The 57,100-nt window shown below is 74.5% G+C and carries 53 protein-coding genes and 1 tRNA gene (1 of these 54 running past the window's edge); 15 read left to right on the top strand and 39 right to left on the bottom strand.

Going from position 1 to position 57,100, the window contains the following annotated elements; all coding sequences use genetic code 11:
• Positions 1-90: 90 nt before the first annotated feature.
• Positions 91-1,602: a recombinase family protein gene (locus M8330_RS06920; protein ID WP_250826726.1), complete on the bottom strand. Its 1,512-nt coding sequence runs from the start codon at positions 1,600-1,602 to the stop codon at positions 91-93.
• 101 nt (positions 1,603-1,703) lie between these two features.
• Between M8330_RS06920 and M8330_RS06915 the strand changes: the two genes are divergently transcribed.
• Positions 1,704-2,018 carry a hypothetical protein gene (locus tag M8330_RS06915; RefSeq protein ID WP_250826725.1) on the top strand — a complete coding sequence of 105 codons (315 nt, stop codon included), beginning with the start codon at positions 1,704-1,706 and terminating at the stop codon, positions 2,016-2,018.
• Between the two features lie 4 nt (positions 2,019-2,022).
• Here M8330_RS06915 and M8330_RS06910 read toward each other — a convergent pair whose 3' ends face one another.
• Both M8330_RS06910 and M8330_RS06905 read right to left on the bottom strand, forming a co-directional pair.
• Positions 2,023-2,889: a GNAT family N-acetyltransferase gene (locus M8330_RS06910; RefSeq protein WP_250826724.1), complete on the bottom strand. Its 867-nt coding sequence runs from the start codon at positions 2,887-2,889 to the stop codon at positions 2,023-2,025.
• A 72-nt stretch (positions 2,890-2,961) separates the two neighbouring features.
• Positions 2,962-3,690 carry an alpha/beta hydrolase gene (locus tag M8330_RS06905; protein WP_250826723.1) on the bottom strand — a complete coding sequence of 243 codons (729 nt, stop codon included), beginning with the start codon at positions 3,688-3,690 and terminating at the stop codon, positions 2,962-2,964.
• A gap of 256 nt (positions 3,691-3,946) precedes the next feature.
• Here M8330_RS06905 and M8330_RS06900 point away from each other — a divergent pair, with 256 nt between their 5' ends.
• Positions 3,947-4,291 (top strand): YciI family protein, encoded by a 345-nt coding sequence (locus M8330_RS06900; RefSeq protein ID WP_250826722.1) that lies wholly within the window; start codon positions 3,947-3,949, stop codon positions 4,289-4,291.
• 27 nt (positions 4,292-4,318) lie between these two features.
• On the opposite strand, the gene M8330_RS06895 is transcribed toward M8330_RS06900, so the two are convergent.
• Positions 4,319-4,780 (bottom strand): GNAT family N-acetyltransferase, encoded by a 462-nt coding sequence (locus M8330_RS06895; protein WP_372490187.1) that lies wholly within the window; start codon positions 4,778-4,780, stop codon positions 4,319-4,321.
• A 60-nt stretch (positions 4,781-4,840) separates the two neighbouring features.
• A complete protein-coding gene (locus tag M8330_RS22375) occupies positions 4,841-5,836 on the bottom strand; it encodes a GNAT family N-acetyltransferase (RefSeq protein WP_250826719.1) in 996 nt (331 codons plus the stop codon).
• Between the two features lie 106 nt (positions 5,837-5,942).
• On the opposite strand from M8330_RS22375, the gene M8330_RS06885 reads away from it, so the two are divergent.
• Genes M8330_RS06885 through M8330_RS06870 form a run of 4 tightly spaced genes read left to right on the top strand, consistent with a single transcriptional unit; the run spans position 5,943 to position 8,127 of the window.
• Entirely contained in the window at positions 5,943-6,611 is a 669-nt protein-coding gene (locus tag M8330_RS06885; RefSeq protein ID WP_250826718.1) for a hypothetical protein, read from the top strand.
• Position 6,612: 1 nt separating this feature from the next.
• Entirely contained in the window at positions 6,613-6,981 is a 369-nt protein-coding gene (locus tag M8330_RS06880; protein ID WP_250056720.1) for a VOC family protein, read from the top strand.
• On the top strand, positions 6,969-7,511 hold the full coding sequence (locus M8330_RS06875) for a hypothetical protein (RefSeq protein WP_250826717.1): 543 nt from the start codon (positions 6,969-6,971) through the stop codon (positions 7,509-7,511). Before M8330_RS06880 ends, M8330_RS06875 begins: the two co-directional genes overlap by 13 nt.
• Before the next feature lie 40 nt (positions 7,512-7,551).
• Positions 7,552-8,127, top strand: coding sequence for a hypothetical protein (locus M8330_RS06870; protein ID WP_250056732.1), 576 nt, complete (start codon positions 7,552-7,554; stop codon positions 8,125-8,127).
• A gap of 52 nt (positions 8,128-8,179) precedes the next feature.
• Here the strand turns inward: M8330_RS06870 and M8330_RS06865 are convergent, their stop codons facing one another.
• Complete coding sequence (locus tag M8330_RS06865; RefSeq protein ID WP_250826716.1) at positions 8,180-9,943, bottom strand: chloride channel protein; 1,764 nt, start codon at positions 9,941-9,943, stop codon at positions 8,180-8,182.
• 174 nt (positions 9,944-10,117) lie between these two features.
• On the opposite strand from M8330_RS06865, the gene M8330_RS06860 reads away from it, so the two are divergent.
• Both M8330_RS06860 and M8330_RS06855 read left to right on the top strand, forming a co-directional pair.
• Positions 10,118-10,642 (top strand): MarR family winged helix-turn-helix transcriptional regulator, encoded by a 525-nt coding sequence (locus tag M8330_RS06860; protein WP_250056736.1) that lies wholly within the window; start codon positions 10,118-10,120, stop codon positions 10,640-10,642.
• Between the two features lie 84 nt (positions 10,643-10,726).
• A complete protein-coding gene (locus M8330_RS06855; protein ID WP_250056738.1) occupies positions 10,727-12,064 on the top strand; it encodes an ABC1 kinase family protein in 1,338 nt (445 codons plus the stop codon).
• A gap of 44 nt (positions 12,065-12,108) precedes the next feature.
• Here the strand turns inward: M8330_RS06855 and M8330_RS06850 are convergent, their stop codons facing one another.
• From M8330_RS06850 to M8330_RS06820, 7 genes are all read right to left on the bottom strand, one after another.
• Positions 12,109-12,837, bottom strand: coding sequence for a hypothetical protein (locus tag M8330_RS06850; RefSeq protein ID WP_250826715.1), 729 nt, complete (start codon positions 12,835-12,837; stop codon positions 12,109-12,111).
• A gap of 32 nt (positions 12,838-12,869) precedes the next feature.
• Positions 12,870-13,397: a DinB family protein gene (locus M8330_RS06845; protein ID WP_250826714.1), complete on the bottom strand. Its 528-nt coding sequence runs from the start codon at positions 13,395-13,397 to the stop codon at positions 12,870-12,872.
• The gene (locus tag M8330_RS06840) at positions 13,394-14,173 is read right to left on the bottom strand and encodes a VOC family protein (RefSeq protein WP_250826713.1); all 780 of its coding nucleotides are present in this window, start codon (positions 14,171-14,173) and stop codon (positions 13,394-13,396) included. Before M8330_RS06840 ends, M8330_RS06845 begins: the two co-directional genes overlap by 4 nt.
• Positions 14,174-14,183: 10 nt before the next feature.
• Complete coding sequence (locus tag M8330_RS06835) at positions 14,184-14,579, bottom strand: DUF3054 domain-containing protein (RefSeq protein ID WP_250826712.1); 396 nt, start codon at positions 14,577-14,579, stop codon at positions 14,184-14,186.
• Between the two features lie 43 nt (positions 14,580-14,622).
• Positions 14,623-15,264 carry an IMPACT family protein gene (locus M8330_RS06830; RefSeq protein ID WP_250056745.1) on the bottom strand — a complete coding sequence of 214 codons (642 nt, stop codon included), beginning with the start codon at positions 15,262-15,264 and terminating at the stop codon, positions 14,623-14,625.
• Between the two features lie 45 nt (positions 15,265-15,309).
• Positions 15,310-16,008, bottom strand: coding sequence for a response regulator transcription factor (locus M8330_RS06825; protein ID WP_250056747.1), 699 nt, complete (start codon positions 16,006-16,008; stop codon positions 15,310-15,312).
• Positions 16,009-16,642: 634 nt separating this feature from the next.
• Entirely contained in the window at positions 16,643-17,422 is a 780-nt protein-coding gene (locus tag M8330_RS06820) for a TSUP family transporter (RefSeq protein WP_250826711.1), read from the bottom strand.
• Positions 17,423-17,566: 144 nt separating this feature from the next.
• Between M8330_RS06820 and M8330_RS06815 the strand changes: the two genes are divergently transcribed.
• Positions 17,567-17,956: a helix-turn-helix domain-containing protein gene (locus M8330_RS06815; protein ID WP_250826710.1), complete on the top strand. Its 390-nt coding sequence runs from the start codon at positions 17,567-17,569 to the stop codon at positions 17,954-17,956.
• A gap of 47 nt (positions 17,957-18,003) precedes the next feature.
• Here M8330_RS06815 and M8330_RS06810 read toward each other — a convergent pair whose 3' ends face one another.
• Together M8330_RS06810 and M8330_RS06805 are read right to left on the bottom strand one after the other, a co-directional pair.
• Positions 18,004-18,588: a ClpP family protease gene (locus M8330_RS06810; RefSeq protein WP_250826709.1), complete on the bottom strand. Its 585-nt coding sequence runs from the start codon at positions 18,586-18,588 to the stop codon at positions 18,004-18,006.
• Positions 18,585-19,229 carry a ClpP family protease gene (locus M8330_RS06805; protein WP_250826708.1) on the bottom strand — a complete coding sequence of 215 codons (645 nt, stop codon included), beginning with the start codon at positions 19,227-19,229 and terminating at the stop codon, positions 18,585-18,587. The genes M8330_RS06810 and M8330_RS06805 overlap by 4 nt, the downstream gene beginning before the upstream one ends.
• Positions 19,230-19,334: 105 nt before the next feature.
• Here M8330_RS06805 and M8330_RS06800 point away from each other — a divergent pair, with 105 nt between their 5' ends.
• On the top strand, positions 19,335-20,231 hold the full coding sequence (locus tag M8330_RS06800) for a TroA family protein (RefSeq protein ID WP_250826707.1): 897 nt from the start codon (positions 19,335-19,337) through the stop codon (positions 20,229-20,231).
• 26 nt (positions 20,232-20,257) lie between these two features.
• Here the strand turns inward: M8330_RS06800 and M8330_RS06795 are convergent, their stop codons facing one another.
• The 3 genes from M8330_RS06795 to M8330_RS06785 all read right to left on the bottom strand — a co-directional run bounded on the left by M8330_RS06795 (position 20,258) and on the right by M8330_RS06785 (position 24,960).
• Positions 20,258-22,363 (bottom strand): vWA domain-containing protein, encoded by a 2,106-nt coding sequence (locus tag M8330_RS06795; protein ID WP_250826706.1) that lies wholly within the window; start codon positions 22,361-22,363, stop codon positions 20,258-20,260.
• Positions 22,356-23,768, bottom strand: coding sequence for a magnesium chelatase ATPase subunit I (locus M8330_RS06790; RefSeq protein ID WP_250826705.1), 1,413 nt, complete (start codon positions 23,766-23,768; stop codon positions 22,356-22,358). The genes M8330_RS06795 and M8330_RS06790 overlap by 8 nt, the downstream gene beginning before the upstream one ends.
• A gap of 274 nt (positions 23,769-24,042) precedes the next feature.
• The gene (locus M8330_RS06785; RefSeq protein ID WP_250826704.1) at positions 24,043-24,960 is read right to left on the bottom strand and encodes a universal stress protein; all 918 of its coding nucleotides are present in this window, start codon (positions 24,958-24,960) and stop codon (positions 24,043-24,045) included.
• Positions 24,961-25,109: 149 nt separating this feature from the next.
• On the opposite strand from M8330_RS06785, the gene M8330_RS06780 reads away from it, so the two are divergent.
• The 3 genes from M8330_RS06780 to M8330_RS06770 all read left to right on the top strand — a co-directional run bounded on the left by M8330_RS06780 (position 25,110) and on the right by M8330_RS06770 (position 27,772).
• Complete coding sequence (locus tag M8330_RS06780; RefSeq protein ID WP_250826703.1) at positions 25,110-25,526, top strand: YchJ family protein; 417 nt, start codon at positions 25,110-25,112, stop codon at positions 25,524-25,526.
• 147 nt (positions 25,527-25,673) lie between these two features.
• Complete coding sequence (locus tag M8330_RS06775; RefSeq protein WP_250826702.1) at positions 25,674-26,141, top strand: pyridoxamine 5'-phosphate oxidase family protein; 468 nt, start codon at positions 25,674-25,676, stop codon at positions 26,139-26,141.
• 56 nt (positions 26,142-26,197) lie between these two features.
• Positions 26,198-27,772 (top strand): GAF domain-containing sensor histidine kinase, encoded by a 1,575-nt coding sequence (locus M8330_RS06770; protein ID WP_250826701.1) that lies wholly within the window; start codon positions 26,198-26,200, stop codon positions 27,770-27,772.
• A 382-nt stretch (positions 27,773-28,154) separates the two neighbouring features.
• On the opposite strand, the gene M8330_RS06765 is transcribed toward M8330_RS06770, so the two are convergent.
• The 5 genes from M8330_RS06765 to M8330_RS06745 form a co-directional block, all read right to left on the bottom strand.
• Positions 28,155-28,832 (bottom strand): response regulator, encoded by a 678-nt coding sequence (locus M8330_RS06765; RefSeq protein WP_250056771.1) that lies wholly within the window; start codon positions 28,830-28,832, stop codon positions 28,155-28,157.
• Positions 28,822-32,274 carry a thiol reductant ABC exporter subunit CydD gene (cydD, locus tag M8330_RS06760; RefSeq protein WP_250826700.1) on the bottom strand — a complete coding sequence of 1,151 codons (3,453 nt, stop codon included), beginning with the start codon at positions 32,272-32,274 and terminating at the stop codon, positions 28,822-28,824. Before cydD ends, M8330_RS06765 begins: the two co-directional genes overlap by 11 nt.
• Positions 32,271-33,305, bottom strand: coding sequence for a cytochrome d ubiquinol oxidase subunit II (gene cydB / locus M8330_RS06755; protein WP_250826698.1), 1,035 nt, complete (start codon positions 33,303-33,305; stop codon positions 32,271-32,273). Before cydB ends, cydD begins: the two co-directional genes overlap by 4 nt.
• A 31-nt stretch (positions 33,306-33,336) precedes the next feature.
• Complete coding sequence (locus M8330_RS06750) at positions 33,337-34,788, bottom strand: cytochrome ubiquinol oxidase subunit I (RefSeq protein ID WP_250826697.1); 1,452 nt, start codon at positions 34,786-34,788, stop codon at positions 33,337-33,339.
• Between the two features lie 364 nt (positions 34,789-35,152).
• Complete coding sequence (locus M8330_RS06745; protein ID WP_250826696.1) at positions 35,153-36,004, bottom strand: hypothetical protein; 852 nt, start codon at positions 36,002-36,004, stop codon at positions 35,153-35,155.
• Positions 36,005-36,205: 201 nt separating this feature from the next.
• Here M8330_RS06745 and M8330_RS06740 point away from each other — a divergent pair, with 201 nt between their 5' ends.
• Positions 36,206-37,279: an SGNH/GDSL hydrolase family protein gene (locus tag M8330_RS06740; protein WP_250826695.1), complete on the top strand. Its 1,074-nt coding sequence runs from the start codon at positions 36,206-36,208 to the stop codon at positions 37,277-37,279.
• A 108-nt stretch (positions 37,280-37,387) separates the two neighbouring features.
• Here the strand turns inward: M8330_RS06740 and M8330_RS06735 are convergent, their stop codons facing one another.
• From M8330_RS06735 to eno, 7 genes are all read right to left on the bottom strand, one after another.
• Positions 37,388-38,245, bottom strand: coding sequence for a Bax inhibitor-1/YccA family protein (locus tag M8330_RS06735; RefSeq protein WP_250826694.1), 858 nt, complete (start codon positions 38,243-38,245; stop codon positions 37,388-37,390).
• A gap of 357 nt (positions 38,246-38,602) precedes the next feature.
• Positions 38,603-38,675: transfer RNA gene (locus M8330_RS06730), tRNA-Leu, on the bottom strand.
• Between the two features lie 70 nt (positions 38,676-38,745).
• Entirely contained in the window at positions 38,746-39,513 is a 768-nt protein-coding gene (locus tag M8330_RS06725) for a uracil-DNA glycosylase (protein WP_250826693.1), read from the bottom strand.
• Between the two features lie 14 nt (positions 39,514-39,527).
• Positions 39,528-40,460 carry a Ppx/GppA phosphatase family protein gene (locus M8330_RS06720; protein WP_250826692.1) on the bottom strand — a complete coding sequence of 311 codons (933 nt, stop codon included), beginning with the start codon at positions 40,458-40,460 and terminating at the stop codon, positions 39,528-39,530.
• The gene (locus M8330_RS06715) at positions 40,451-40,954 is read right to left on the bottom strand and encodes a DUF501 domain-containing protein (RefSeq protein WP_250056895.1); all 504 of its coding nucleotides are present in this window, start codon (positions 40,952-40,954) and stop codon (positions 40,451-40,453) included. Before M8330_RS06715 ends, M8330_RS06720 begins: the two co-directional genes overlap by 10 nt.
• A 58-nt stretch (positions 40,955-41,012) precedes the next feature.
• Positions 41,013-41,693 carry an FtsB family cell division protein gene (locus M8330_RS06710; RefSeq protein ID WP_250826691.1) on the bottom strand — a complete coding sequence of 227 codons (681 nt, stop codon included), beginning with the start codon at positions 41,691-41,693 and terminating at the stop codon, positions 41,013-41,015.
• Positions 41,694-41,707: 14 nt separating this feature from the next.
• On the bottom strand, positions 41,708-42,985 hold the full coding sequence (gene eno, locus M8330_RS06705; RefSeq protein WP_250056792.1) for a phosphopyruvate hydratase: 1,278 nt from the start codon (positions 42,983-42,985) through the stop codon (positions 41,708-41,710).
• Positions 42,986-43,350: 365 nt separating this feature from the next.
• On the opposite strand from eno, the gene M8330_RS06700 reads away from it, so the two are divergent.
• Positions 43,351-45,921, top strand: coding sequence for an esterase-like activity of phytase family protein (locus tag M8330_RS06700; RefSeq protein ID WP_250826690.1), 2,571 nt, complete (start codon positions 43,351-43,353; stop codon positions 45,919-45,921).
• Between the two features lie 105 nt (positions 45,922-46,026).
• On the opposite strand, the gene M8330_RS06695 is transcribed toward M8330_RS06700, so the two are convergent.
• From M8330_RS06695 to M8330_RS06655, 9 genes are all read right to left on the bottom strand, one after another.
• On the bottom strand, positions 46,027-46,710 hold the full coding sequence (locus M8330_RS06695; RefSeq protein ID WP_250826689.1) for a MazG nucleotide pyrophosphohydrolase domain-containing protein: 684 nt from the start codon (positions 46,708-46,710) through the stop codon (positions 46,027-46,029).
• Positions 46,707-47,408, bottom strand: coding sequence for a hypothetical protein (locus M8330_RS06690; protein ID WP_250826688.1), 702 nt, complete (start codon positions 47,406-47,408; stop codon positions 46,707-46,709). The genes M8330_RS06695 and M8330_RS06690 overlap by 4 nt, the downstream gene beginning before the upstream one ends.
• Before the next feature lie 148 nt (positions 47,409-47,556).
• On the bottom strand, positions 47,557-51,234 hold the full coding sequence (mfd, locus tag M8330_RS06685) for a transcription-repair coupling factor (RefSeq protein WP_250826687.1): 3,678 nt from the start codon (positions 51,232-51,234) through the stop codon (positions 47,557-47,559).
• Between the two features lie 135 nt (positions 51,235-51,369).
• A complete protein-coding gene (locus tag M8330_RS06680) occupies positions 51,370-51,720 on the bottom strand; it encodes a hypothetical protein (protein WP_250826686.1) in 351 nt (116 codons plus the stop codon).
• Between the two features lie 157 nt (positions 51,721-51,877).
• The gene (gene tsaE / locus M8330_RS06675) at positions 51,878-52,840 is read right to left on the bottom strand and encodes a tRNA (adenosine(37)-N6)-threonylcarbamoyltransferase complex ATPase subunit type 1 TsaE (RefSeq protein WP_250826685.1); all 963 of its coding nucleotides are present in this window, start codon (positions 52,838-52,840) and stop codon (positions 51,878-51,880) included.
• Positions 52,837-53,979 carry an alpha/beta fold hydrolase gene (locus tag M8330_RS06670; RefSeq protein ID WP_250826684.1) on the bottom strand — a complete coding sequence of 381 codons (1,143 nt, stop codon included), beginning with the start codon at positions 53,977-53,979 and terminating at the stop codon, positions 52,837-52,839. Before M8330_RS06670 ends, tsaE begins: the two co-directional genes overlap by 4 nt.
• Positions 53,976-55,151, bottom strand: a complete 1,176-nt coding sequence (gene alr, locus M8330_RS06665; protein WP_250826683.1) for an alanine racemase — start codon at positions 55,149-55,151, stop codon at positions 53,976-53,978. Before alr ends, M8330_RS06670 begins: the two co-directional genes overlap by 4 nt.
• A 60-nt stretch (positions 55,152-55,211) precedes the next feature.
• Positions 55,212-56,627 carry an NAD(P)H-hydrate dehydratase gene (locus M8330_RS06660; RefSeq protein ID WP_250826682.1) on the bottom strand — a complete coding sequence of 472 codons (1,416 nt, stop codon included), beginning with the start codon at positions 56,625-56,627 and terminating at the stop codon, positions 55,212-55,214.
• Between the two features lie 116 nt (positions 56,628-56,743).
• Positions 56,744-57,100 carry the end of an amidase family protein gene (locus tag M8330_RS06655; RefSeq protein ID WP_250826681.1) on the bottom strand. It continues 2,220 nt past the right edge of the window, so 357 of the gene's 2,577 nt are visible here — the last part of the coding sequence; the start codon falls outside the window, past its right edge; it ends in the stop codon at positions 56,744-56,746.

The raw sequence follows: 57,100 nt of genomic DNA, 5'->3' as shown, positions 1-57,100 counted from the left end.
CCCTGGCGAGGACGAGCCGAGGGGATACCTCACCTCCGTACGCTGCCTGCCCAAGGGCGGCGCCCGACGCCATTCTTGCCGCCTGGTTCGTCATGAGATGCGCAGTCCAGAGCGCGACAACCCCACCTGCTGTCTCTCGCGCAGGTCCCGTTCCGCCAGCGTCCGCTCCCGCCACACAATTTGTACGCGATCCGTGTCGAGCCCTCGCCCACGGCGACCGGTCCCGCTGATACGCACGGCATCGACATGCCCAAGCAGTAATTGTCGGCGGCTCTCGACGTCCCGAGTGCGAGCCCAATCCTGAATCAGTGCAAAGGTCGTCACCCGATAGACCGGCTCCCCGCTCACGGCGGCTATCGCCTCTGCCCTGGTCCGCTTCTGTGACTCCAAACGCTCGAGCACGGCTTGGCTGTCCACAGAGTCACGGGTCAGCAGTAGCGCCGTTTCGTTGATCTCTGCGTCAATCTCCGCGACCAGCTCAAGGTCCGGTCCAGAGTCCTGGCGTACTGAGACGATGGATCTCTCGGCACCTCTTTCCTCGAGCACTCGATCCACCACGTACATCTCGAGCAGGGGACGGTTAATCCCCACAGGCTGTTGGCAACCCTGATGCTGGCATCGGTACTGCTTGTACTTCCCGGCGGCCGTGGCGCGATACAGCAGCCCATCACATGACGCACACCGGACGATGCCATAGAGGAGTGCCGGCTCCCTGCCCTCGCGTTGGCGGCTGCCTGGCCGTTTGGCCCCGTCCAAAATCGCGAGGAGACTTCGACGCTCCGCTGGGCTGATGATGGCGACGCTGGGGTCGACTACAGGCATTCCGTCGTCGCCCCTTAAGAGATCGCTGTCGTATACGGTCATCCCGGCCAGGGTCGGCGAGCGCAGGATTGCTTCAACCGAAGCCTCGTGCCAGCGCGCGCTGACAGGCGGCTCGGATCGATCGGCACCAGCACGTCGCCTCGGGCGGGTCTCAACTCCGGTCTCGGTCAGCCACTTCCTCATCGAGTACAACGAGTGGCCCTGCAACGCGCGACTCACAAGTTCACTGACCACGCCGATCCGTTGCGGGTCGTGCGCAAGCACGTAGCCGTCGCCCCGGGGGCTCGGCACGTTGCGCCATCCGAACGTGGGCTTCCCACCCGGCCGGAGACCAGCGCGTATTTTGGCTGACCGTGCAGCCCGCACTCGCGAAGCCATCTGTGCGGCCTCAAACTCGGCAAAGGCAGCGACTACCGTGGTCATCATCTTGGCGTGGGAGCTGGTCATGTCAACTGAGCCATCGACGGCGACGACGCCGGCTCCTTGCGCTTCCAACCACCGCTGGGTCTCCAGGAAGTCGAGCGTATTCCGCGCCAGGCGATCCATCTTCCAGATGACGACTGCGTCGAAGGAGCCAGCCACTTCCGCAAGAGCCTGCCAACCCTTGCGTTCAAGCGGAGCCTGCCTAGTCGCAGAGACTCCGTCGTCCTGAAACTCCCCGACGACCTCCCAACCCCGAGCCTCGCAGAAGCTTCGCCCGCTTTCGAGCTGGCGTGGGATCGAGATGGAGGTGTCCTTGCTGGCTGACAGCCGGGCATACACGACTGCCTTCTTAGTCATGAGCGGTACTCTACGCTGGAGACTAGGTACGACCAGCAGTACCTGCACAAGAACCCCTACGGCTACCGCTGCCACGCGAACACGGGCGTGCCGTTCCCGGCGTGAGCGGGTCGGCCCCGCAGCCGGTCGTCACGCTCTGCGGCTCCTGGCGCTTCGCGGCCGAGATGGAGCGGCTGACTGCCGAGCTGACCCTGGCCGGCCACGTGGTGCTGGCCCCGGTGGCGGTCCCCCGCGAGCCCACCCCGGACGAGCGCGAGCGCCTCGCCGACGTCCACCTGCGCAGGGTGGCGATGGCGGACGAGGTGCTCGTCGTCGACGTGGGCGGCTACCTCGGGGAGAGCACCCGCCGCGAGGTCGAGCACGCCCGCGCGTGCGGGGTGCCGGTGCGGTTCCTCTCCGACCAGGCCCCGGCCTGACCGCTCAGCCGCGGAACCACGTGGTGGTGGACGTCGGCACGAAGCCCAGTCCGGTGTAGAGCCCGCCCGCAGCCTGGCTGCTCCACGAGACCTTGGCCCGGGCGAGCCCACGGGCCGCGGCCAGCGCCAGGCCGTGCGCGAGCACCGCGCGCGCCAGGCCGCGGCGCTGGTGCGCCTCCTCGACCCGCACCGGCTCGACGAGCGCGACGCCGGTGACCGGGTCCGGCCAGAGCAGCGCGTAGCCGGCGACCGAGCCGTCGGGGGCCAGCGCGACGAGGTCGAGCGCGGGGTCGTACAGCGACGTCGCGGTCAGACCGTCGGCGACGTCCGGGCCGTTGCGCAGCGCGAGGTGGTGCCGACCGCTGAGGTGCTCCCGGCTGCTCAGGCGGTATCCCTCGGCCAAGGCGGCGACCGGCAGGGCCGCGGTGAGGTCGAGCCAGCCGGTGTCGTCCCCGTGGCCCGCGACGAGGCCGAGCCGTGCGGCCTGGGCCCGACCGACCGCGTCGTCGTCCGCCACCGGCACCTCCACGGCGCCCTCCCCGGCAGCGGCCCGGGCCTCGGCCAGCGCTCGGTCCCACACGTCCGCCGGGTCGGCCGAGGAGCCCTGGGTCACCACCGGGTCGCACTGCCAGGCGTCGTCCTGCTCGGCCGTGAGCAGCACCCCCGCGACCGGCTCGCGCCCGGAGAACCAGAAGGTGGTCGGGACGTCGTCGGAGGGCCGCGGTCGGCGCGACCACCACTGCGGGTCGGCCGCCTCCCAGACCCCACCGACCGGCTCGGCCACCCGGGCGGCCTGCAGCAGGTGGGTGGCGGCGTCGAGGCGCTCGGAGCCCGACAGGGCCTCCTCGCGCAGGGGTCGCTGCGACGTCATGGCCCCACCCTCGCGCAGGACCCCGGTCGACGGCACCGGGTTATCGGCCCACCGGGTCACCGGCGCCGTGGCTCAGCCCTCGGCCCCGAGGAACGCTCGGACAGCCGGCCAGCAGCCCGGGGCGTGCAGGACGTTCGCGTGGTCGGCCTGTGGCAGGTCCACCACCTGGGTGCCCGGCGGCAGCGCAGCCAGGAGGGCGTCGGTGCGGGCAGGCCGCACCACGGTGTCCTCTCCTGCGCGCACCACGAGCACGGGTGCGGTGACCCGCGGCGCGAGCGACGCCGAGTCGAAGGTGTCGGCCACCAGTCCGCCCCACCTGCCGGCGTGGTCCCGCGCCACCGCCGCCACGGAGTCGAACGGGGTCACCATGACCAGCGCCGAGAGGGCCCGTCGCGCGGCCACTTGGACGGCGACGCCGCTGCCCAGGCTGCGACCGATGACGACGACCGGGTGCGCGGGGTACCGGCGCGCCGCCTCGTCCACCACCGCGCAGGCGTCCTCCACCAGCGCCCGCTGGGACGGCCTGCCGCTGCTCGCGCCGTAACCGCGATAGGCCATCAGGTGCACCGCGTGCCCGGGCAGCTCCTCGCTCAGGACACCACGTTGCGCGCCCACCTCCTCCGCGTTGCCCCCGAGGTAGACGACGGCAGCCGGCGCATCCGGATGTGTGACCCACCCCCGCAGCACGGCTCCGGGCACCCTCAGCGCCACGTCAGTGACCGAGACCGGGACCCGCGTCTCCCGGCGCGGGAACACCAGGGGACGGGTCAGGGGCGTCGCGAGCGCGGGAAGCAACGGCACGTCGCTGACGCTAGTGCGGCCATGCCGGTGCGGCCGGCCGAAACGTCGGTCACGGCCGTGATCGCCGTCGGGGAACCGGAACAACGCGGGCGGACGGCGGCGGGCGGCCGTGTCGGCGCAGGTCAGCGAGGTGCGGGCCGGCCGGTGCGGGCGTTGTTCCGGTCCGACGACGCGGCGACCCTGGCGCCCCACCCTGGCGCCCCACCCTGGCGCCCCACCCTGGCGAAGAGGCCCCGGACGCGGGAGAGTGCCCGGCATGACCCAGTACCTGATCTTCTTCAACCAGCAGTGGGTCGGCGACCACCCGGCCGAGTGGTTCGCCGAGCGCGGCCCGCTGGCCCGCGCGGCCGTCGAGGAGATGCGCGAGGCCGGCGTGCTCGTCTTCGCCGGCGGCCTGGAGGAGGACCCGGCCGAGGGCTTCAGCGCCGACGCCACCTCCGGCGAGCTGACGTTCAGCACCGGCCCCTACCGCCAGACGCCCGAGTTCGTGGGCGGGATGACCATCGTCGACGTCCCGGGCGAGGACGAGGCCCGCTACTGGGGCGGCCGGGTGGCCGAGGCGTGCGGCTGGCCGCAGGAGGTGCGGCCGTTCAAGGGCTGACCTCCCGACCCCGGCCACCGGCGCAGGTCAGGGCAGCCGCAGGTAGACCTCGTCCGCGTCGTGCGCGAAGGGCGTCTCCCAGGCGGTGAACCCGGCCGCGGCGCACAGCGACGCCATCACCGTGTTCTCGGCGCGGTGGCTGGTGGCGACCATCTCGACGGACGGCACCCGCCGGGCCCGGGCCACGACCGCGTCCAGCAGCGCCCGCCCGTAGCCCTGCCCGCGTTGCTCGGGCGCGACCATCAGCCGCAGCACGAACCCGACGCCACCGCGCGCCTCGAGCACCGCGAACCCGACCGCCGGGGCCGCGGGCACCTCCAGCCCGCACCAGCGCGCGTCCCAGGCGACGAGCGGCTCGAGCGCGGCGTCCTCCGCGCACTGGGCCAGGGAGCGGTCGACGTCGGCGACCAGGTGCGCCTCGTCGTCCGGGCGCCGCACGATGCGCGCCGCGGCCCGGGTCTCGTCGTCGGTCACGGTCCGCAGGGTCACGCCAGCCACCCGGGCATCACACCACGCCGCGGCGCACCACGGGTGACCGGAGCAGGAGCGTCAGGGCCGCGACCACTCGTGGACGCAGGTCGCGGCCTCGTCGGTGTACCCCAGCGACCGGTAGAGCCCGAGCGCGCCGGAGGGGTTCGCGGTGTCGACCCCGAGGCCGGCCGAGTCCAGCCCGGCGGCCGCGAACCGGTGCATCGAGTCCACGAGCAGCGCCGTCGCCACGCCCCGGCCGCGGTGGCTGCGCAGCACCCCCAGCTCGTCGGTGTACCCCTGGGACCTTCCCTCGGCGGCCCAGTCCTGCTCGTAGGCGCACGACAGCGCGACCCCGACGATCGCCCCGGTCCCCTCGTCCAGCGCCATCACCGACCACGCCGGGCGGACGACGGAGGAGCCGATCTGGTCGGCCCACACGTCGTCGGTGCGGTCCGCGTGGCCCCAGTGGTCGGCGAAGGCCGTGTCGAGCACGCGGTGGATCTCGGCGCTGCGCGCGAGATCGAGGTCGACCAGCCGCACCCCCGGCACGCCTCGCGGCGCCGGCAGGTCGGTCAGGGGCCGGGTCATCTCGGTGAAGTACCGCGCCACCTCCAGCCCGTGGCGGGTGGCGAGGTCGCGGACGTCGCCCTGGCCCACCGGCGCGTAGAGCCGGGCGACCAGCGGACCGTGGCCCGGCTCCCGCGTCGCCTCGTCCCAGGCCCGGGCGTGCGCGAGCTGCCAGGCCAGCACCGCCCCGCCGATGCCACGCCGCCGCCACGCGGGGTGCACCGCCCCGCCCAGGTGGACGCGGCGCACCTCCGTGATCGAGCGGTGGCAGCCGGCCCACGCGACGGCCACGAGCGTCCCGTCCTCGCTGCGGCCGACCCGGACGTCCTCGGCCGGGCGCGAGCGCGGCGAGTCGACGAACTCCTCCAGCATGGGCAGCGACTGCCGCTCGGGGTCCTCGTCGTGGGCGGTCGTGACCTCGTACAGACGGGCCAGGTCGGGCAGGTCGGCGCGCACGAGGGGCGTCCAGCGCAGGCCGGTGCGGGCGTCGAGATCGGGGTCGTCCACGACGCGCACCCTGCTCGCCGCCGTCCGCGCCGGCAACCCGTTTTCCCGGGCCGCACCGCCGGTCGGGTGGCCCTGCCGAAGGTAAAGACGTGGCAGGGTGCCGGGCATGACGAACGCCGCCGTCCCCCTCGCCGAGGTCACGCTGGACCCGACCGTCGACACGGCGCTCGACCGTTCCCCCACCACCCTTCCGGAGGCAGGCGTGGGCACCCGACTCGCCGCCATGGCCGACCGTCCCCTCATCTCCGTGTGGACCCGCACGCTCGCCGGCCTGGGCGTCGCCCTCGTCGGCGCGGGCGCCGCCTGGGGCCTGGCCCTCGTGCTCGGCGGCCTCAACAGCTACGCGTGGGCCGACGACGCCCTCGTGCCGGCGGACGGCAGCGCCCACGAGGTCGCGGTCACCGCCGGCGAGACCACCCGCATGTGGACCACCACGGGCGCCGTGCCGGGCTGCCGCGTGGGCGACGCCGCGTCCGGCGAACGCCTGGCGCTGGCCCCCTCGCAGGCACTGACCCGACCGGCCGGCAGCAGCACCTGGACCTCCGGCGGGCAGTTCGTGCCCACGTCCGGCCTGGTCACCGTGGCCTGCGCCGCCAGCGGGCCCGACGTCGTGGCGATCGGCGCCGGCGGCACGGTCGCCTTCGACCTCGGCGACTCCCGCACCCAGGCGCCCCTGGGCCTGACCATCATCGGGGTCGCCCTGGTCACCATGGCGCTGGTCCTCGTGGCCGCCCAGCACCAGGGCACCGCTCCCGCACCCGGGAAGCGTCGCTGACGTGCCGGCCTTCGCCGCCTACCCGAGCGTGGTCCTGGACTGCCCGGACCCGGGAGGCCTCGCGCGCTTCTACGGCTCGATGCTCGGCTGGACGGTGCGGGTCGACGACGACGGGTCGTGGGCCGAGGCCCGCCCCGAGGACGGCTCGGCCTGCCTGTGCTTCCAGCAGGTCGAGGCCTACGCGGCGCCCTCCTGGCCCGGCCAGGAGCACCCGCAGCAGATGCACCTGGACGTCATGGTGCGCGACCTCGACGACGCCGAGCCGCAGGCCCTGGCCCTGGGGGCGACGCGGGCAGAGCACCAGCCGGGGACGTCCTTCCGGGTCTTCCTCGACCCGGCCGGCCACCCGTTCTGCCTGTGCGTCGACTGACAGCTGCCGGGCGCCTCGCCCTGGTCTCGACCGGGCTGCTGCTGGTCGGGCTGGTGTGGGGCACGGTCGCGGTGGTCCGCGGCCTGCTCGGCGACTGGGACTTCGCCGACGACGCCCTGGTGCCGGTCGACTCCGAGCCGCACGTGGTCTCCGTGGCGACCGACCGGCCGACCTACGTCTGGATCTCCGAGACCACGGCGCGACGCTGCACGGTCACCGAGGACGACGGCACCGCGCTCACCCTCGCCGAGGCCGACCTGCCCCACTACCTGCCCTCCGGCCTCCTCGGGCCGGGCTGGATCGCCACCGACTCCTTCACCGCCTCCTCGAGCCCGGTCACGGTGACCTGCTTCAACCGGACCCCCAGCGACCTGCGCGTCGCGATCGCGGCCGACCCGGGCACGCCGGCGCTCGCCCTCGTCCGCCGGCAGGTGGTGCCCCTCCTCCTGGTCGGGGTGGGTCTGGTCGGGCTCGTCGCGTCCGCGGTGCTGCGGCTCCGGGCGCGACGCGACGGGCCGAGCACCGCCTGAAGCGCCGCAGGCCGGGCCCGAGGCCTTTACCATCCGTGTCATGACCGACACGACGCTACGAGCGGGGGCGACCTCGGAACCGGTCCGGTTGCTCGCGCTGGGCGCCACCGCCCTGCTCGTGCTCGCCGCCGCCTGGGCGTGGCTGGGGCTGGTGATGACCTCCGCCGACGGCTGGACCTTCGCCGACGACGCGGTGGTCGCGGTCGACGGGCGCCGGCACACGGTCGCCACGGCGACCGACGCCCCGACCTACGTGTGGACGCTGGGCACCGCTCTGCCGGGCTGCACGGTGCTCGACGCCCGCGGCGAGAAGGTGCCGGTCACCCGGACGGCGGACGGGCCCCGACTGCCGGGCGGGTCGGTGGGCGACTGGGTCGCCCGGGCGTCCTTCGACTCCCCCACCGCCACGGCGCGCGTCTCCTGCGAGGCAGGCGGCCGCTGGAGCGTCGCGGTGGCGGGCGCCCCTGCGTTCCCCACGGCCCAGATGCTCACCGACAGGCCGCTCCCGCTCGTCCTCGGCGGCGTCGGCCTCCTCGGCCTGCTCGTGGCCGCAGCGCTGGGCCTGCCGGCCCGGCGCGCCGCCCGGCGCGCGACGGCCGCGGGTTCGCCCTGGTGACGAGAGCACGGGTGACCAGAGCGCGGGTGAACGGCTCGGTGACCTGGGGCGGTCAGCGCATCCCGGAGAGCGCTGCCGGGTAGGTCAGCCAGCCGACCACCCGGTCCTCCTCGGCGCCGTCGGCCGCCCCGTGCACCGGCACGGCCGGGGCCCGGGCCGCCTCCAGCGCCGCGAGCGCGTCGGCCAGCGAGTCCTCGGTGCGCAGCCGGTCGGGGTGCTGCTCCACGAGCGAGACGGGGTCGTCGTCACTGGCCCCGTCGGCGAGGTGGTGGGCGATGGTCGCCGCCGTGACGGTGCCGACGTACTCGCCGTCGGCGTCCACCAGCGGCAGCACCCCGCCAGAGCGAGCGAGCACCTCCACCGCGTCCGCCATGCGGGTGCCGGCGGGCAGCGGCTCGGGCACCTCCAGCATGACGTCGCGGACCCGACGCCGCACGGCGATGGTCTCGGGGTTGCGCAGCAGGTCCACGCCGCGGCGGGCCAGCTTGAGGGTGTAGATCGTCTCCTTGGTCAGCCGGTGCGAGAGCCCCGTCGCCAGCACGATGGCCACCATCAGCGGCAGGATCAGCGCGTAGTCGCCGGTCAGCTCGAAGAGGATCACCACACCGGTGATGGGTGCCCTGGTCGCGCCGGCGAACGCGGCACCCATGCCGATGACGGCGTAGGCCCCCGCGGACGAGGTGCTGCCGTCGGTGAGCAGCGAGGCGGCCTGTCCGAACGCGGCGCCGAACATCGCGCCGACGAAGAGGCTGGGGGCGAACACGCCGCCCGAGCCGCCGATGCCGATCGTGAGGCTGGTGGCGATCATCTTGCCGACGAGCAGCACCAGCAGGAACCCGATGGCGTACTGCCCGCCCACCGCGTCGTCGAGCACGGGGTAGCCGACGCCGTACATCTGGGGCAGGACGAGGAGCACCAGGCCGAGCAGCAGGCCACCGGCCGCGGGCCGCAGCCACTCCGGGCCGCGCCAGACCCAGTCGCACAGGTCCTCCACGGCGTAGAGCACCTTGGAGAACCCGACGCCGAGCGCGCCGCCGAGCAGCCCGAGCACGGCGAACAGCGCGAACTCCCACACGTGCCCGACCTCGATGCCGGGCAGCGAGAGGAACGCCTCGTCGCCGATGGCCGCGCGGCTGATCACCGACGCGGTGACGCTGGAGACCACGACCATGCCGAACGCCTGGGCGGCGAAGTCGGCCAGGATCAGCTCCATCGCGAAGAACACGCCCGCGAGCGGGGTGTTGAACGTGGCCGCGATGCCGCCGCCGGCGCCGCAGGCCACGAGGACGCGCAGGCGCGACTCGTCCATCCGCAGCCACTGGCCCAGCGTCGAGCCCCAGGCGGAGCCGATCTGCACGATCGGCCCCTCCCGGCCGACCGAGCCGCCACCACCGATGGTGAGCGCGGAGGCGAACGCCTTGACCGCGGGCACCTGCGGGCGGATGCGTCCGCCGTTGCGGGCCACCGCGTACATCACCTCGGGCACGCCGTGCCCGCGCGCCTCGGGGGCGAACCGGCGCACGACGGGCCCGTAGACCAGGCCGGCCACCACGGGCGTGAGGACGACGAAGAACGGCCCGAGCCACGGCACCCAGGGGTTCGCCTCGCCGGCGTGCGCGGCGTAGTCGTCGAAGCCGGAGAGCAGGTAGGTGAACGTCGAGATCAGCCACCGGAAGACCAGCGCCAGCAGCGCCGCACCGACGCCCACGAGGAGGGCCAGGACGAGCAGGCCGCCGTCCGAGGTCCGCAGCCACGCCGCCGCCCGCGAGCCCGCGCCGCGCTGCGGCGAGGACGACAGGGAGCGCGGGTGGGACACGCTCGAGGCGGGCGGGGTGACAGCGTCCGAACCTGATTGCACGGTGCAATGATTGCAGACACGAACCCGATCCTCCGAACCCTCACCACCACGTGGACGAGGCCACCACCGCGACCTCGACGGCGGACCTCCCGCGCCGCGGCCGGGCCGAGCCCGGGCGCTACCGTGGCGGGCGTGACTGACGCAGCGAACCCGGCGGAGCCGACGGACCCGACCGACCTGGGGACCGCGGCCGACGAGACCGAGATCGACGCGCTCGTGGGCCGCCTCCTGACCGCCTCCCGCGCCCTCGTGGGGGTCTCCGCGCGCTCGCTGGCCGACGTCGAGGACACCGTCACCCTGAGCCAGTTCCGCACCCTGGTCGTGCTCGACTCCCACGGCGCCACCCGCCTCGCGCAGCTCGCGGAGCGGCTGGGCGTGGGCCCCTCGACGGCCCTGCGCGCCGTCGACCGCCTCATCGCCCAGGGCCACGCCGAGCGCCGCGGCAGCGAGGTCGACCGCCGCGAGGTCGTCATCGAGGCCAGCACCCAGGGTCGCGACCTGGTCGCCGAGGTCACCCGCCGGCGGCGCGCCGCGATCGAGAAGGTCGTCCTGGGCATGCCGCCGGAGCACCGCGAGGCCCTGGTGGAGGCGCTCGCGGCGTTCGCCGACGCGGCGGACGAACCCCCGGTGGACAGCGCCACGCTGCTGGGCTGGTGACGCTCGACGTGACCGGACGGCGCACCGCCGGCCGGCGCCGGCGGGAGGAGCAACGCGTGTGGACCCGTCGGCCATGATGGACTCATGACCGACCTGCCCCGCAAGGCGGCGGCGCGCACCGCGCGCCTCGCCGCGCTCCCCTTGGGCTACGCCGGCCGCTCCGCGCTCGGGCTCGGCAAGCGGCTGGGCGGCAAGCCCGCCGAGGAGGTGCTCAGCGAGGTGCAGCAGCGCACCGCCGAGCAGCTCTTCCGCACCCTGGGCGAGCTCAAGGGCGGGGCGATGAAGTTCGGTCAGGCGCTCTCCGTGCTCGAGGCGGCCCTGCCGGAGCAGCTCGTGGGTCCCTACCGCGCCGAGCTGGCCAAGCTGCAGGACGCCGCTCCCCCCATGCCCACGGCCACCGTGCGGCAGGTGCTCGCGGCCGAGCTCGGCGAGGACTGGGCGGCCCGCCTCGTCCACCTGGACGGCGGCCCGAGCGCTGCGGCCTCGATCGGGCAGGTGCACAAGGGACGCTGGCACGACGGCCGCGAGGTGGCGGTGAAGGTCCAGTACCCCGGCGCGGGCGACGCGCTCATGAGCGACCTCAAGCAGCTGAGCCGCCTGGGTCGCACCATGGCGCCGCTGCTCCAGGGCATGGACGTGAAGCCGCTGGTGGAGGAGCTCCAGGCCCGTGCGGTGGAGGAGCTGGACTACACGCTCGAGGCGCAGGCACAGCGCGCCTTCGCGGCCGCGTTCGCCGACGACCCCGACATCGTGGTGCCCGACGTCGTCGAGGCGGGCCCCACGGTGCTGGTGACCGAGTGGCTCGACAGCGTCTCCAGCCTCGGCGCGGTGATCGCCGACGGCAGCCGCACCCAGCGCGACCACTACGGCGAGCTGTTCAGCCGGTTCCTGTTCGCCAGCCCCGCGATCACCGGGATGCTGCACGCCGACCCGCACCCCGGCAACTTCCGCGTCGTGCCGGGGCCCGACGGCGACACCGAGCGGGGGCGCCTCGGCGTCCTGGACTTCGGGGCGGTGGCCCGGCTGGACGGCGGGTTCCCGCCCGCCATGGGCCGCCTGCTGGCGATCGCCGCCACCCGGGGCCCCGACGACCTCGTCGAGGGGCTGCGCGCCGAGGGCTTCATCAAGGACAAGGTCACCGTCGACCCCACGCTGGTGGCCGACTACCTGATGCCGTTCGTGGCCCCCACGGTGCCGGAGCGGTTCCGCTTCTCCCGGGAGTGGATGCGCGAGGTCTTCGCGAAGATCAACGACCCCCGCGACCCCGCCTACACGGTCGGCCTCAAGCTCAACCTGCCGCCGGACTACCTGCTCATCCACCGCACCTGGCTGGGCGGGCTGGGCATCCTGTGCCAGCTCGAGGCCGAGGCGCCGTTCCGGGCGATCCTCACCGAGCACCTGCCCGGCTTCGACCTCGACTGACCTCGGCTGACCTCTGTCGGCCCGACCTGCGCGGCGGGGCGGGCTCAGGCCCCCAGCGGCTCGTCGCTCTGGCTGGGCGTCACCGGCGAGAGCGGGTCGGTCGCGCTGCCCGTGAGCCGGTCGGCGACGAACGAGACGACCGCCTCCGCGCGAGGGCCGCGCAGCAGCCGCAGGCCCGTGGCGCGCCCGGGCACCGCGTAGACCTGCACCTCGCCGCTGGCCGCGGCCGCCATCCCGATGCCGTCGGCGACGTCGGCGGCCGCGGAGTCCTCGCCCACCACCAGGGTCGTGGGCAGGGCGCCGGCCCCGCCCACCGCGGACGTCGGGGAGAGCACCGCCAGCCCCGCGACGAGGTCGGGGTCCTCGACGCCGAGGCCGAGCACGGCGTCACCCTGCTCCCCCGTGCCGACCAGGGAGAGCGCGCCGTCGGCGTCCTCCTCGGCCAGATCCGTGACGACGGCGGAGAGCTCGGCGGCAGCGACGTCACCGGTCAGGGCGAGCACCCGTTGGCCGTCGGCGGCGAGCACCTCGGCCAGGGGCGCCCAGGCGGCGGCGTCGCGCCCACCCACGAGCAGGACGACGGCGTCGCCCGCGCCCCACTGGGTCAGCTCGGCCCCCGCCAGCTCGACGGCGCCGGTGGCGCTGGGGTCGATCGTGGGGATCGGCGCGGCGGCGCCGGGGCCCTCCTCGGCGGCGGAGCAGCCGGCGAGCAGGAGCACCGCGCACAGCGACGGGGCCAGCAGCAGGGCGGGCAGGGAGCGGAGACGAGCCACGGGGCGCCACCGTACGGGGCGGCCCCAACGACTCAGAGGTCGGTGGCCCCGTCGATCGCCTGGCGCAGGAGGTCGGCGTGCCCGCAGTGCCGGGCGTACTCCTCGATCATGTGCACCACGATCCAGCGCAGCGAGACCGGCCGGCCACGCCGCTCGACGACCGAGAGCAGCGCGAGGTCCGGGGCGTCGGCCGTCTCCGCGCTCCAGATGCGGTCCGACGCGGCGATCGCGGTGGTCAGCAGCCCGTCGAGGGTGGCGAGGTCGGCGCCGTCGGCCAGCGCCATCTCGGCGTCGGGGTCGGAGTCCCAGTCCAGCGAGGCCCACGGCTCGACGTCGCCGCCGCCGAGGAGCACCTGGGAGAACCAGTAGTCCTCGACGAACGCCATGTGCGCCAGCAGCCGGCCGAGCGTGAGGGTGGTCGGGGCGAGCGGGGTCGCGAGCTGCTCGGGGCTCAGACCGTCGGCCTGCCGCCGCAGCGTCTGTCGGTAGTGGGACAGGAAGCCCCACAGGGTGGCGGCCTCGTCGGCGGCGACGGGCACGTCCGGGCGCGGGATGCTCATGCCGGGGACGGTAGCGGCGCGCGGTCGGTCACGCAGTAGGCCAGGCCGTCGGGTACCGCGAGCACCGTCCACCAGGGATGCTCGGCGAGCACCCGCGCGCCCAGCGCCACGTGCCGCGCGACCTCGGCGGGCCGGTCGTCGGTCGCCAGGTCCGGGTGGGCCGTGGCGGACGCGCCCGGCGCCGCCTCGTCCAGGCGCTGGAGCAGGAGCCGGACCGGCTGCCCCTCGGGGCGCACCAGCGAGGTGAAGCAGGGCAGGGTCGTCGAGGCGCGCGTCTCCCAGCCGGTCAGGGCGGCCCAGAAGGAGACCTCCGCGTCGTAGGCGTCGGGCGGGACGTCGAGGCAGGCCTGGTCGACCTGGGACCGGTGCCGACGGCCCTCCGACGAGGTCCAGGTGGTCGCCGCGCTGCGCCGGGAGGCGGGATGGTGGACGAAGCAGAGGGTGAGCCCGCCGGGCGAGCGGAGCACCACGTAGCCGTGCTCGCTGCGGTGCACCACCGCGGCCCCCAGGTCGACCGCCGTGGCGGCAGCGGGCCCGGCGTCGGTCACGTGCAGGTCGAGGTGGAGCCGGGTCGGGCCGGGGTCGTCCGCCCCTCGCCGCTGGACCCGGAGGTGGTCGTCGCCGCTGGCGGGCACGAGCGTGCGGAACTCGCTCGCCGCGCCGCGCGGCGGCGAGAGCGTCGTGCCGCTGACGGCGGCCCAGAAGGCGGGCAGCGTCTCCCAGGACGCCGGTGCGACGTCGAGGAAGACCGAGACCCAGGAGGGGGCGACGCTCACGGCCTCGTCCTCAGCTCCGGGGCCCGGACTTCTCCGAGGCCTCCTGGGCGGCCGTGCGTCGCTCCACGAAGGCGATGCTGGCGCGCCACCCGAGCTGGGTGACCGTGAGGAAGATCAGCGAGATCACCAGGAACCCGGGCGCCAGCCCGCGGCCCTGGACGAAGCGCAGGCTCATGCCGAGCAGGTAGGTGACGGCCAGGACGGTGACGCCGCTGGGCCACACGGGCGCGGGGCTCCAGCGTCGCAGCGCCACCAGCGCGTGACCCGCGGCCAGGGCCACGACGAACGGCCAGGCGATGACGAGGACGAGCGCGAGGGCCGAGCCGGACTCGTGCGACTCCCGCCCGGCAGCGGCGAAGAAGAGGACGAAGACGAGGTCGACGAGGATCACGAGCCAGCGGTTCACGGTGCCTACTCTCCCCCATCGGCCACGCCCTCGGCGACGCGGCTCAGGCGTCGACCCAGCGATCCTCCCCACGGACCGGGGTGACGCTGCCACTGGTCAGCTCGGCGACCGTCGCCTCGAGCCGGTCGAGACCGGCGGGGTCGACGCCCAGGGTGAGCGTGACGGCCGCTCCGTAGGCGGCGTCGAGGACGTCCACGCCCCGGGCGCGCAGGTCGCCCTCCACCCGACCGGCGTCGGCGTGCGAGACCTCGAGGAGGAGCTCGGTGCGCAGCCGGCGCTCGCGGGTGCCGGCGGCCTCCAGGCCGGCACGCACGGCGTCGGAGTAGGCGCGGACGAGGCCGCCCGCACCGAGCAGGGTGCCGCCGAACCAGCGGGTCACCACGGCCACCGCGTCGCTCAGCGGCAGGTCGCCGCCGGCGCCGCGCAGCACCTCGAGCATCGGCGCCCCGGCGGTGCCGGCCGGCTCCCCGTCGTCGGAGGAGCGCTCGACCGGCACGGGCGGCGGCCCGAGCACGAAGGCGGAGCAGTGGTGCCGCGCGTCCCAGTGCTGCTTGCGCAGCCGCTCGACGAGGGCACGCGCCTGTGCCTCGTCCTCGACCCGGGCGAGGGTGCACCGGAAGACCGAGCGCTTGACCTCGATCTCGGCCTCGGCGTCGCGCCGCGGCACCCGGTAGGCGGTCTGCACGCGCAGCACCCTACGAGCCCACGAGCAGGTCGGAGGGCGCGGGGATCAGGCTCCCTTGCGCTGGTCGGTCTCGCCGGCTCCCCAGCCGACGCGGTGCGCGGCACCGACGGCGGCCAGCTGCGAGGAGACCTCGAGCTTGGCGAGGACGGACTTGACCTGCGTGCGGACGGTGGCAGGCGAGAGCATCTCGACGGCGGCGATCTCGGCGACGGCGCGGCCGGCCATGAGGTGGCCGAGCACGACCCGCTCGCGCGGGGTCAGCTTCTCGAGGCGGTCGAGCGTGTCGCCCTCGTCGGCGGCCCGGTCGCTCCAGCGGGCCACGAGGGCCTCGCGGGTCTCCTTGGTCATCACCGGGAAGCCGGTGAGGACGCGGCGGACCACACCCATGATCTCGGCGAGCGAGGAGGACTTCGGCAGCACCGTGCGGGCACCGGCGGCCAGGCAGCGGCCCCAGCGGGCCTCGTCGGCCGAGCCGGTGACCACCACGACGTGGATGCCGGCGGCGCTGAGGGGCCCGATCAGGGCGGTCGAGTCGCCGAGGCCGGCGAGGTCGAGGTCGAGCAGCACCAGCTGCGGGGAGACCTTCTTCAGCCGCTCGAGCAGCGTGCCCAGGTAGGTGACCTCCTGGGGCAGCACCCGGACCACGTCGTGGCCACGCAGGGAGAGAGCGAGCTCGAGGGACTCGGCGAAGAGCTGGTGGTCCTCCACCAGCGCCACCCGTCCACCGTCACCGGGTCCGGCCATCGCGGAACACCTCCATCGCGGTCACAGGGGCGAGGTGGAGCGAGGCCTCGGGAGAAGGCTCCAGGAGCCGTGCCACACCGGCACGATCCAGTCGGTGAGTCGGCAGGCCGGCGGTCGGGTTGAGGAACCCCGGGCGGATCGAGCCGGCAACGCTGGTCACACGACCACGAGTCACGGTCGACATGTGTGCTCCTTCCGGTCGAGCGGGTGCCCGACCTGGGTCCCCGGTGGGCGAGGTGCTCACCGGCTGGAGGCTCTCCGTCGCTGCCCGAGTACACGCTCGTCAGAAGGCCGTGACCTCATGTTGCGACGCTCGTTGTCGACGTTTCAACCCGCGGAGAGGCTGCTGGGAGGACACGTGCTGCAAAGCCCACCCATGTCATTCACGAATATCGGACAGTGTGCCCGGATCGCTGTTGCCGTCCCGTGAACATCGTTTTACCGAGGACGGGTGACTTACCCCATCTGGGGTAGGTCCTGGACGGACCACTCGCAGCACGCCTGCTCACTGTTGCCGAACTGTGGATCTCAGTGCACAACACCTGTCGGCACCAGAAGGAAAAGATTCTGACAATTTTTTTACCTTCTTCCGGCCTGTCACGACGCACCCGACGCCCGACCGGTCTGGTACTGGCTACCAGAGGCCGATCTGCTCGCCACCGATGCGCACCACGAAGGCCGCCACGACGAGCACGAAGAAGACCCGCACGAAGCCGGAGCCACGGGCGATCGCCGTCCGGGCGCCGAGGTAGCCGCCCAGCAGGTTCGCGGCGCCCATGAGCAGGCCCACCTTCCACAGCACCGCTCCCTGGGGCACGAAGACCACCAGCGCCGCCAGGTTGGTGGCCCAGTTGGCCATGCGGGCCTTGGCCGAGGCCTCGAGGAAGGCGTAGCCGAGGAGCCCCACGAGGGCGAAGACGAAGAACGAGCCGGTGCCGGGCCCCAGGGCGCCGTCGTAGAACCCCACGACCAGCCCCGTGCCGACCACCGCCACCACGTGCCGCCACCCCGCGAAGCGCAACGCGGTCTCCGCCCCCAGCGAGGGCTTGAGCAGCACGTAGGCCCCCACCAGGACGAGCGCCACCAGGACGACGGGCTCGAACACGCTCGCCGGCAGGTGGCTGGCGACCAGCGCACCGAGGATCGAGCCGACGAACGCGAGCGCCATCAGCGGCAGCGCCGCCCGCAGGTCGGGCCGGACGCGGCGGTAGTAGGTCGCCGAGGAGACCGTGGTGCCGCAGATCGAGCCGAGCTTGTTGGTCGCCAGCACCTGCACCGGGGAGGCCCCCGGCAGGCCGACCAGCAGTGCCGGCAGCTGGATGAGTCCTCCGCCGCCCACCACCGCGTCGACGAAGCCCGCGGTCAGCCCGGCGAGCGCGAGCAGGATCAGGGTGGTCAGCGACGGGTCCGGCACTCGCGCCAGCCTAGGTCCGGTGCCGGTCGGCGACCGCACCGGGCACTCCCCACCACGCTCGTCGACGTGCCCGGTGCCGGGGCAGCGTTCTGCTCTGCGCGGAACGGCACCGAGCCGGCGTCCGCCCGTGCCTAGCCTCGGGTCATGGGAGACCTCCTGCGCCTGAGCGCCCCCGCGGCCACGCCGTCCACGCCCACCTCGTCCGCCCCCACGCCCGTGGCCCCGGCGGCCGGCCCGCACGCGCCCGCCGCGCGCGAGCCCCTGTTCCGGGAGGCCAGCGGCCGCGTGCTGCGCCGGTACCGGCAGGAGCGCGGCGAGCGCCTGGCCGAGACGGCGGCCCGCGCCGGCGTCTCGCTGCCCTACCTCTCCGAGGTCGAGCGGGGCGTGAAGGAGCCGTCCTCGGAGGTGCTCTCCGCGGTGGCCGGCGCCCTCGGTCTCACGCTGCTCGACCTCACCACCGAGGTCGCGCGCGACCTGCGTGCCGCCCAGCAGGCCGCGCCCCGGCCGCGCGGCACGCTGGCGCTGGCCGCCTGACGCGTCCACGCACCGGAAGCGCCGCGGCCTCGGGGTCGGCAACGGCTTCAGCGGGTCGAGATCACCCGGTCCGCCAGGCCGTAGGCGACGATGTCGTCGGCGCGCAGCACCCGGTCCCGGTCGGTGTCGCGCCGCAGCTGCTCGACGTCGCGCCCGGTGTGCAGGCTGAGCGCCTGCTCCAGCTCCTCGCGCACCGCCAGCACCTCGTCGGCGGCCAGGATGAGGTCGGGGATCGCGCCTCGTCCCTGTGCGGAGGGCTGGTGCAGCAGCACCCGCGCGTGCGGCAGGACCGCCCGGCTGCCCGGCTCACCCGCGGCCAGCAGCAGGGCCGTCGGCGAGAACGCCTGACCCACGCACGTGGTCGTGACCGGCGAGCGGCAGTAGCGGATCGTGTCGTAGAGCGCGCAGGTCGCGGTGATCGAGCCGCCCGCGGAGTTGAGGTAGAGGTGGATCGGCTCGTCGGGCCGGTCCGCCTCCAGGTGCAGGATCTGGGCGATCAGGGCGTTGGCCACGCCGTCGTCCACCTCGGTGCCGAGGTAGACCACGCGCTCCTCCAGCAGCCGGCTGTACACGTCGAGCACCCGGTCGCCGCGGGGACCCAAGCTGACGACGTTCGGCAGGACGTAGCTCATCGCGTGCCTCCCGCGGGAGCCGCGCCCAGGAGCCCCAGCCCGGAGCGGCGGGGCGTCGGGAGGGCTGCGGAGAGGTCGGTCAGGACGGCGTCCGCGAACCCGTACTCGACGGCCTCGGCGGCCTCGAAGGTCCGATCGCGCAGGGAGTCCTCGAAGACCCGCTCGCGGGTCTGGCCGGTGCGCTCGGCGATGACGCCGAGCACCGTCTCGCGCATCCGCCGCAGGTCGTCGGCCTGCAGCTCGATGTCGGGCGCCATGCCGCCGATGCCGGCCGAGCCCTGGTGCAGCAGCACCTTGCCGTGCGGCAGCACGTACCGCTTGCCGGGGGTGCCGCAGCACAGCAGGAACTGCCCGGCCGAGTACGACATGCCCAACCCGAGGGTCACGACGTCGTTGGGCACGAGGTCGATGAGGTCGACGATGGCCAGCATCGCGGAGACCGAACCGCCCGGGGAGTGGACCCACAGGGCGATGTCGCTCTCGGGGTCCTGGGCGGAGAGCAGGGCGAGCTGGGCCATCAGCTGGGCCCCGTTGCCGTCGTCGAGGGGTGCGTCGAGGAGCAGCACGCGGTGCGCGAGCAGCTCCTCGGCGGTGCGGGAGGCCAGGGCCGGGGCCGTGGCGACAGGGGGTGCGTCGGTCATGGCTCCACGCTCGCCTCGCCCGGTGCCCCGCTCCAGGCGGCTCTGCCGTCGGCGTACCCGTTCTGCTGTCGGCCTCCAGGGTTCGTCTTGTCTAGGGTCGAGCGCGTGCGCGTGGTCTCCCTGCTCCCCTCGACGACCGAGATCTGCTTCGCTCTGGGCGCGGGCGAGGACGTCGTCGGCGTGACGTTCGAGTGCGACCACCCCGCGCAGGCGCGGACGCGTCGCGTCGTCTCCTCGACCTCGATGCCGCAGGGCCTGGACCCGGCCGGGATCGACGCCTGGGTGCGCGAGGCCACCGCCGCGGGCGAGGACCTCTATCACCTGGACGCCGGGGCCCTGGCCGACCTGGACGCGGGAGCCGGGGACCTGCTCGTCCTCACCCAGGACCTCTGCGCCGTCTGCGCCCTCGACGTCGGCACCGTCGACGAGGCGCTGGCCCACCTCGGCTGCCGCGCCGAGGTCGTCTCCTACGACCCGCACACCCTGGCCGACGTGCGCGACGGGGTGCTCACCATCGCCGCCCGGCTCGACCCCGGCGGTCGCTACCTGGACGCCGGCCGCGCGCTCGCGGCCTCGTTCGACCCCGCCCTCGCGGCACTGGCGGCGGCGGACGCCGAGTCGCCCACGCAGCGCGAGGCGCGCCCCCGGGTGCTGGTGCTGGAGTGGACCGACCCGCCGTTCGCGCCCGGGCACTGGCTGCCGGACATGGTGCTCGCGGCGGGCGGGGAGCCGCTCCTCGGTCGCCGCGGGGAGCGCTCGGTGCCCACGACGTGGGAGGACGTGACCGGGTGCCGCCCGGACCTCGTGGTGGTCGCGCCCTGCGGCTACGACCGGGTCGGGGCGCAGCAGCAGGCGGACGCGCTCGTGGCCGCCGGGCGGTTGCCGGCCGGCGTCCCCGTGCACGCCGTGGACGCCGACGGGTGCTGGGCCCGCCCCGGGCCGCGGGTGCTGGACGGCATCGCCGACCTCGCCGCGCGGCTCGCGCTGATCTCAGGGCGCTGACAGCGCCGGGGGCTGGCACCGGCCGCTCAATCCGCCCAGAAGCCGCGGCCCCAGCCGAGGTCGCCGGCGCCCCACGCCCCGCCGGCACCCCAGCGACCGCCGCCCGGACCGCCGCCGAGGTAGGAGCCGACGACGGCGGCGCCGAGGTCGTCCAGCTCCGGGGCGACCACCCGTCCGTCGACCCGGTTCGCCATCTGGTCGATGAACCGGGCCAGGCCCGGGTCCTCGCCGAGCCGGAAGAACGTGGTCTGCGCCCCGAGGCGTCGGGCGTTGTCGAGCTCGCGCACGGAGTAGGCGATGGTCAGCGGGTGCGGCGGGTAGGCGAACCAGGCCTCGCCGTCGGGCTCGAGGTGGGCCGTCGGCTCGCCGTCGGTGACCACCAGCAGCACCGGCTGGGCGTTGGGGTGCTTGCGGAAGTGCCGGTTCGCCAGGAGCAGGGCGTGGTGCAGGTTGGTGCCCTTCTCGTACTCGGGCTCCAGCGCGGTGAGCTGCTCGATCTCGGTGGTGGCCGCGTGCCGGCCGAAGGTGATGAGCTGCAGGTCGTCGCCGCGGAACCGGGAGGCGATCAGCGTCTGCAGCGCCAGCGCCGTGCGCTTCATCGGCACCCAGCGGCCGTCCATGGCCATCGAGAAGGACGTGTCCACGCACAGCGCCACCGCGGCCTGGGTCCTCGCCTCGGTCTCCTGGACCTCGACGTCGTCGATCTGCAGGCGGACCCGGGGCCTCGACGTGCGCTCGCCGGCGCTCGCTGCTCGACCACCGGGAGCCCCACGCTCACCGGCCTCGCGGACGATGGCGTTGGTGAGGCTGCGGGTGACGTCCCAGGGCTCGGTGTCCCCGAACGCCCAGGGGCGGGTGCCACCGGTCCGGTCGCCGGCGGCGCCGGCCGCGCGCATGTCGCGCTGGCCGGAGCGGTCGCTCATCCGCTGGGCGACGTCGCGCAGCAGCTCCTTGCCGAGCTGGCGCATCGCCTTGGGGGTCAGCCGCAGCTGACCGTCCGAGCCGCGCTCGAGGGTGCCGGTGCGCTGCAGCGCCTTCTCCAGCTCCGCCAGCGTCCGGGCGTCGACGGCTGCTGCGTCGCCGAGCTGGCGGCGCAGGGCCTCGAGGTCGACGTCGTCCATCTGGGCGCCCCCGTAGCCCTGCGAGAGCTGCTCCGAGAGCGCGTCCAGCTCGGCGAGGTCCTGGAAGACGCCGGTGCCGTCGCCGAGGCCCAGCCCCTGTGTCGAACCCTGGCCGCCCTCGCCCATCTGCTCCGAGCCGCCCCAGTCCTCGCCGGGCCGCAGGCCCTGGAGGTTGGCGTCGAGCTGGGCCAGCGCGTCCATGAGGGCGGGCGAGCCGAAGGCGGCGGCCGAGAGCTCCATCAGCTCCTGGCGCTGCTCGGGCGACATCGAGTTCATCATCCGCTGCGCGGCGGCGGCGCGGGCGGCCATCGCGTCGAGCAGCTCGTCGAGGTCGCGCGGGTGCTCGGGGAAGAACTCGCCGTGCTTGTCCATGAAGTCGGCGAAGTCCTGACGCGTGTCCTCCTCGGCAGCCCGCTTCTGGAGCAGGTCGTTGAGGTCACCGACCATCTCCTGGACGGCCGCCCGGTCGGCGTCCGTGGCGTTCTCCAGCGCCTGCTTCATGCCCGCGAACCGCTGGTCGAGCATCTCGCGCCCCAGCAGGTCCTTGATCTGCTCGAAGGTCTCGCGTGCGTCCTGGCTCGCCCAGTCGTAGGAGGAGAGCTCGCTGACGGCGGCCGCGGGCGACGGGGAGAGGTTGTCCAGCTGCATCTCGCGGAACGCGCGGTCGTCGTCGTCCATCATGGCGTCGCGCGCGAGCTGCTTGCGCTCCTCGAGCACGGCGGAGTCCAGCAGCTCGCGGACCTCGCGCATGGTGCCGTCGAGGTTGTGCTTGCTGAGCAGCTCGCGCTTCTTGTCGGCGACCTGGCGGGCCAGGTCGTCCAGGCCCTTCTGGGAGCGTCCGCCGCGGCGCAGGAACTCCTGCATGGCCCGCTCGGGGCTGTAGCCGGCCATGACGTCCTCGCCGATGGCGTCCAGCGCCTCGCGGACGTCGACGGGCGGGGCCAGCGGGTCGGGCCCGCCGGTGTAGCGGCCGTACCGGGAGGCACGTCGCTGGCTCCAGACATCAGCCATAGACGGTCTCCCCCTCGCCGGACTCCTTGCTGACCCGCCGCGCCAGGTAGAGGCCCTCCAGCGCCAGCTCGATGGCCGCGGCGCGCTCGCCGTCCGTGGTGGCCTCGGCGGCGTCGCAGACCTGGTCGTAGAGGTCGGACTCGCCCAGCACCGGCAGGCCGGAGAGGAAGTCGATGGCGGTGACCTGCTCACCGGTGGTGACCATGACTCCGGACTCCAGCCGGTCCACCAGCAGGGAGAAGTCGAGGCCGCGGAAGAGCGAGCGCACCGTGTCGTGGGTGGCGCTGCGCAGCAGGTGGGCGAGGATCTCGGCCTCGCGGCCCTCCTCGCCGGACTCGAACTCGATCTTGCCGCCGAGCACGTCGACGGCCGTCTCCAGGTCGACGACGCGGGCGACCGCGTGCTCCTCGCCCTGGACGGTGGCCCGGTGCAGGGCCGCGGCGGCGATGGTCTCGGCACCGGCGATGGCGAAGCGGGCCGAGACGCCGGAGCGCTGGTCGACGGCGGAGGACTCGCGCAGGTTGCGGGTGAACCGCGCGAGGATCTCCAGCAGGTGCGAGGGGACGTCGGCGACCAGCTCGGCCTCCTGCCGGATCACCGCGACCTCGTCGGTCAGCTCCAGCGGGTAGTGGGTGCGGATCTCGGCACCGAACCGGTCCTTGAGCGGGGTGATGATGCGGCCGCGGTTGGTGTAGTCCTCCGGGTTCGCGCTGGCCATGACCAGCACGTCGAGGGGAAGGCGCAGCACGTAGCCGCGGATCTGGATGTCGCGCTCCTCCATCACGTTCAGCATCGCGACCTGGATGCGCTCGGCCAGGTCGGGGAGCTCGTTGATGGCGACGATGCCGCGGTGGCTGCGCGGGATCAGCCCGAAGTGGATGGTCTCCGGGTCGCCCAGCGAGCGGCCCTCGGCGACCTTCATCGGGTCGACGTCGCCGATGAGGTCGGCCACCGAGGTGTCGGGCGTGGCCAGCTTCTCGGCGTAGCGCTCGGAGCGGTGCACCCACACGACCGGCAGGTCATCGCCCAGCTCCTCGGCGCGCCGCAGGGTCACCGGGGTGATCGGCTCGTAGGGGTGCTCGCCCAGCTCGGAGCCCTCGACGGCCGGAGTCCACTCGTCCAGGAGGCCGACCATCGTGCGCAGGAGGCGGGTCTTGCCCTGGCCCCGCTCGCCCAGCAGGACGACGTCGTGGCCGGCGATGAGCGCCCGCTCCAGCTGCGGCACCACGGTGCCGTCGAACCCGTGCAGCCCGGGCCACGGGTCGCGCCCCTCGCGCAGGGCGGCGAGGAGGTTGTCGCGCAGCTCGGTGCGCAGCGGCTTGAGCACGTGCCCGGAGGCGCGCAGCTCGCCGAGGGTGGAGATCGAGGGGGCGGGGCTGCTGGTGACGGAGGTCGGGGAGCTCACGTCGGCCACGCTACGCCGGGGCTCCACAGCCGCACAGGGGCTCAGGCACGGCTCTGCTCCGGCGCGGCTCGTGCCCCAGCGGGCCCGGCACCGGGAGAGTGGCGCCGGGCCCGGGTGCGCCCCTCCCCCTGGTGCCGTCGGCCGCACGGGGCGGCGGCGGGCGAGGTCCCTCACGAGGGGCGGCACCGGACGCCGGCGGGCCGGGCGCTCGACCGGCGCCGCCGTCGTCCTGCTCTGGTCGTGGTGCTGGGTGGCCGGCTGGGTGCCGGACCGGTCAGCCCGGCACCACCATCACGGCGCCCTCCGCGTGCTCGAGGACGGCGAGGGAGACCGACCCGAGGACCACGCTGTCGATCAGGCCGGTGCGCCGGTGGCCGACGACCACCAGGTCGCGACCGCGCGCCGCCCGCAGCACCTCCTCGTCCGGCAGGCCGCCCACCAGGGCGGTGCCGACCGGGACGTCGGGGTGCTTCTCCGCGAGCCCGGCCACCGAGCCGGCCACCATGGCCGCGACGTCGGCGACCGTCGGGTCGTGGACGTCCATCTTCTGGCCCGAGGCGCCCCGGTCCCACGGCAGGCAGTGCAGCACCGTGAGCGGGAGTCCTCGTGCGGCGGCCTGCTCGAACGCGACCTCGGCGGCCGGGCGTGAGCGCTCGGTGCCGTCGACGGCCACCAGCACGCCGCGCGGGTGCTCGGTGTCGACCGGCTCGGTGCGGGGCCGCAGCACCACCACGGGGCAGGCGGCGTGCCGGGCGAGCGAGGCGGAGACGGAGCCCAGGACCAGCGACTTCACGGGCCCGAGCCCGCGCGAGCCCACCACGATCATGTGCGCCTCGCGGGAGAGGGCGAGCATGAGGGACCGCGGGTCCTCACCGTGGACGACGCGGTGGACCTCGACGCTCGGGGACACCTCCGCGACGGTCGCCTCGGCGTCGTCCAGCAGGCCCTCGGCGGCCTTGCGGACCTCCTCCTCGATGGGGCCGGGGTCGATCCCGGCCTGGGCCAGCCAGACGTTGCTGACCGGCTTCCACGCGCTCACCAGGCAGATCGGACGGCGGGTGAGGACCGCCTGCCCGGTCGCCCAGGCGAGCGCGTCGGCGGCGGCCTCCGAGCCGTCGACACCGACGACGATGGCGCCGGCGGCCAGCTCGGAGACCGGGGTGCTGAGGTGCTCGTGGCCTGTGGTGTTCATGCCTCCAGTGTGGTCCGGACCGGGCCCGGCTCCCATGGACCTAAGACCCCTCTTGACGCGCCCTCCCGCCGTCGTCGGCCCGCCGTCGTCGGCCCGCCGGGTGGGTCCGGGGTCCGCGCGCCCCCGGGGCCTGCTCCTAGGCTGGTCCGGTGATCTCCGGCGGTGGCCCCTGCCCCTGCGGCACCGGCCGCACCTACGACGACTGCTGCGGCCCGCTGCACCGCGGCGCCGCACGCGCCACGGGCCCCGAGCAGCTGATGCGCAGCCGCTACACGGCGTTCGCCCTCGGCCACGCCGACCACCTGTTCCGCACCTGGCACCCCCGGACGAGGCCGCGTGACCCGGCCGCGCTCGAGCCGGACCCTGGCACCACGTGGACCGGCCTGGAGGTGCACGGCGCGGGCACCACCGGCGAGGGCGCCGACGCCGAGGGCGCCGACGCCGAGGGCTGGGTGGAGTTCACGGCGCGGTACTCCGCCGCGTCCGGGCCCGGGAGCCTGCACGAGCGCAGCCGCTTCGTGGTGCGCGCCGGGCACTGGGTCTACCTCGACGGCGTGCACGACTGATCCCGGCCACCCGGAGCAGCCCGGAGCGGCCGTGAGCGGGCCGGAGCGGCCCGGAATCAAGCGCCATGGTCCCCGCGCCCGGGGACCATCGGCCCCTGTCTTGCCCCGGGTGCGCGAGGACCATGGAACGGTCCAGCCACGAACCCGATGACCCCATGGGGAGGAACAGTGCTCCAGTCGATCGAGCTGTCCCTGTCCGAGAGCGAGGCTCTCCTCCGCGCCGGCTCCACCGGTCGGATCGCCATCTCGACGCCGGAGGGACCGCACATCATCCCGGTCAACTACTCCCTCGTCGCCGACCGCGTCGTCGTCCGCACGAGCCCGTACTCGCTGCTGGGCACGCACGCCTCCGGCACGGTGCTGGCCTTCGAGACCGACCACTTCGACCACCAGCAGCAGCGCGGCTGGAGCGTGCTGGTGCGCGGCCGCGGCGAGGTGATCACCGACCCCGCGACGCTCCAGGCGATCCGGCAGGTCTGGCCGCCGCGTCCCTGGGCCGCCGGCAACCGGAACCTGCACGTCGGCATCCGGCTCACCGAGATCACCGGACGCCGGCTCGGCGACGGGTGGGACGTCATGGAGACCCTCGACGGTCACACGGCCCGCGCCGTCTGACGCCGCCCGCGCGCCGTCCGGCCCCGCGGAGCCCGGCGATGGGTGAGACTGGGCGCGTGCCCCACCGCCGCAAAGAGCTCACCGGTCACGCCCACGCCCTGCTGGACGCGGTCGTCGCGATCTCCAGCGACCTCGACCTGGCCAGCGTGCTCCAGCGGATCGTCCGCGCCGCCTGCGAGCTGACCAACGCCGGCTACGGCGCGATCGGCGTCGTCGGCGCCGACGGGGAGATCAGCGAGTTCCTGGTGCACGGCATGGACGCCGAGACCCAGGCCGCCATCGGGGCTCCCCCGCGCGGACGCGGCATCCTCGGCCTGCTGATCAAGGACCCGCGGCCGCTGCGGCTGCACGACCTCAACGTGCACGCCGCGTCCTACGGCTTCCCGGCGAACCACCCGCCGATGGAGACGTTCCTCGGGGTGCCCGTCCGCATCCGCGGGACCATCTTCGGCAACCTCTACCTCACCGAGAAGGACGGCGGCGAGGACTTCACCGAGACCGACGTGATGCTCGTCGAGGCGCTGGCCTCGGCCGCCGGCTTCGTCATCGAGAACGCCCGGGCCTACACCCTCGGCGAGCGGCGACGGCAATGGCTCCAGGCCGCCGCCGAGCTCGTCGACGAGCTCCAGCCGCCGCTGCAGCACGACGAGGCGCTGCGCCGCGTCGCCCGCGCCGCCAGCCACGTCGTCCGGGCCCGCGGCACCGCGGTGGTGCACGCCGAGGACGACCCGGCCGAGGCCGCGGACACCGCGGTCATCGCGACCGTCGACGACGAGGAGGCGCTGCGCGTCGAGCTGCTGGCGCTGCTCCAGTCGGTGCAGGGCCCCGTGGAGGACCCGCAGGAGTGCCGGGTCGGCGCGATCCGTGCCCTCGTCGTGCCGCTGCGCTCGCACCTGACGGGGGCGGCGCTGCTGATCACGTTCTTCGACGAGCACACCCACGCCCTGGAGGCCGAGGAGCGCGAGCTGCTGATCTCCTTCGCCGACCAGGCCGCGCTCGCGCTCGACCGCGCGCAGGCCATGAGCGACCGTGCCCAGCTGGCCGTCATCGGCGACCGCGAGCGGATCGCCCGCGACCTGCACGACACCGTCATCCAGCGGCTCTTCGCCACCGGGCTGCACCTCCAGGGGGCGTCCATGGGCACCGACGACCCGGTGCTCGCCGAGCGGATCGGCAAGGCCGTCGACGACCTGGACCACACCATCCGCGACATCCGCGGCACCATCTTCGAGCTCACCAGCGACGGCCAGGCCTCCCTCAAGACCCGCACCCGCACCCTCGCCCGCGAGTACGCCCGCCTGCTCGGCCACAACCCCGAGGTCACCATCGAGGGGCCGGTCGACACCGCGGTCTCCCCCGAGGTCGCCGAGCAGGTCGTCCCCGTGCTGCGCGAGGCGCTCTCCAACGTCTCCCGCCACGCCAAGGCGTCGCGCACCAGCGTGCTGCTGCACTGCGCCGACGGCCTCCTCGTGCTCGAGGTCGCGGACGACGGCGTCGGGCCCGGCACCCCCGACCACGAGAGCGGCCTGCGCAACGCCCGCACCCGCTCCGTCGACCTCGGCGGCAGCTTCGACCTGCTCCCCCGCGACCCCCAGGGCACGGTGTTCCGCTGGACGGTGCCGGTCGGTTGATTGGTCGGCTCCGCCGCAGCGGTGGTCGAGGTGCGAGGCCGGCCACGGCCGAGCCTCGAGACCGCCGCACCCGCCCCGGGGCTCGCACCACGTCCAGGTGCGGGGATCTCGAGGCTCGTCGCCAGGGCTCCTCACACCTCGATCACCGGACGCGTCGCGCGCGAACGCTTCACGGGTCCGGAACGACCGAGTCTCCAGAGGCACACGGTCCGTGTGCCTCTGGAGACTCAGCACTACACGTCAGGTGAAGCGTCGTCGGGCGCCGGGTGTTCTGCAGCGACGAGACGAGCGTGCGGGCCGTGAGCCTGCGAACGCCCGTGCCGAGTCGAGGAGTGAAGAACACCCGTATAAGCCCGTCGACATGCGACCGGAGGGAGCCTTCCTACTTCGGCTTGCCGTCCGGCCCCAGCAGCTTGGACGCGAGGACGGCGGCCTGGGTGCGGCGCTCGAGGCCGAGCTTGGCGAGGATCGAGGAGACGTAGTTCTTCACGGTCTTCTCCGCGAGGAACATCCGCTCGCCGATCTGGCGGTTGGTCAGGCCCTCGGCGATGAGCGCGAGGAGCTTGAGCTCCTGCTCGGTGAGGTTGGCCAGCTCGGGAGCCGTGGCGGGGCCGTTGCGCACCCGGTCGAGCACCCGGGCGGTGAGCGCGGGGTCGATGAGGGAGTTGCCGTCGGCGACCTGGCGGATGGCGCCGACGAGGTCCATGCCGCGCACGTCCTTGAGGACGTACCCGGACGCGCCGGCCATGATCGCGGCGAACAGCGCCTCGTCGTCGTCGTAGGAGGTGAGGATGAGGGCGCGGATGTCGGGGTCGACGGCGCGCACGGTGCGGCAGACCTCGATGCCGGAGCCGTCGGGCAGCCGCGCGTCGAGCACGGCCACGTCGGGCTTGAGGGCGGGGATGCGGTGGGCCGCCTCCTCGGCGAGGCCGGACTCGCCGATCACGTCGATCATGCCGGTGCCCTCGAGCAGGCTCCGCAGGCCCTGTCGGACCACCTCGTGGTCGTCGAGCAGGAAGACGGTGATCTTCTTGCCACCGGCCTGGGGACTAACGGACATGCGGCAGCTCCTCTGCGTCTGGCCGACCCGGCTCGTCCGGGTCATCGCCGGCGTCGCCCGTACGGGCAGCGAACGCTCCTAGATTTATCACTTCGTCCACGAGATCGAGCCCAGCGGAGCCGTGCGTCACCCAGATGACGGTGCGCCGTGCGCCGCTCTCCCCCAGCACCTCGTGGGCGAGGTCGTCGGCGGTGGCCTCGTCGAGGTGCGCGGTCGGCTCGTCGAGCACGAGCACGTCGGGGTCGGCGAGCAGCACCCGGGCGATCGCGAGGCGCGCCCGCTCACCGCCGGAGACCGACGCGTGGCCGTCGCCGACCCAGGTGCCGAGCCCCGCGGGCAGGGCGTCGAGCCAGGGGCCGAGGCGGGCGGCGCGCAGCGCGGCCTCGACCTCGGCGTCCGAGCAGCCGGGCCGGGCGAGGCGGACGTTCTCGGCGACGGTGGAGGCGAACACGTGCGGGTCGTCGTCGACGAGCCCGACCCGGCCGCGCACGTCGGCGAGCGGCAGGCGGTCGAGCTCGGCGCCACCGAGGCGGACGGTGCCGTGGCGGGGGTCGAGGAACCGCAGCAGCAGCGCCACGAGGGTGGACTTGCCGCAGCCCGAGGGTCCGACGACGGCGACCCGACCGCCGGGGGCGACGTCGAGGTCGAGGCCCGCGAAGGCCCGTGTGCCCTCCCAGCCGGCGGTGACGTCGTGCAGGGCCACGTCGTTGCCGCGCGGCTCGGGGCCGAGTATCCGCGGCTCGGTGACGGCGGGCTCCATGTCGGCCAGGGCCTCCAGGCGCGCGCGGGCGGCGGCCGTCCTCGCGGAGAGGGCGCCCGCGTCGGCGAGCGGGACGGCGACGTCCGTCATCGCCAGCGGCATGAGGATCACCAGGGCCGCGAGCGGTCCGCTGAGGTCGCCGGCGGCGACCAGCGGGGCGAGGACGACGGCGACGAGCGCGACTGCTGCGCCGGTGAGCGCGAGGACGACGGCGCGGCCGGCGCCCCACCAGGTGGTGGAACGGCCGGTGGCGGCCCCGAGCCGGTCGCTGGCGGCACCGACGGCGTCGGCGGCCCGGTCGACGGCCTGCCACATGGTCAGCTCCTCGCCCAGCGCGGCCGCGGCGACGACCTCCTCGGAGAGCGCGGCCCGCAGCGCGACGGCCTCGGCCTCGGCGCGGGCGGCGCCCAGGCGAGCCAGGTACCAGGCCGCGAGCCCGGCGAGCAGGCAGTAGCCGCCCACCACGAGCCCGGCCACCGGCGCGAGCAGCGTGGACACGAGGGTGGCGAGCACGGCGACGAGGACGAACCCGCGCAGCGGCATCAGCACCCGCAGCTCGTGGTCGAGCTCGGAGTCGACGTCGTCGACGACCGAGGCCAGCAGGTCGCCCCTGCGACGCCCCAGCCGGCCGGGCACGAGCGGCACCAGGGAGCGCCACACGGCCACGCGGCGCTCGGCGAGCATCCGCAGCACCACGTCGTGGGAGAGCAGCCGCTCGGCGTAGCGCAGCACGGGGCGGCCGATGCCGAAGGTGCGCACACCGACGATGGCGACCATCAGGGTCAGCACGGGCGGCATGAGGGAGGCCTGGACGATGAGCCAGCCGGACGTGGCGGTCAGCGCCACCCCGGAGGCCGAGGACAGCGCCCCCACGAGGGTCGCCAGCGCGAGGCGTCCGCGCCCCGCCAGCAGCGGGGTGTCGTCGGCGTCCTCGGGGCGCAGCACCCGCGGTGCGGGCCCGGTGACCCGGTCGGCGGTGGGCCCGGCGGTCGGCCCGGCGGTCGGCCCCGGGGTCGGCAGAGCGAGCGTGACCACGTGGTCGGCGACCTCCACCAGCGCGGGGCGGTGCGCGACCACGACCACGCCGCGGGTGCGCGCGAGGGCGACCAGCCTGTCGGTGACGACCTGCTCGGTGAGGACGTCCAGGTGGGCGGTGGGCTCGTCCAGCAGCACCCACGGCCGGTCGGCGACGACCACCCGGGCGAGAGCCAGACGGGCGCGCTCCCCGGCGGAGAGCGTGCTGCCGTCCTCCCCCAGCCACGTGTCCAGCCCGAGCGGCAGGTCGCGGACCCGCTCCTCCAGGGCGACCTGGGCCAGCGCGGCCCACAGGTCGACCTCCGGGGCGTCGGGTCGGCCGAGGCGGAGGTTGTCGGCCAGCGTCCCGGCGACGAAGCCGGGGCGCTGCGGCAGCCAGGCGACGTCCGCCTGCCACGCCGCCAGCGCGGCCCCGACCAGGGGCTCCTGCCCCCGCAGGACCCGGCCCTGCGTGGCCGGCAGCAGGCCGGCGACGACCGCCAGCAGCGTGGACTTGCCGCAGCCAGACGGCCCGGTCAGGGCGGTGAGGCCGGTGCCGGGCAGGACGGCGTGGACGTCGTCCAGCGCCGGGACGGTGCGGCCGGCGCGCAGCACGGTGATGCCGTCGACGGTGATCGGTGCGGCCGGGTCGGTGGTCGGCCTCGGTCTCGCGACGGTCGCAGCGCGACCTCCTCGACCAGCGGCATCGTCGCCGGGGGCGTCCAGCAGCGCCGAGACCTCCTCGATCGTGGCGACCCCCTCGGCGGCGGCGTGGAACTCGGCACCGACGCGGCGCAGCGGCCAGTAGGCCTCGGGCGCCAGCAGCAGCACGACGAGGGCGGTGCCCAGGTCGAGGTCGCCCCCGGCCAGACGCAGCCCCACGGTGACGGCGACGAGCGCCACGGACAGGGTGGCGACGAGCTCCAGGACGCCCGAGGAGAGGAAGGCGATGCGCAGCGTGTCCATCGTGCGGGCCCGGTAGCCGTCGGTGGCGCGGCGGATCACCGCGGTCTGGGCGTCGGCGCGGCGGTAGGCGACCAGCGTGGGCAGTCCGCGGACGACGTCCAGGAAGTGGCCGGACAGGGCGCTCATCGAGCGCCACTGGGCGTCGGCGCGATCGCGCGTGGCGAGGCCGACGAGCGCACCGAAGACCGGGATGAGCGGCATGGTCGCGACGACCACGGCCGCGCTCATGAGGTCCTGGGAGGCGATGGCCAGCACGGTGAGGGCGGGCAGGACGCCGGCGAGCACCAGCGCGGGCACGTACCGGGTCAGGTACGGCTCGAGGGCGGTGACGCCGCGGGTCACCAGCACGGAGCGGTGGCCGCTGGAGGCGTCCTGCTCATCCCCACCGGCAGGGACGGCGAGCACGCGGGCCACGAGCCGGCGCCGGACCTCGCCGCCGACCCGCGTGGCGGCGGTGGCGGTGAGCCGGTCGGTGCCCCAGCCGGTCAGCCCGCGGCCGAGCAGCAGCAGGGCGACGGCGAGGGCCCACCGGGTGACGGCGGCCGAGGAGAGGTCCTCGACGGCGGCCACGACGAGGCCGGTGACGGCGAAGGCCTGCCCGATGACGAGCAGCGCGGAGAGGGTCTGGAGGACGACCACGCCCGCCAGCGGGCCCCGGGCGGGGGCCAACCGGCGGGCGAGGCGAGGATCGGTGGGCCTCACGCGGCGCTTCCGCTGCCGGCCAGGGTCTCCTCCGGGATGTGCTGCACGGAGATGCGCTTGCGGAAGACCCAGTAGCTCCAGGCCTGGTAGGCCAGCACGATCGGGGTGAAGACCACCGCGACCACGGTCATCACCGTCAGCGTGTAGCTGGTGGCGGCCGCGTTGGTGGTGGTCAGGCTGTAGGCGGCGTCGATCGAGGACGGCATCACGTCGGGGAAGAGGGCCAGGAACAGGCCCGCGACGCCGGCGGCGATGGTGACGAAGGTGCCGAGGAAGGCCCAGCCCTCGCGGCCGACGGCCGCCGCGGCGATGCCCCCGACCAGGCACAGGGCGGCGACGACGAACGCGACCGCCGAGGCGACCGAGCCGGTCATCACCTGGGTCCACAGCAGGAACGCCACGGCGATGACGGCGGCGCCGATGCCGGTGCGCACGGCCAGTGCGCGGGCCCGGTGCCGGATGTCGCCGTCGGTCTTGAGGGCCACGTACATGGCGCCGTGGGTGAGGAACAGCGTCAGCGTCATCAGGCCGCCGAGCAGGGCGTAGGGGTTGAGCAGGTTGAAGAAGCCGCCGGTGTACTCCAGGTGCCCGTTCAGCTCCTCGATCGGCACGCCGCGCAGGATGTTGGCGAACGCGACGCCCCACAGCAGCGCCGGCACGACGGAGCCGATGATCAGCGCCAGGTCCCAGTTGCGGCGCCAGGCCGCGTCGTCGCGCTTGTGCCGGTACTCGAAGGCCAGCCCGCGCACGATGAGGCCCACCAGGATCAGCAGCAGCGGGAGGTAGAAGCCGCTGAACAGGGTGGCGTACCACTCGGGGAAGGCGGCGAAGGTGGCGCCGCCGGCGACGAGGACCCAGACCTCGTTGCCGTCCCACACGGGACCGATCGTGTTGATGAGGACGCGCTTCTCCCGCTCGTCACGGGCGAGGACGGGCAGCAGCATGCCGACCCCGAAGTCGAAGCCCTCGAGGGCGAAGTAGCCGATCCACAGGACGGCGATCAGGGTGAACCAGACGGTGGTGAGCTCCATGACTCTCTTCTGTCTCTCTCGTCCCGGGCGATCAGTAGGCGAAGGCCAGCGGGCGGTCGGGGTCGTGGTCGTCGTCGCGGACCACCGGCTCGGCGAAGTCGTCCGCGCCGTGGGCGATCGCCGAGAACATCAGCTTCAGCTCGACGACGGCGAGGACGCCGTAGAGCAGCGTGAAGACGATGAGGGAGGTGAGCACCTCGCCCGCGCTCACGGTCGGCGAGACCGCGTTGTCGACGGTCATCAGGCCGAACACGGCCCAGGGCTGGCGTCCGACCTCGGTGAAGATCCAGCCGAAGGAGTTGGCGAACAGGGGGCCGAGCGGCACCGCCCAGGCCACGAGCAGCCAGCGTCGGCTGGTCACCGTGCGGTCACCGCGCAGCGCGACGAGCACCGCCAGCGAGGCCAGGATGCCGAGGAATCCCAGGCCCATCATCAGCCGGAAGGACCAGTAGGTCAGGCCCTCGATCGGGGTGTAGTCCTCGGCGTAGCTGACGGCCTCGGTGTCCTGCCCGTACTCGAGGACGTACTCCTCGCTGAGCGGGTTGATGCCCTCGACCTCGCCGTCGAAGGAGCCGGTGGCCAGGAAGGAGAGCAGGTTCGGCGTGGTGACGGCGAACTTCTCCTCGGTGCCGTCGAGGCTGCCGATGGTCAGCCAGGAGAACCCGGCGGGCTGCTCGGTCTCGTACAGCGCCTCGGCGGCCGCCATCTTCATCGGCTGGACCTCGGTCATGATCTTCGCCTGGGCGTCGCCGGAGACGATGACGCCGGCCGAGGCGATCAGCATGACCCAGGCGGCGGTCTTGGCGCCGGTGCGGTACAGCGCCTGCTCGGAGGCCTCGGCCCGGCGGCGGCCGCGCACCAGCTGCCAGACCGAGACGCCCACGACGAAGCCGGCCGCGGTCATGTACGCCGAGAGCAGCACGTGCGGGAACGTCACCAGCTGGACCTCGTTGGTGAGCACCGCGAAGAAGTCGGTCAGCTCGGCACGCCCGGTCTCCGGGTTGTACTCGTAGCCGACCGGGTGCTGCATGAACGAGTTCGCCGCGAGGATGAAGTAGGCGGAGAACACGGTGCCCAGGTGCGCCAGCCAGATCGTGGCCAGGTGCGCCTTCTTGGGCAGCCGGTCCCAGCCGAAGATCCACAGGCCGAGGAAGGTCGACTCCAGGAAGAAGGCGAGCAGGCCCTCCACCGCCAGCGGGGCGCCGAAGATGTCGCCGACGAAGCGGGAGTAGTCCGACCAGTTCATCCCGAACTGGAACTCCTGCACGATGCCGGTGACGACGCCGATCGCGAAGTTGATCAGGAAGAGCTTGCCGAAGAACTTCGTGAGGCGGAGCCACTTCTCCTGGCCCGTGCGCACCCAGGCGGTCTGGTAACCGGCGACGATCGCCGACAGACCGATGGTGATCGGCACGAACAGGAAGTGGTACACGGTGGTGATGGCGAACTGCCATCGGGCAATGTCGAGTGCGCTGAGGTCCACGCGTCGATCGTGCTGCCGCACCACCCCGCTGTCTGCCGCCGAGTTTCGTGCCATGGGGGGACCTAGGTCCGACCCGTGGCAGACCAGTGGCCGTCCCCGTCGGGAGGGTCCTGTGAGGGCGCAGGAGCAGCGCGCGACCGGTGCGCGCGTCCCGGCCGCGGGGACCTCGGCAGCCCTCCCGCGCTGCGCCGCAGGTCAGCGGCCCCCGGCACGCCCCCCGCGGCGTCCGGTGCGGTCCGGTGGGGAGGCCGCCGCTGGACCTCGCGCCGGGGGACCTCCGACCCGGGCAGCGCGACGGACCGGACCGACCCGGTCTGGTGTGACTCGGCGCACAGCCTCGTCCCTGCGGGATCGGCGGTGCGGCTCAGCCGACGAGGCGCCCCGCGAGCAGGCCGAGCACGGTGCGGTGGGCGTCGTCGGCTCCGGCGCCGGTGAGCAGCCGCACGACCAGCGCGCGCAGCAGGTCGGCGCGGGTCTCCTCGCGGGAGGCCAGCTCGTCGAGGTGGGGGGCGGGCGCCCCGAGGTCGAGGACGAGGTCGAGCACCGCGGTCGCCTCGGCGAACGGGGCCGGCCGCCAGGTCGGCTCGATCGCGGTCACGAACGGCGCCCCCAGGGCCTCCAGGTGGACGTTGCCGGCCAGGGCGGCGTGCACCAGCTGCCGCGGGCGTGGGTCGGGGCCTGCCGAGAGCAGTGCGAGCGCGGTCAGCGCCTCCTGCGCCAGGCGCACCGCCGGCACGCCGAGGCCGGCGGTCGCCACGAGGCGCTCGACGAGCGCGTCGGTGAGCGGTCGCTCCCCGAACGCCACGGCCTCGGCCAGGCCGCGCGGGTCCTCGCGCTCCACCAGCGCGGACGGCGGCGTGCGCACCGCGACGTCCAGCAGCGCGTGCAGCAGCCGACCGGCACCGAGCACCACGGCGACGTCCCCGCAGACCTCCGTGCCCGGCTCGTGCCGGGCCGCGCTCCACCCGTCGACCACCCAGGAGCCGTCGCGCGCCGGGACGGGCAGACCCAGGCGCAGGTCGCGGTGGCCGCGGCCGGGGGCCTCGTCCAGGCGGACGGCGAGGCGCGCCTGCACCGGCGAGACGGCCCCCACGAGGGCGGCGTCGCGCCCGGGCCGCAGGGCCAGGTCACCTGCGCGGACGGTGCCGGTCCCGGGCACGGCGACGGCTCCGCCGGGCACGGCGAAGAGGTCGAGGACGCGGGGAGGGACGAGCACCGGACCACGCTATCGCCCGCGCTCGCTGCACGCCCGTACGCCGACCCCCCAACGGGGGGACGCCGCACGTGAGCCGCGGCACGTCGCGACACCCCGGTGGGCACCTGCGCCGCAGGTGAGGGGCCTGCGGAGGGGTCGGCGACCCGCCGACCCCCGCCGGGGCGACCCGGGTGGTCGCCGGGGCTCCCTACAATCGCGGCCGTGGGAAAGGCAGCAGCGGCACGCAAGCTGGCGTCCGCCGCCGCGTACGGCGGAGGCGGACTGTCGGTGCTCGGCGCTGCCCTCTACGGCGTCCTCGCCACCGAGGCGCGCCTCGCCAAGCAGGCGGTCGGCCCGATCCGCGAGGAGCCGCCGCCGGACCCGACAGGCTGGTACGGCCGCGGACGCCCCGGCCCGGCGCTCACGATGGTGCTGCTGGGTGACTCCAGCGCCGCCGGCTACGGCGTGGACCGCCCCGAGCAGACCCCGGGCGGCCTGCTGGCCTCCGGCGTCAGCGAGACCGCCGGCCGGCGGCTGTACCTGCGAGACCTCGCCGTGGTCGGCGCCCGCTCCTCCGACCTGGCCGACCAGATCGACCAGGCGCTGCCGCTGGAGCCCGACGTCGCCGTCGTCCTGATCGGCGCCAACGACGTCACGCACCTGGTGCCGCCGTCCGCCTCCGTGCGCTACCTCTCCGAGGGCGTGCGCCGCCTCGAGGACGCCGGCTGCGCGGTCGTCGTGGCCACGTGCCCCGACCTGGGCTCGGTGAAGCCGATCGCCTCCCCGCTGAAGGAGGTCGCGCGGTCGTGGTCGCGGCGGCTGGCCGCCGCCCAGACCATCGCGGTCGTCGAGGAGGGTGGCCGCACCGTGTCGGTGGGCTCGATCCTCGGCCCGGAGTTCGCCGCCGAGCCGACCGTGCTGTTCGGGCCCGACAAGTTCCACCCCTCGGTGGAGGGCTACCGACGGCTCGCCACGGTGCTGCTGCCCTCCGCCCTGGCCGCCTTCGGCCTCGCCGAGGACGAGGGCGACCGCCTGGAGTCCCAGCGCGGCGAGGGCGTCCTGCCCGTCACCGACGCGGCCCTGCGGGCCGTGCGCACCCCGGGCACCGAGGTCGACGGCACCGAGATCGGGGGCAACCGCCGAGGCGTCCGCGGCCTGTGGGTGGAGCTGCGGCACCGCCGCCGGCGCACCGACGTCGAGGGCGAGGCCCCCGAGGAGCTCGAGGAGCAGGACGTCCCCGCGCACGACGACGCGGCCGTCGAGGCCGGGTCCGGCACCGGCACCGGCACCGACTGACGGGCCGCGAACGCACGTGGGCCCCGGGCGATGCCCGGGGCCCACGTTCTCGTCCGTGACCCCGCGGTGCTGCGTGAGCCCGCGGGGCGCGGAGGGGTCTGGGGTGGCTCAGTCCTGGTTGAAGAACGCCAGGATGCGCAGCAGGTTGGTGTAGATCCAGACCAGGCTGACGGTCATCGCGAAGGCGGCGATCCAGGAGTCGCGCTCGGGCAGGCGGTTGGCGATGCCCTGCTCGACGAAGTCGAAGTCCATGATCAGCATGAACACGCCGAGCACGAGGCCGGCGACGGCGGTGATCATGCCGATGCCGGTGACGCCGAAGAGGCCGATGTTGAAGCCGAACAGGCTCATCACCAGCGAGACCAGGGACAGGCCGACCATGCCGAAGACGGCGGCCATCACACCGCGGCGGAACTTGTCGCCCACCTTGATGTTGAGGAACTTGTAGGCGGCCAGGGTGCCGGCGAACGCGGCGAAGGTGCCGAACACGGCGCCCGAGACCACGCCGTCACCGAACTGGGCGTCGAAGATCTTCGAGATGGCGCCGAGCGCCACGCCCTCGAGCGCGGCGAAGGCGAGCACCAGCGCGGGGCTGACGACCTTCTTGAAGGAGTTGACCATGGACAGCGCGAAGGCACCGAGCGAGCCGATGGTCGCCGCAGCCATGAGCGCGCTGATGTCGGCGCCGGGCAGGACGTCGGGGGTCAGCACCCACGTCGCGATCGCGGTGAGGATGACGACGCCGAGGCTGATGCCGGTCTTCTGGACGACCGAGTCGATCGTCATCCGGCCCTGGTCGGGGGTGGTCGTGTAGCCGGTGGTCTCACCGGGCACGCCGACGCCCCACGTCGAGGGGTCGGAGCCGTAGCCGCTGGTGGTGCCGTTGCCGGCGTAGGTCTGGTTCGCGTAGGCGCCGGAGCGGTTGAACTCACCGGAGCGCCGGAACACCGGGTTGTTGCTCTGCATGGTTGGTCTCTCCTCGGAGGCCGGGTAGGGCCAGTCGTGGTCCTGGGGCGAGAAGCCTAGAGAAGCTCTCACCAGGTGCCAACGTCCGAGGCGGGTGAGTCGTTCCCGCAGGAGTCGCCGAGCACGTCGCGGAGGAGGTCGCAGAGCAACGAGGGGGACCCGGGGACGTCCACGCAGTGGGGTCCCCGGGCCAGTGGGGGCCGGGACCATGACGACGGGCGTCACGATCCCGGGCTGCCGTCCTCCCCCAAGAACGACAGCACGACCACTGTCGCCGAACCGGCGTGAAGACCGCGGGGGGCGATCGGTGCGGATCGGTGAAGGGGCCGTGAAGATCCCCGGGACGGGATGGCGGTGTGCCCCCGGTGGGACTCGAACCCACACTGTGCCGCTTTTAAGGCGGCTTCCTCTGCCGTTGGGATACGGGGGCCGCGACCCCGTGCGGCCCGGGCTACCCCGGGGGCCGTCGGGCGTCCGTCGCGCATTGTGCCAAGCGGGGCTCAGGCCGGCCCGGCCAGGTCTCCCCCACCCGCACCCGTGGCGCCCAGGTCCCGCGCGCGGCCCAGGACCTCCTCGAGCATCGGTGCCGTGAGGCGTCCGGTGGCGGTGTTGTGCCGGCTCGGGTGGTAGCTGCCCACGAGGGTGACCGCGTCCCCCTCGGGCCCCGCTCCACCCAGCGCGGAGGACGAGGCGTCGAGCCGTGCCTGCGCCCCGTGGCCGAAGCGCGGCCGCGGGCGCGGCACGACGACCCCGGCGCGGCCCAGCGCCCTCAGGGCCGCGCCCCAGCCGATCGCGCCCAGCGCGACCACCGCGCGCACGCGCGCCCCGACCAGGGCCAGCTCCTCGTCGAGCCAGGGGGCGCAGGTCGCGCGCTCCTGGGGCGTCGGCTTGTTCGCGGGCGGCGCGCAGCGCACCGGGGCGCAGAGGCGGAACCCGGTCAGCTCCTGGCCGTCGTCCGCGCTGGTGGCGGTGGGCAGGCGGGCGACGCCGACGGCGTGCAGGGCGGCGAAGAGCCAGTCGCCCGAGGGGTCGCCGGTGAACATCCGGCCGGTCCGGTTGGCGCCGTGGGCGGCGGGAGCCAGGCCGACGACGAGCACCGTCGGCTCGGGGTCGCCGAAGCCCGGCACGGGCCGGCCCCAGTAGGTCTCGTGGGCGAACGCGGCGCGCTTCTCCCGCGCCACCTGCTCGCGCCACGACACCAGCCGCGGGCACGCCCGGCACTCGACGACACGTCGGTCGAGGGCGGTGAGCGCGTCGAGGTCGGTCACGGCGGTGGCGCCCCTCAGCGCAGGGCGAGGTCCCAGGCGATGCCGTCGAGGATGTCGGACTCGCTCACGACCAGGCGGGTGGCGCTGGTGCGGGCCAGGACCCGGGAGACGATGATCGCGCCCGCGCCGATGACGTCGGCCCGGCCCGGGTGCATCCAGCCCAGCGCCCGCCGCTGCTCGGCGCTCTGCCCGACGATGGTGTCGCAGTGGGCGTGCACGTCGGTGACGGCCAGGTCGCACTGGTCGATGGCGTCGCGGTCGTAGCGGTCCAGGCCGAGCACGCCGGCCGCCAGCGTCGTCACGGTGCCGGCGACGCCGACCACGCCCCGGGCAGCGGCCACCGCGTCGCGGACGGCGGGGTCGCAGGCGTCCAGCGCGGCGTCCACCGCGGCCACGCAGGCGTCGACCTCGGCCGGGGTCGGCGGGTCCGTGGGCAGGCAGCGCTCGGTGAGGCGCACCGAGCCGACGTCCATCGACTCCGAGACGTCCACCGTGTCGCCCCGGCCCACGATCAGCTCGGTGGAGCCGCCGCCGACGTCGAAGACGAGGGTCGGCTCGGCCGGCGGGGTGCGCAGCGCGCGCACCGCCCCGGCGTAGGAGAGCGCGGCCTCCTCGGAGCCGGTCAGCACCTCCGGTGCCGTGCCGAAGCGGTCCAGCACCCCCGCGGTGAAGACGTCGGCGTTCGCGGCGTCCCGGCTCGCGGACGTGGCGCAGAACCGCGCCCGGTCGACCCCGCCGACCTTCTCGACCAGGGCCGAGAGCTCCTCGACGGCGGCGAAGGCGCGTGCCATCGCGGCCTCGGAGATCCGCCCGGTGGCGTCCACGCCCTCCCCGAGCCGGATCATCCGGAACTCCCGCACCAGCTCGGTGGGGGTGCCGTCGTCAGCGAGCTCGAGGACGAGCAGCTTGATGGTGTTGGTGCCGCAGTCGACCGCCGCTACACGCACGGGCCGGCCTCCCACCAGGCGCCCAGGGCCTCGACGACCTCGTCGCCCAGCGGGTTCACGCCCGGCCCCTCGGCCAGCGCCTGGCCGGCGAGGACGTGCAGGCACTTGACCCGGTCGGGCATCCCACCGGCGGAGATCCCGGCGATCTCGGGGACGTCGGCCCCGACCTCGGCACCGATCGCCTCCCGCACGGCCAGGTAGCGCTCGTGGGCGGCGCGGTAGGCCGCGGCCAGCTCCTCGTCCTCGCCGAGCCGCTCGGTCATCTCCTTCATCAGCCCGCCGCCCTCGAGCGTGCCGATGCGGGACGCCGCCCGGGGGCAGGTCAGGTAGAAGGTCGTGGGGAACGGCGTGCCGGTGGGCAGCCGCGGCTCGGTGGCCACCACCGCGGGGTTGCCGCACGGGCAGCGGTGGGCCACGCCGTAGGTGCCGCGGGCCTCCCGGCCCAGCTGCCGCTGGACGGCGGCCGCGTCGGCCTCGGAGAAGCCACGCTCCACGCCGTGCCCGGCGGGGCCGGCGTCCGGCCCCGCGGCGCTCTCGGGGGTCTCGCTCACGTCAGCTCCCGTCCTTCTCGGTCGACCCGTCGATCTCGGTCGCCGGTGTGCTCTGCTGCTCGGCCGAGGGGTCCCCGGCCAGGACGACGGAGGCCCACGCGTCCTCCCAGAAGCCGGGGTCGTCCTCGGCCACGACCTCGTCGGGGTCGGTCAGCTCGTTGTCCTGCTCCAGGGGCTCGCCGTCCTCGTCGAGCACGACGTAGGAGGTCTCCCCCGGCATCACGTAGCCCAGCTCGCGGGCCTGCTGCACCACGTAGGCCTCGTCCGACCAGCGCTCCTTCTCCTCGGCCAGGTCCGCGATGGCGGACTCGCGGTCGGCGATCTCGGCCTGGAGGGCGTCGATCTCCGAGCGCTGCTGGAGGTAGGCACGGGCCGAGGAGGCGTAGGAGACCACCAGGACCCCCACGACCAGCAGCAGCACGAGGGCACGCCCGGTCAGCCGAGGGCGGCGCGGGCCACCGCCGGCCGCCACGGGGACGGGGCGGCGCACCGAGCCCGGCCCGCCCGCCGTCGTCCGGGGGCGTGCCTGCGCGCCGCGGCCCTGGTCGGCGGTCTGCCCCGCGCCGTCGGGGGCCACGGACCCCGCGGAGGCGCGGGACGGGCCCCGGCCGGATCGGCCGGGGCCCGTGCGGCCACGGGGGCCCGAGGAGCGCGAGGTGGTGCGTCGCTGGCTGTCGGGCATGCCCCTAGGGTCGCTCAGCCCTGGTACCGCGGGAACGCCGACACACCGGCGTAGCGCGCGGCGTCACCGAGCTCGTCCTCGATGCGCAGGAGCTGGTTGTACTTCGCGACGCGCTCGGAGCGGGCCGGGGCGCCGGTCTTGATCTGGCCGCAGTCGGTCGCGACGGCCAGGTCGGCGATGGTGACGTCCTCGGTCTCGCCGGAGCGGTGGCTCATCATGCAGCGGAAGCCGTTGCGGTGGGCCAGCTCGACGGAGTCCAGCGTCTCGGTCAGGGAGCCGATCTGGTTCACCTTCACGAGCAGCGCGTTGGCCTGGCCGCCCTCGATGCCGCGCTGGAGGCGCTCGACGTTGGTGACGAACAGGTCGTCGCCCACGAGCTGGACCTTGTCACCGAGCTGGTCGGTGATGGTCTTCCAGCCGTCCCAGTCCTCCTCGTCCAGCGGGTCCTCGATGGAGACGATCGGGTAGGCGTCGGCGAGCTCGCCGTAGTAGGCGCTCATCTCGGCGGCGGTCTTCTTCTCGCCCTCGAAGGTGTAGAAGCCGTCCTCGTAGAACTCCGAGGCGGCGACGTCCAGCGCCAGGACGACGTCCTTGCCGAGCTCGTAGCCGGCCTTGGCGACGGCCTCGCCGATCAGGTCGAGCGCGGCGCGGTTGGACTCCAGGTTCGGGGCGAAGCCGCCCTCGTCGCCCAGGCCGGTGGCCAGGCCGCGCTGCTTCAGCACGCCCTTAAGGGCGTGGTAGACCTCGGCGCCGCAGCGCAGGGCCTCGGCGAAGGTCGCGGCGCCGACCGGCGCGATCATGAACTCCTGGATGTCGACGTTGGAGTCCGCGTGGGAGCCACCGTTGAGGATGTTCATCATCGGCACCGGCAGCACGTGGGCGTTCGGGCCGCCGACGTAGCGGTACAGCGGGAGGCCGGCCGACTCGGCGGCGGCCTTCGCGACGGCCAGCGAGACGCCGAGGATGGCGTTGGCGCCGAGCGAGCCCTTGTTGGCGGTGCCGTCGGCGGCCAGCATGGCGGAGTCGACGAGGCGCTGGTCGTCGGCGTCGAGGCCCTCGATGGCGGGGCCCAGGGTGTCGACGACGGCCGCGACGGCCTGCTGCACGCCCTTGCCGAGGTAACGGTCGCCACCGTCACGCAGCTCGACGGCCTCGAACTGGCCGGTGGAGGCGCCCGAGGGAACGGCGGCACGCGCGAACGTGCCGTCCTCGAGGAGCACCTCGACCTCGACGGTGGGGTTGCCGCGCGAGTCGAGGATCTCGCGGGCGGCGACAGCTTCGATGGATGCCACGTTGCTCTCCTGAGGAGGAAGACGTCTAGGGGACGCGCCCACCCTAGTCCGCCGCTCACCGGCGCCGACGCGGCCCGGACCGCGGTGGACACCGCAGTTGCGTGGGCCACTCCCCGCGGCCCCGCCGACACCCCCGTCCGTCCCCCTGCCGGCACCCCTGCCTGTCCCCGGACCTGTCCCGTTGCCGGTCCTGCGCGCCACTCCGAGAGTTCACCCCCGCGTGGCGCCCGGATCACCGTGCGGTCACCGGGAGGCGTGAGCGTCCGGCCCGGTCGGGCTCGCTCGGGGGCCGCGACCGACGACCTGCTCCACCTCACTCCGTCCCGTCCGCTGACTCTCGCAGCGGCCGACGAAAGGCCTCACCGATGCGCCTCTCCCTGACCAGGGTGGCCACCCTCCTCGCCGTACCGTCGCTCGCGCTCGCCGCCGCCGCGGTGGCCCCGCTGGCGAGCAGCGCGGCCGTCGACGACGACCGCGCGTTCTCGCGCGTCGCCACGTACCCCGTCTTCCTCAACGTCCCCGACGGCGTGGACCCCGCCGACGAGACGGTCGCCGAGATCTCGGCGGTCTCCGAGGACGGCACCACCGTCGTCTACACCGACGCCGCCGGCAAGCGCATCGGCTTCGTGGACGTCACCGACCCCTCGAACCCGGTCGGCGACGGCACGCTGGACCTCTCCGAGCTCGGCGACGTCGAGGACGAGCCCACCTCCGTGGCCGTGGTGGGCGACTACGTGATGGTCGTGGTGAACACCTCGGAGAGCTACACCGACCCCTCGGGCCGGGTCGACGTGGTCGAGCTGGCCAGCCGTGAGCGGGTCGCCTCGCTCGACCTCGGCGGCCAGCCCGACTCCATCGCCGTCAGCCCGGACGGCACCTACGCCGCCATCGCGATCGAGAACGAGCGCGACGAGGACGTCCTGCCCGACGACGCCGCGACCGACCCCGACGCGGAGGAGGGCGACCTGCCCCAGGCGCCGGCCGGCTTCGTGCAGACCATCGACCTGACCGGCACCCCCGACACGTGGACGGCCACGCCGGTCATGCTCGGCGCGGACGTCATCCCCATGATGGACACGCCCTCGGACGCCGAGCTCGAGTACGTCGACATCAACGAGGACGACGAGCTGGTGGTCTCGCTGCAGGAGAACAACGGCGTCGTCGTCATCGACCTGCCGACCCTCGAGGTCACCAGCGCCTTCAGCGCCGGCGAGGCCACGCTGCGCGGCGTCGACACCGAGGACGACGGCGTCTTCTCCTTCACCGACACCCTCACCGTGCCGCGTGAGCCCGACGCCGTGCACTGGGTCGGCGACGGGTACGTGGCCACCGCCAACGAGGGCGACTGGAAGGGCGGCAGCCGCGGCTGGACCGTCTTCGACGCCGCGACCGGCGAGATCGCCTGGGACGCCGGCACCGGCTTCGAGCACCTCGCCACCGCCTACGGCCTGTTCAACGACGGGCGTCAGGACAACAAGGGCTCCGAGCCCGAGGGCCTGACCTACGCCGTCTACGGCGGCACCCCGTACGCCTTCGTCGGCTCCGAGCGCTCCAACTTCGTCGCGGTCTACGACATGACCGACCCGACCGACCCGGCCTTCACCCAGGTCCTCCCGACCACCAACGGCCCCGAGGGCCTGCTGCCCGTGCCCGGGCGGGACCTGTTCGTCGTCTCCTCCGAGACCGACGACGCGGAGGCGGGCGTCCGCGCGACCGTCGGTCTCTACGCCTTCGGCGAGGACGCGCCGACCTGGCCGGACGTCGTCTCGGTGCCGGTCGACGGCGCCGCCCACCCGATCGGCTGGGGCGCCCTCGGTGCCCTGAGCGCGGACCTCGCGGACGAGGACGGCCTGTGGACCGCCTCCGACAGCGCGTTCTCCCCCGCCCGGATCTACCACCTCGACACCACCGACGTGCCCGCCGTCCTGGACGACGTGATCGAGGTCCGTGTCGGCGGCGGCCAGCCGATCGACCTCGACATCGAGGGCCTGGCGGCCCGCGCGGAGGGCGGCTTCTGGATCGCGAGCGAGGGCGCCACCGGCCCGCAGAACCGGCTCGTCCGCATCAACCGTCACGGCCTCGTCCAGCAGCGCGTGCACCTGCCCGCCGAGGTCGCCGCCGGCCTCGGCACGTGGGGCCTCGAGGGCGTCGCGGTCACCGGGAGCGGCGACGACGAGACGCTGTACGTCGCGCTCCAGCGGCCGCTGACCGGCGAGGACGTCGCCCGGATCGGCCGCTACGACGTCGCCACCCGCGCCTGGACCTGGTTCGGCTACCCGCTGGAGACCACGGACGTCGAGGGCGACTGGATCGGTCTGTCCGAGATCGTGGCGCTGGACGCCGACTCCGTCGCGGTCATCGAGCGCGACAAGCAGGTCGGCACCGCCGCCGCGATCAAGCGGGTCTACACCGTCGACCTGCCCGCCGGCTCCGTCGACGCCGTGACCCCGGTGACCAAGTCGCTGGCCGTCGACGTGCTGCCGCTGATGCAGGCCCGCCACGGCTGGACGCAGGAGAAGCTCGAGGGCCTCACGGTCTCGGCCGGCGGCGAGGTCTACGCGGTCACCGACAACGACGGCCTGGACGACGCCACCGGCGAGACCCAGATGTTCGACCTCGGCACCGCCACCGACGTGTTCGCCGAGGCGCTGGCCACCCGCACCCGGGTGCGGGCCGCCCGGAAGGTCGTGAGCGGCCGGACGCTGGCCGTCCGCGTCCACGTGTCCCCCTCCGCCCAGGGGGTGGTGCGGCTCAAGGTCGGCCGGAAGCTGCTCGGCACCGCCACGCTGAACGACGCCGGCCGAGCCGTGCTCCGCGTCCGGCTCGCCGGCCGGGGTCAGCGCGCGCTCCGGGCGATCTACCCCGGCACCGACACGGCGGTGGCCTCCAGCGACACCGTCACCGTGCAGGTGGTGCAGCGCGGGCGCCGCTCCTGACCGGAGCCGCTCACCGCGAGCAGCGCACGAGCACCCGGGGCCGGGTCGGCAGGTGACCTGTCGGCCCGGCCCCGGGTCCGTCCGAGGGTCTGCCCCGTGCCGGTCTCAGGCCAGGCGGCGGCGCACCGCGTCGCGCAGGGCCAGCTCCGCGTCCACGCCCTGCTCCCGGGCGTCCAGGACGACGGCCAGCAGCCGCTCCCCCACGGCGGTGTGGGGGTCCTGTGCCTCGGCGGGCTCGGCCGACCGGAGGCCGAGGCGCCCGGCGACCTTCTCGGCCCACAGCAGGGCGGGCAGGCTTCCGGGGACGCCGTCGGTGGGCTCGCGCCGATCGGCCTTCTCGGCGGCCTTGATCCGCTGCCACTCGGCGTCCACCTCGTCGGCGGTCAGTCCGGTGGCCGGCTCGCCCGCCCGGTCGCCGGCTGCGCCGAAGACGTGCGGGTTGCGCCGCCACATCTTCTCCACCAGACCGCGGGCGACGTCCTCGACGTCGAAGCGGCCCGCGTCGGCCGGCTGCTCGGCGGCGATCGCGGCGTGGAAGTAGATCTGCAGCAGCAGGTCGCCCAGCTCCTCGCGCAGGTGCGCCCACGCCGCCTCGTCCGAGGTCCCGGCGGTGTCGGCGGCGGCCACGGCGTCGAGCGCCTCGAGGGTCTCGTGCGCCTCCTCGAGCAGGTAGCGCCGCAGGGATGCCGGCGTCTGGGCCGCCTTCCAGGGGCACTCGGCACGCAGCCGGGCCATGACCCCGGTCATCTCGACCAGCCAGGACCCGCCCTCCGGGCCGGCGGGGCTCACCCCTGGCAGGCCTGGCCGGCGGGCATCGCGGCGGCGTAGGAGCCGTCGCCCTGCCCGAGCGCCTCGGCCATCTCCGCGTTGATGAGGTCGCGAGCGGTGTCGCTGACCGCGACCGAGAGGTCGGCGGTCTCGTCGGCCTGCACCGAGGCGGCGAGGTCGACGGCGTCGTAGACGGGGTTGACCACGATCTCGTGCTCGTCCTGCCAGTCGGCGAGGTACTGGCGCTGGTCGTCGGTGTCGGTGCCGGCGACCGCGAGCAGCACGTCGCTGAAGAAGTTGTTGGCCGCCACGAACCGGACGACCTCGTCGCTGATCTGGTCCTCGGTGAGGTCGGTGGTGTCGACGATCTGCTCGAGCTGGGTGCGCGCGTCGGCCTCGTCGCCCTCGAGCATCGCGTCGGCGTCCATCCCGTTCTCCTCGGCGATCTGCGAGATCACCTCGACGCGGACGAGGGCGTCGACCGCGAGGTCGCGCATGAAGGCGCCGGTGAGGCTGCCGCCCAGCTGGCCGGCGGCCGAGAACACCTCGCAGGTGTCCATGGCGGTCTCGTCGACCTCGGCCACGCTCAGCGTGGTGCCGTCGACGTCCGCCGCGACGCCGGGCTGCACGACGGCGTCGCTGACGCCGCAGCCGGAGAGGGCGAGCGCGGCGACACCGGCCAGGACGGCGAGACGGGTCGTGGACCGGGAGATGCGCACGTGGGCTCCTTCACATCGCGGGTGCGGGCCCATTGAACCAGGCTCCGCGCAGCGCCGCCCCCGGCCCTCCGGCACAGCCGCCCCCGGCCCTCCGGCACAGCCGCCCCCGGCCCTCCGGCACGGCCGGCCGGGGGCCACGGCACACGCGTCAGCCGCGGCCGCCCCCGCCGGCACGCCCCGAGCGCCCGGCGGGCACCTGGGCGGCCGCCGGCTTCTCGGCCTGGGGTGCGGCGCCGTCGGGGTCGACGATCTGGTCGATGACGCCGCGCGCCCACTCCAGCAAGGCGATGCCGTCCAGCGGCCTGCCGCCGATCACCGCGGTCTGCGGGCGGGGCACCAGGATCGACTCGGTCTGGTGCTTGATCAGCGACTTCGGGTACATCCGGTTCAGCCGCACCTGGCGCGAGTCGGGCAGGCTCACCGGGTAGAAGCGGACGTTCTTGCCGGCCACGGTGACCTCGCGGACGCCGGCCTGGCGGGCGCGGGCCCGGAAGCGGGCCACGAGCAGCAGCGAGACGACCTCCACCGGCGGCTCGCCGTAGCGGTCCACCAGCTCCTCGTTGATCGCGTCCACGTCCTCGTCCGAGCGGACCTCGGCGAGCCGCTTGTACATCTCCAGGCGCAGCCGCTCGGAGCCGATGTAGTCGTGCGGCAGGTGCGCGTCGACGGGCAGCTCGATGCGCACCTCCTCCAGGACGTCGTCCGCGCTGCCCTTGAAGTCGGCGACGGCCTCGCCGACCAGACGCACGTACAGGTCGAAGCCGACGTCCGCGATGTGCCCGGACTGCTCGCCGCCGAGCAGGTTGCCCGCGCCGCGGATCTCGAGGTCCTTCATCGCGATCGCCATGCCGCCGCCCAGGTCGGAGTGCTGGGCCAGGGTGGCGAGCCGCTCGTGGGCGGTCTCGGTCAGCGGCTTCTCGGTGGGGTAGAGGAAGTACGCGTAGGCGCGCTCGCGGGAGCGGCCCACGCGACCGCGCAGCTGGTGCAGCTGGCTCAGGCCCATGGTGTCGGCGCGCTCGATGATCATCGTGTTGGCGTTGGAGACGTCCAGGCCCGACTCGACGAGCGTGGTGCACACGAGCACGTCGAAGCGCTTCTCCCAGAAGTCGACCATCACCTGCTCGAGCTGCTTCTCGCCCATCTGCCCGTGCGCGGTGGCGACGCGGGCCTCCGGCACCATCTCCCGGATGCGGGCGGCGGCCTTCTCGATCGACTGCACCCGGTTGTGGATGTAGAAGACCTGCCCGTCGCGCAGCAGCTCGCGGCGGATGGCGGCCGTGACCTGCCGGTCCTCGTAGCCGCCGACGTAGGTGAGGACGGGGTGCCGCTCCTCGGGCGGGGTGGCGATCGTGGACATCTCGCGGATGCCGGTGATCGACATCTCCAGCGTGCGCGGGATCGGGGTGGCCGACATGGAGAGCACGTCGACGCTGGTGCGCAGGCGCTTCATCTGCTCCTTGTGCTCCACGCCGAAGCGCTGCTCCTCGTCCACGATGATCAGGCCGAGGTCCTTGAACCGGGCGTCGGGGTTCAGCAGCCGGTGCGTGCCCACGACGATGTCGATGGAGCCGTCGGCCATCCCCTTCATCACCTCGGCGGCCTCCTTGGCGGTCTGGAACCGCGAGAGGCCCTTGAGGACGACGGGGAAGCCGCTCATCCGCTCGGCGAAGGTGGACAGGTGCTGGTTGACCAGCAGGGTGGTCGGCACCAGCAGCGCCACCTGCTTGCCGTCCTGCACGGCCTTGAAGGCGGCCCGGACGGCGATCTCGGTCTTGCCGTAGCCGACGTCGCCGCAGACCAGGCGGTCCATGGGCACGGTGCGCTCCATGTCGGCCTTCACCTCGTCGACGGTGGAGAGCTGGTCGGGGGTCTCGGTGAAGCCGAAGGCGTCCTCGAGCTCGCGCTGCCAGGGCGTGTCCGGCCCGAACGCGTGGCCCTGGCTGGCCTGGCGCGCGGCGTAGAGCTTGATCAGCTCGGCGGCGATCTCGCGCACGGCCTTGCGGGCGCGGGCCTTGCGCTTGGTCCAGTCGCCGCCACCGAGGCGGTCCAGGCTGGGCTGCTCGCCGCCGACGTAGCGGGTCACCTGGTCCAGCGCGTCGGCCGGCACGTAGAGCCGGTCGGCCGGCTGCCCCTTCTTGCTGGCGCCGTACTCGAGCACGAGGTACTCGCGCACCGCACCGCCGACGGTGCGCTGCTTCATCTCGATGAACTTGCCGACGCCGTGCTGCTCGTGCACGACGAAGTCGCCGGCCTTGAGCTCGAGCGGGTCGATCTGCCGCTTGCGCCGCGCGGGCATCTTGCGCATGTCGCGGGTGGAGGACTTCTGGCCGGAGACGTCCTCGCCGGTGAGCAGGGCTTGCCCGCCCGCCTCGTCCACGAAGCCCTGGGCCAGGGTGCCGCAGGTGACGGTGACGACGTCGCGGACCCACAGGTCCTCGGCCGCCCCCGAGGTGGGGTCGACGAAGCGGGCGGGGACGTCGGCCTCGCCGAGCGCCTCGACCATCCGCTGCGCCGGGCCGGAGCCGGGGTGCAGGACGACGGTGCGGAACCCGGCCGTCCGCCACGTCCGCAGGTCCTTCAGCGCCCGCTCGACGTCGCCGCGGTAGGCCTCGGCGGGCTGGCCGGGCAGCGCGCGCGCCGGCGTGCCCGCGGCCTTGTCGACCATGGCCTCGACGTTCGGGATGCTGCGGCCGTCCGCGTCCACGGCGATCGTCTCGTCGGTGATGCCGAACGGGCTCACCGTCCACCACGGGCGGTCGGTCTCCAGCGCGTGCTCGCGCACCTGCGCCAGCTCGCGGTAGGACGCGGCACCGAGGTCGACCGGGGCGGTGCCGCCGCCGGCCGCGGCCGCCCAGGAAGCGCCCAGGAACTCCTCGGACGTGGCGACGAGGTCGTGCGCGCGGCGGCGGACCCGCTCGGGGTCCAGCACGAGGACGTGGGTGGCCGCCGGCATGAGGTCGACCAGGAGCTCCATCTCGTCCACGAGGACGGGGGCCAGCGACTCCATGCCCTCCACGGCGATGCCCGCGGCGATCTTGTCGGTCATCTCCAGCAGCTGCGGGTGCGCCTGGCCGAGCTCGGCGGCCCGCGCCCGGACCTGCTCGGTCAGCAGCAGCTCGCGGCACGGCGGCGCCCACAGGCGCTCGACCTTCTCGGTGGTGCGCTGGTCGGCGACGGAGAAGCCGCGGACCTCGTCGACCTCGTCACCCCACAGCTCCACGCGCAGCGGGTGGTCCTCGGTGGGCGGGAAGACGTCGACGATGCCGCCGCGCACCGCGAACTCGCCGCGCTTCTCCACCAGGTCGACGCGGCTGTAGGCAGCGTCCGCCAGCCGCTGCACCAGGTCCTCGAGGTCAACGGTGTCGCCGGCCACCAGCTCGACGGGCTGGAGCTCGCCCAGGCCCTTGACCTGGGGCTGGAGAACCGAGCGCACCGGAGCCACCACCACGTCCACCGGCCCCGCGGCGTCCTCGGGGTGGGCCAGGCGGCGCAGCACGGCCAGGCGGCGACCCACCGTGTCCGAGCGCGGGCTCAGCCGCTCGTGCGGCAGCGTCTCCCAGCTCGGGTAGTAGGCCACGCGAGCGGGGTCGAGCAGCGTGCCCAGACCCTCCACCAGGTCCTCGGCCTCACGGCTGGTCGCGGTGACCACCAGCACCGAGCGGCCCTCGCGCACCAGGCCCGCCGCCACGAACGGGCGCAGGCCGTCGGGACCCGTGAGGTCCAGGGAGCGCAGGCGCCCCTCGCGCGCGTCACCGAGGACGCCCGCCAGCGCCTCGCTCTCGAGCACGGGCGCGAGCAGGCTCTCGTGGACGGTGGACTGAGGCACGCGGGCTCCTCGGGGGTCAGGCTGGTCGGACACAGCACGAGCGCCCCCGGTCGGGCGCGACCGGGGGTGTGCGGGGTCGAGTCTAGGTCGCCGCGGCGACAGCCCCTCCCCCGCGAGGACCTGAGCGCGGCAGGCTCAGAAGGAGAAGCCCGCGTCCCCCTCGTCCCGGGGCCACTCCGGGTCGGTGAGCACCTCGAAGGGGTCGTGCTCAGGGCGAGCCCAGGGGCCGAGGGCGTCGGCCACGAGCCGCAGCTCGGCGAGCGCCGCGGCCTCCAGCGCCTCGAAGTCGGGGTACCCCGCCTCCGGGTCGGCCGCCCAGGCCCGGACACCCTTGCGGAACGCCTGGCGGGCGAGCCGTCGGGACGCGGGGCCCAGCCGGTCGGCGGCCAGCACGTGGCCCGGCACCTCGACGGCGCGGCGGGGCGCCGGGGCCCGGCGGCCACCGAAGCGGGGCCGCAGCACGTTCTCGTCGGTGTGGTCGTCCATCTGGGTTCCTCTCCTCGTGCGGACAGGGCTGTGCCCTGATCGACATGGAGAGAGGTGCGGGACGCACCCACGAGCGCCGGACGACGCCGACGGGAGGAAGAAGGTACCGCCACCAGCCCTGTCGGTTCCATCCCGACCCGGCAGCCCGCGGCTGCGGTCAGCCCAGGCCGCGGAAGGACAGCGCGTGCCAGCGCGGACCGACGGGGGTGACCTCGATCCGCCGCTCGTCCAGCGGCTCCCCGTCGACGTCGAGCGCGCCGGCGTCCTGCGCCACCCGACCCTGCTCCCGCACGATCCGCACCTCCAGGCGCGACTCCGAGAGGCCCTCGGCGATGTCCTCGCCCCACTCCACGACCGTGACGGCGTCGTCGAGGGAGGTGTCGAGGTCCAGGTCGTCCAGCTCGTCGAGGCCGCCGAGCCGGTAGGCGTCGACGTGCACGAGCGCCGGCCCCTGCACCAGGGAGGGGTGCACGCGGGCGATGACGAAGGTGGGCGAGGTGACGTGCCCCCGCACCCCGAGCCCCGCGCCCAGGCCCTGGGTGAACGTGGTCTTGCCGGCACCGAGGTCCCCGGTGAGCACCAGCAGGTCACCGCGGGTGAGCTGGCCGGCCAGGGAGCGGCCCAGGCCGCGCGTGGCCTCGGCGGTGGGCGCGTGGAAGACCATCGTCCGCAGCGGGCGGCGCATCTCCACCAGCGGGGAGTAGCGCAGGATCTCCTTGAAGCCCTGCCGCTCCCAGAACCGGATGGTCGCCGGGAGCTCCTCGCGGGCCACGACGGTCAGGTCGTCCATACCCCGGCCGGAGGCCAGCACCGCGTCGACGGTCGCGTCGATCAGCCGGCCGGCGATGCCGTGGCCCTGGTGGTCGGGGCTGACCGCGAACCGACGCAGGTAGGTGGTCGACCCGATGGGGTCGAGGATGAGGCAGCCGACCGGCACGTCGTCGAGCGTGGCCAGCAGGCCACCGCCGTCGGCGAGCTTCGCGGCCAGGGTCTCCGGCGTCTCCGACAGCGCGTCGGGCGGCGGGTCCATGGCGATCCGGTTGCCGAAGGCGGCCGCGACCACGGTGTGGACGGCCTCGGCGGCCTCGGGTCCGACCGGGCGGACGACGACGTCGCTCACGCGCCCTCCACCGTCTCGGTCGCAGCGGCGAGGAGCTGGTCGATCTCGGCGTTCACCTGTCCGTGGCTCTCGATCATCACGAGGTGGCCCGCACCGGCCACCTCGAGGAGGCGGGACCCGGAGATCCGGGCGTGGAGGGTGCGGCTGTGGCTGATCTTGGTCAGCCGATCCTTGGTGCCGCAGACGATGGAGACGGGCACGTGGCCCATCACCTCCACCGCGTGCAGCTTGTCGAGGCCGTCGAGGCTGGGGAAGAAGTCGACGAGCACCCGGGTGGGCGTGGTCGAGAGCATCGACCACGCGAAGTCGAGGTAGGCCCGCGGCACGTCGCGGCCGAAGGCGAAGTACTTGGCGGTCTGCTCCGAGAGGGTGCCGCCGAGGTCGCGCACCAGGTCGACCGCCTTGTGACCGGCGCCGACGCCGCGCATGACCCGCCGGGTCAGCTCCCCGCCCAGGCGCGCCGGCACGGCGGGCAGGAACATCCGGCCCATGTCGAGCTTGTCCGCGGCGGTGGCGACGAGGCCGACACCCACGATCCGGGTGCCGAACAGCTCGGGGTGCTCCTCGGCCAGCGCCGCGATGGTCATGCCGCCCATCGAGTGGCCGACCAGCACGACGGGCGTGCCGGTGGCCACCTGGTCCAGCACCGTCAGCAGGTCGTGGGCGCACTGCTCGATCGTGGCGTTCTCCGGCGACGATCGCCCCGAGCGGCCGTGGCTGCGCTGGTCGTAGAAGACCGAGCGCACCAGCCCGCGGTAGGCCGCACGCTGGAAGTGCCAGCAGTCGGAGGTCAGCGCGTAGCCGTGGACCCACACCACCGTCAGCGGCGGCTCCGAGCGACCCGCGGCCCCCTCGCTGGGCTCGAACTCGTCGACCTCCACGTGCAGGGGCACGCCGTCGTCCGCCACCACGGTGAGGGCGGGCGAGCGCAGCGACCCCGGGACGGCGACGTCGCCGGCGCCCCGCTTGGAGACCACGCGACGGCGGCGGGCGACCTCGGCCGCGGCGGCACCGCCCGCCACGGCGGCACCCGCCGCGGCACCCGCGATGCCGAGCACCAGGTTGCGCTGCCAGTGCTCGCTGCCGGGCCCGGCGGCGGCCCTGCCCGACGAGCGGCCGGACGGGGTGCGGGGCGTCATGCGCCCTCCTCGCTGTCCACGTGCCGGCGGACGAGGCGGCCGCCGAGCCGGGTGACGATCTCGTAGCTGATGGTGCCGCAGGCCTGTGCCCACTCCTGCGCGGACGGCGCGGGCGCCGGGCCGACGAGGCGCACGACGTCGCCCACGGCCGCCCCGACCTCGGTGCCGGCCGGGCCGAGCTCGACCACCACCTGGTCCATGCAGACCGTGCCGCGCAGGGGTCGGCGGCGTCCGCCGACCTCGACCTCGGCAGGGGCGCCCGCGGGCCCGGGGCGGTCGTTGCCGGCCGCGGCGCGCGGGAGGCCGTCCGCGTAGCCGACGGGCACGAGGCCCAGCGTCGTCGGTGCCGGCGCCGACCAGCGCCAGCCGTAGGAGACGCTCGTGCCCTCGGGCACCTGCTTGACCATGGTCAGCGGCGCGGTGACGGTCATGGCGGGACGCAGGTCGGTGCCGTGGGCGACGTCGGGGGCCGGGTCGAGGCCGTAGGTGGCCAGGCCGATCCGCACCAGGTCCAGGCGCAGGTCGGGGTGGAGCAGCGCGGCGGCGGAGTTGGCCAGGTGCCGCACCTCGGGCCGCAGACCTGCCTCCTCGACCACGGCCAGGGCCGCGTGGAAGGCGGCGGCCTGCTGGGTGTTGGCGGGGTGCTCCGGCTCCTCGGCGGCGGCCAGGTGCGACCACACGCCGGTCACCCGCCAGCGGCCCTCGAGCTCGCCGGCGCGGGCGGCGGCCACGAGGGCCGGCCACGCCTCGGCGGTCGAGCCGGAGCGGGAGAGACCGGTGTCGACCTTCAGCTGCACCCGCGCGGGGCGACCGGAGGCCTCGACGGCGCGCGCGAGCAGGTCCAGGTGGGCCGTGGTGGCGGCGGTGACGTCGACGTCGGCGGCCACCGCGGCGGTGAGGTCCTCGCCCGGCAGCACCAGCCAGCACAGCAGGCGTCCGACGTCCCCGGCCTCACGGAGCGCCAGCGCCTCCGGCACGGTCGCGACGCCCAGCCACGGCGTGCCGGCCTCGCGGGCCGCGCGCGCCACCTCGAGGGCACCGTGGCCGTAGGCGTCGGCCTTCACCACCGCCATCGTGGCGACGTCGTCGCCGACCAGCGCGTCGATGGTGCGCAGGTTGTGCCGGACCGCCGCCAGGTCGACGACGATCTCGGGGCGGGCGGTGGCGGACATCGCCCCCATCTTCCCACCGGGAGGGGGGTCACGTGCCCGCACCCCCGGGGGTGGGACGCCTCACGACCGTCCCGGGAGCCCCCGCACCACGTCGGCGACGGCCCCGGCCACCTGCCCGGCGACGATCGGGCCGCCCCGGGAGACGAGCACGGCGGCGGCCCCGTGCAGCCACGCGCCCACGGACGCGGCGTCGAACGGGTCGAGCCCCGCGGCCAGCAGCGCGCCGGTGAGCCCGCCGAGCACGTCGCCGGCCCCGGCGGTGCCGAGCCAGGGCGTGCCCGTGGTGTTGACGCGGACCCGCCCGTCGGGCGCCGCGACCACGGTGCGCCGCCCCTTGAGCAGGACGACGGCGTCGTGCCGGGCCGCCGCGTCACGGGCGTGGGTGAGCATCCGGGCCTCGACGTCGGCGCGCTCCACCCCGAGCAGGGACGCGGCCTCCCCGGCGTGCGGGGTGAGCACGAGCGGCGCCCCCGTGGACCGGTCGAGGTCGGGCACGTGCGCGAGCGCGTCGGCGTCGACGAGCACCGGGACGCCGTCGGCGACCGCGGCTGCCAGCTCCTCGCCCGCGGCCGCGCCCCCGCCGGAGCCGACGACCCAGGCCTGCACACGCCCGGCTCCCACCACCTCGGGGTGCGCCTCGCGGACCCGGTCGGCCACCGCCGAGTCGCCCACGTACCGGACCATCCCGGCCAGCCCGCAGGCCGCGCCGGCCACGCTGAGCAGGCCCGCCCCCGGGTAGGTCGCCGAGCCGCTGCGCACGCCCACGACCCCGCGCGTGTACTTGTGGTCGCGGCCGCCCGGCACGGGCAGCAGCGCCGCCACGTCCGCCGCGCCGAGGGCCTCGACGGGGGCGGCCGGCAGGCCCAGCCCCAGGTCGACCAGCTCCACCGCGCCGCACGCGGCCGACGCGGGGTCGAGCAGGTGCGCGGGCTTGAGGGTGCCGAAGGTGACCGTCAGGTCGGCGACCACGTGCGGGCCGGGCGTCTCGCCGGTGTCGACGTCGACGCCGCTGGGCACGTCCACGGCCACCACGGGGACGCCGGCCAGCACGGCGAGCGCGGCGCGTGCCTCGTCCCGCAGGCCGGGGCGCCCGCCGATGCCCACGATCCCGTCCACGACCACGTCGGGCACACGGTCGGGCGGCACGGACGTCGGCAGGGCCCCGTGCTCGCGCACGCGACCGCCGGCGCGGCGCAGCGCGGCCAGCCCGGCGGCGTGCGGCCGGTCGGAGAGCAGCCACGCCTCGACCCACGCCCCGTCGCGTGCCAGGCCGGCGCCGGCGTGCAGGGCGTCCCCGCCGTTGTCGCCGCTGCCGACCAGCAGCACCACCCGTCGGCCGTACGTGCCGCCGAGGAACGCCGCGACCGCCCGGGCCAGCCCGTGCGCGGCCGCTGCCATGAGGGCGCCCTCCGGCAGGAGGGCCATCCGCTCCGCCTCGGCTGCTCGGACCTGCTGGACGGTGTGGGCACGACGCATGCCGTCACCGTAGGACGCCCCCGACGCGACGCAGCGCACCCGCCCGGGGGAACCCGGACGGGTGCGCTGCTGGTGCCGACCGGTGCCGGCCGGTGGTCTCCGCCGGCGCTCTCGCGTCAGCGAGCGGAGACCCGCGTCCTGTCGACGCTGCGGGTGTACTTGGCGGTGCCGGAGTACACCGCCTTGACCACGGCGCGGCCCTTCCGCGAGGTGCGGACGGTGACCGTGGCGGTGCCCTCGCTCAGCCGCTTGCTGCCGACCCTCTCGCCGGCGACGAAGAAGGTCACCCGGCCGTTCGGGGCGGCGTCGTCGTCCGCCACGACGACGGCTGCGGCCCGCACCTTCGACCCGTTGCCGACGCGCTGGGCGACCGCGGCGACGGCGGTGCCGGTCTTGCGCTTGGTGACCGTGGGGGCGGTCTCGTCGGCGTCGGCGTCCGTGGTCGCACCGGTGGAGTCGACGGTGCTCACCGA

Source organism: Nocardioides bruguierae, from assembly GCF_023656415.1.
Taxonomy (GTDB): domain Bacteria; phylum Actinomycetota; class Actinomycetes; order Propionibacteriales; family Nocardioidaceae; genus Nocardioides; species Nocardioides bruguierae.
This window is presented reverse-complemented; position numbering and strand designations above follow the sequence as displayed.

What these genes read in the sequence shown, in the direction of transcription:
- M8330_RS06920 (WP_250826726.1), bottom strand. Translation starts at nt 1,602, where the DNA reads ATGACTAAGAAGGCAGTCGTGTATGCCCGGCTGTCAGCCAGCAAGGAC.
- M8330_RS06910 (WP_250826724.1), bottom strand. Translation starts at nt 2,889, where the DNA reads ATGACGTCGCAGCGACCCCTGCGCGAGGAGGCCCTGTCGGGCTCCGAG.
- M8330_RS06900 (WP_250826722.1), top strand. Translation starts at nt 3,947, where the DNA reads ATGACCCAGTACCTGATCTTCTTCAACCAGCAGTGGGTCGGCGACCAC.
- M8330_RS06885 (WP_250826718.1), top strand. Translation starts at nt 5,943, where the DNA reads ATGACGAACGCCGCCGTCCCCCTCGCCGAGGTCACGCTGGACCCGACC.
- M8330_RS06870 (WP_250056732.1), top strand. Translation starts at nt 7,552, where the DNA reads ATGACCGACACGACGCTACGAGCGGGGGCGACCTCGGAACCGGTCCGG.
- M8330_RS06855 (WP_250056738.1), top strand. Translation starts at nt 10,727, where the DNA reads ATGACCGACCTGCCCCGCAAGGCGGCGGCGCGCACCGCGCGCCTCGCC.
- M8330_RS06845 (WP_250826714.1), bottom strand. Translation starts at nt 13,397, where the DNA reads ATGAGCATCCCGCGCCCGGACGTGCCCGTCGCCGCCGACGAGGCCGCC.
- M8330_RS06825 (WP_250056747.1), bottom strand. Translation starts at nt 16,008, where the DNA reads ATGGCCGGACCCGGTGACGGTGGACGGGTGGCGCTGGTGGAGGACCAC.
- M8330_RS06815 (WP_250826710.1), top strand. Translation starts at nt 17,567, where the DNA reads ATGGGAGACCTCCTGCGCCTGAGCGCCCCCGCGGCCACGCCGTCCACG.
- M8330_RS06810 (WP_250826709.1), bottom strand. Translation starts at nt 18,588, where the DNA reads ATGAGCTACGTCCTGCCGAACGTCGTCAGCTTGGGTCCCCGCGGCGAC.
- M8330_RS06805 (WP_250826708.1), bottom strand. Translation starts at nt 19,229, where the DNA reads ATGACCGACGCACCCCCTGTCGCCACGGCCCCGGCCCTGGCCTCCCGC.
- M8330_RS06795 (WP_250826706.1), bottom strand. Translation starts at nt 22,363, where the DNA reads ATGGCTGATGTCTGGAGCCAGCGACGTGCCTCCCGGTACGGCCGCTAC.
- M8330_RS06785 (WP_250826704.1), bottom strand. Translation starts at nt 24,960, where the DNA reads ATGAACACCACAGGCCACGAGCACCTCAGCACCCCGGTCTCCGAGCTG.
- M8330_RS06775 (WP_250826702.1), top strand. Translation starts at nt 25,674, where the DNA reads ATGACCCCATGGGGAGGAACAGTGCTCCAGTCGATCGAGCTGTCCCTG.
- M8330_RS06765 (WP_250056771.1), bottom strand. Translation starts at nt 28,832, where the DNA reads ATGTCCGTTAGTCCCCAGGCCGGTGGCAAGAAGATCACCGTCTTCCTG.
- cydB (WP_250826698.1), bottom strand. Translation starts at nt 33,305, where the DNA reads ATGGAGCTCACCACCGTCTGGTTCACCCTGATCGCCGTCCTGTGGATC.
- M8330_RS06735 (WP_250826694.1), bottom strand. Translation starts at nt 38,245, where the DNA reads ATGCAGAGCAACAACCCGGTGTTCCGGCGCTCCGGTGAGTTCAACCGC.
- M8330_RS06710 (WP_250826691.1), bottom strand. Translation starts at nt 41,693, where the DNA reads ATGCCCGACAGCCAGCGACGCACCACCTCGCGCTCCTCGGGCCCCCGT.
- M8330_RS06700 (WP_250826690.1), top strand. Translation starts at nt 43,351, where the DNA reads ATGCGCCTCTCCCTGACCAGGGTGGCCACCCTCCTCGCCGTACCGTCG.
- M8330_RS06680 (WP_250826686.1), bottom strand. Translation starts at nt 51,720, where the DNA reads ATGGACGACCACACCGACGAGAACGTGCTGCGGCCCCGCTTCGGTGGC.
- M8330_RS06670 (WP_250826684.1), bottom strand. Translation starts at nt 53,979, where the DNA reads ATGACGCCCCGCACCCCGTCCGGCCGCTCGTCGGGCAGGGCCGCCGCC.
- alr (WP_250826683.1), bottom strand. Translation starts at nt 55,151, where the DNA reads ATGTCCGCCACCGCCCGCCCCGAGATCGTCGTCGACCTGGCGGCGGTC.
- M8330_RS06660 (WP_250826682.1), bottom strand. Translation starts at nt 56,627, where the DNA reads ATGCGTCGTGCCCACACCGTCCAGCAGGTCCGAGCAGCCGAGGCGGAG.